This is a genomic window from Paenibacillus naphthalenovorans (assembly GCF_900099895.1).
GTDB lineage: Bacteria > Bacillota > Bacilli > Paenibacillales > NBRC-103111 > Paenibacillus_G > Paenibacillus_G naphthalenovorans.
The window spans coordinates 115,343-173,013 of the sequence record NZ_FNDY01000005.1 but is presented as its reverse complement, the minus strand read 5'-3'; the positions used below and the strand labels follow the sequence as shown (position 1 = coordinate 173,013).

Annotated in this window: 53 protein-coding genes, 1 pseudogene and 1 riboswitch (2 of these 55 running past the window's edge); of the genes and pseudogenes, 39 read left to right on the top strand and 15 right to left on the bottom strand. The window is 50.8% G+C overall.

All coding sequences use genetic code 11. From position 1 onward, the window contains the following. Positions 1-185, top strand: partial view of a globin-coupled sensor protein gene (locus BLT35_RS07430; protein ID WP_062410577.1) — the end only. 817 nt of this gene lie to the left of the window's left edge; the window shows 185 of its 1,002 coding nt (coding positions 818-1,002); the start codon falls outside the window, past its left edge; its stop codon occupies positions 183-185. 147 nt (positions 186-332) lie between these two features. Here BLT35_RS07430 and BLT35_RS07425 read toward each other — a convergent pair whose 3' ends face one another. Continuing rightward, complete coding sequence (locus tag BLT35_RS07425) at positions 333-1,058, bottom strand: DUF554 domain-containing protein (protein WP_074727418.1); 726 nt, start codon at positions 1,056-1,058, stop codon at positions 333-335. Positions 1,059-1,331: 273 nt separating this feature from the next. On the opposite strand from BLT35_RS07425, the gene BLT35_RS07420 reads away from it, so the two are divergent. From BLT35_RS07420 to BLT35_RS07395, 6 genes are all read left to right on the top strand, one after another. Beyond that, on the top strand, positions 1,332-2,327 hold the full coding sequence (locus BLT35_RS07420) for a ferredoxin family protein (RefSeq protein WP_083351223.1): 996 nt from the start codon (positions 1,332-1,334) through the stop codon (positions 2,325-2,327). Between the two features lie 87 nt (positions 2,328-2,414). After that, entirely contained in the window at positions 2,415-3,326 is a 912-nt protein-coding gene (locus tag BLT35_RS07415; RefSeq protein WP_217634702.1) for an ABC transporter substrate-binding protein, read from the top strand. A gap of 46 nt (positions 3,327-3,372) precedes the next feature. After that, on the top strand, positions 3,373-4,158 hold the full coding sequence (locus BLT35_RS07410; protein ID WP_054817303.1) for an ABC transporter ATP-binding protein: 786 nt from the start codon (positions 3,373-3,375) through the stop codon (positions 4,156-4,158). A 68-nt stretch (positions 4,159-4,226) separates the two neighbouring features. After that, on the top strand, positions 4,227-5,279 hold the full coding sequence (locus tag BLT35_RS07405; RefSeq protein ID WP_074727416.1) for a FecCD family ABC transporter permease: 1,053 nt from the start codon (positions 4,227-4,229) through the stop codon (positions 5,277-5,279). Continuing rightward, entirely contained in the window at positions 5,279-6,313 is a 1,035-nt protein-coding gene (locus tag BLT35_RS07400; protein ID WP_074727415.1) for a FecCD family ABC transporter permease, read from the top strand. Before BLT35_RS07405 ends, BLT35_RS07400 begins: the two co-directional genes overlap by 1 nt. 27 nt (positions 6,314-6,340) lie before the next feature. Next, the gene (locus BLT35_RS07395) at positions 6,341-7,339 is read left to right on the top strand and encodes an ABC transporter substrate-binding protein (RefSeq protein WP_235594214.1); all 999 of its coding nucleotides are present in this window, start codon (positions 6,341-6,343) and stop codon (positions 7,337-7,339) included. A 62-nt stretch (positions 7,340-7,401) separates the two neighbouring features. Here BLT35_RS07395 and groL read toward each other — a convergent pair whose 3' ends face one another. Next, positions 7,402-9,018, bottom strand: a complete 1,617-nt coding sequence (gene groL / locus BLT35_RS07390; protein ID WP_074727414.1) for a chaperonin GroEL — start codon at positions 9,016-9,018, stop codon at positions 7,402-7,404. Next, positions 9,011-9,325: a co-chaperone GroES gene (gene groES / locus BLT35_RS07385; protein ID WP_062410585.1), complete on the bottom strand. Its 315-nt coding sequence runs from the start codon at positions 9,323-9,325 to the stop codon at positions 9,011-9,013. Before groES ends, groL begins: the two co-directional genes overlap by 8 nt. A 189-nt stretch (positions 9,326-9,514) precedes the next feature. On the opposite strand from groES, the gene BLT35_RS26815 reads away from it, so the two are divergent. From BLT35_RS26815 to BLT35_RS07290, 20 genes are all read left to right on the top strand, one after another. Next, on the top strand, positions 9,515-9,655 hold the full coding sequence (locus BLT35_RS26815) for a hypothetical protein (protein WP_175471948.1): 141 nt from the start codon (positions 9,515-9,517) through the stop codon (positions 9,653-9,655). 231 nt (positions 9,656-9,886) lie between these two features. Continuing rightward, a complete protein-coding gene (locus BLT35_RS07380) occupies positions 9,887-10,927 on the top strand; it encodes a nucleotidyltransferase family protein (protein WP_074727413.1) in 1,041 nt (346 codons plus the stop codon). After that, positions 10,924-12,078: a glycosyltransferase family 4 protein gene (locus tag BLT35_RS07375; RefSeq protein WP_074727412.1), complete on the top strand. Its 1,155-nt coding sequence runs from the start codon at positions 10,924-10,926 to the stop codon at positions 12,076-12,078. Before BLT35_RS07380 ends, BLT35_RS07375 begins: the two co-directional genes overlap by 4 nt. Before the next feature lie 10 nt (positions 12,079-12,088). After that, positions 12,089-13,135, top strand: a complete 1,047-nt coding sequence (locus tag BLT35_RS07370) for a glycoside hydrolase family protein (protein WP_074727411.1) — start codon at positions 12,089-12,091, stop codon at positions 13,133-13,135. Then, entirely contained in the window at positions 13,116-14,537 is a 1,422-nt protein-coding gene (locus tag BLT35_RS07365; protein ID WP_062410588.1) for a phosphomannomutase/phosphoglucomutase, read from the top strand. Before BLT35_RS07370 ends, BLT35_RS07365 begins: the two co-directional genes overlap by 20 nt. 63 nt (positions 14,538-14,600) lie before the next feature. Further along, the gene (locus tag BLT35_RS07360) at positions 14,601-15,650 is read left to right on the top strand and encodes a glycoside hydrolase family 130 protein (RefSeq protein WP_062410589.1); all 1,050 of its coding nucleotides are present in this window, start codon (positions 14,601-14,603) and stop codon (positions 15,648-15,650) included. 237 nt (positions 15,651-15,887) lie between these two features. Then, on the top strand, positions 15,888-16,109 hold the full coding sequence (locus BLT35_RS07355; RefSeq protein WP_062410590.1) for a hypothetical protein: 222 nt from the start codon (positions 15,888-15,890) through the stop codon (positions 16,107-16,109). Between the two features lie 83 nt (positions 16,110-16,192). Continuing rightward, positions 16,193-16,321: riboswitch (cyclic di-AMP (ydaO/yuaA leader) on the top strand. Positions 16,322-16,518: 197 nt separating this feature from the next. Next, positions 16,519-16,701 carry a hypothetical protein gene (locus BLT35_RS07350; RefSeq protein ID WP_062410591.1) on the top strand — a complete coding sequence of 61 codons (183 nt, stop codon included), beginning with the start codon at positions 16,519-16,521 and terminating at the stop codon, positions 16,699-16,701. Continuing rightward, positions 16,698-17,024, top strand: coding sequence for a hypothetical protein (locus BLT35_RS07345; protein ID WP_054817310.1), 327 nt, complete (start codon positions 16,698-16,700; stop codon positions 17,022-17,024). Before BLT35_RS07350 ends, BLT35_RS07345 begins: the two co-directional genes overlap by 4 nt. Before the next feature lie 106 nt (positions 17,025-17,130). After that, the gene (locus tag BLT35_RS07340) at positions 17,131-18,375 is read left to right on the top strand and encodes an N-acetylglucosamine-6-phosphate deacetylase (RefSeq protein WP_217634701.1); all 1,245 of its coding nucleotides are present in this window, start codon (positions 17,131-17,133) and stop codon (positions 18,373-18,375) included. Positions 18,376-18,930: 555 nt separating this feature from the next. After that, entirely contained in the window at positions 18,931-20,265 is a 1,335-nt protein-coding gene (locus BLT35_RS07335) for an extracellular solute-binding protein (RefSeq protein WP_062410592.1), read from the top strand. 113 nt (positions 20,266-20,378) lie between these two features. Beyond that, entirely contained in the window at positions 20,379-21,410 is a 1,032-nt protein-coding gene (locus BLT35_RS07330; RefSeq protein ID WP_062410593.1) for a Gfo/Idh/MocA family protein, read from the top strand. A 20-nt stretch (positions 21,411-21,430) separates the two neighbouring features. Continuing rightward, complete coding sequence (locus BLT35_RS07325; protein ID WP_074727410.1) at positions 21,431-22,621, top strand: DegT/DnrJ/EryC1/StrS family aminotransferase; 1,191 nt, start codon at positions 21,431-21,433, stop codon at positions 22,619-22,621. Positions 22,622-22,650: 29 nt separating this feature from the next. Continuing rightward, positions 22,651-23,517 carry a sugar phosphate isomerase/epimerase family protein gene (locus BLT35_RS07320; protein ID WP_062410595.1) on the top strand — a complete coding sequence of 289 codons (867 nt, stop codon included), beginning with the start codon at positions 22,651-22,653 and terminating at the stop codon, positions 23,515-23,517. Continuing rightward, entirely contained in the window at positions 23,514-24,536 is a 1,023-nt protein-coding gene (locus BLT35_RS07315; protein ID WP_062410596.1) for a LacI family DNA-binding transcriptional regulator, read from the top strand. Before BLT35_RS07320 ends, BLT35_RS07315 begins: the two co-directional genes overlap by 4 nt. A gap of 3 nt (positions 24,537-24,539) precedes the next feature. After that, the gene (locus tag BLT35_RS07310; protein ID WP_062410597.1) at positions 24,540-25,295 is read left to right on the top strand and encodes a glucosamine-6-phosphate deaminase; all 756 of its coding nucleotides are present in this window, start codon (positions 24,540-24,542) and stop codon (positions 25,293-25,295) included. A 43-nt stretch (positions 25,296-25,338) separates the two neighbouring features. Further along, positions 25,339-26,262 carry a carbohydrate ABC transporter permease gene (locus BLT35_RS07305; protein ID WP_062410598.1) on the top strand — a complete coding sequence of 308 codons (924 nt, stop codon included), beginning with the start codon at positions 25,339-25,341 and terminating at the stop codon, positions 26,260-26,262. After that, positions 26,259-27,086: a carbohydrate ABC transporter permease gene (locus BLT35_RS07300; RefSeq protein WP_074727409.1), complete on the top strand. Its 828-nt coding sequence runs from the start codon at positions 26,259-26,261 to the stop codon at positions 27,084-27,086. Before BLT35_RS07305 ends, BLT35_RS07300 begins: the two co-directional genes overlap by 4 nt. A gap of 37 nt (positions 27,087-27,123) precedes the next feature. After that, positions 27,124-28,371, top strand: a complete 1,248-nt coding sequence (locus BLT35_RS07295) for an AGE family epimerase/isomerase (RefSeq protein ID WP_074727408.1) — start codon at positions 27,124-27,126, stop codon at positions 28,369-28,371. Between the two features lie 28 nt (positions 28,372-28,399). Continuing rightward, positions 28,400-29,845, top strand: coding sequence for a hypothetical protein (locus BLT35_RS07290; RefSeq protein ID WP_062410601.1), 1,446 nt, complete (start codon positions 28,400-28,402; stop codon positions 29,843-29,845). A gap of 111 nt (positions 29,846-29,956) precedes the next feature. Here the strand turns inward: BLT35_RS07290 and BLT35_RS07285 are convergent. Continuing rightward, positions 29,957-30,641 (bottom strand): annotated as a pseudogene (locus BLT35_RS07285) (NAD(P)H-dependent oxidoreductase). Positions 30,642-31,236: 595 nt separating this feature from the next. On the opposite strand from BLT35_RS07285, the gene BLT35_RS07280 reads away from it, so the two are divergent. From BLT35_RS07280 to BLT35_RS07245, 8 genes are all read left to right on the top strand, one after another. After that, entirely contained in the window at positions 31,237-32,295 is a 1,059-nt protein-coding gene (locus BLT35_RS07280) for a TRAP transporter substrate-binding protein (protein WP_137670745.1), read from the top strand. A 70-nt stretch (positions 32,296-32,365) separates the two neighbouring features. After that, positions 32,366-32,854: a TRAP transporter small permease gene (locus BLT35_RS07275; RefSeq protein WP_160327406.1), complete on the top strand. Its 489-nt coding sequence runs from the start codon at positions 32,366-32,368 to the stop codon at positions 32,852-32,854. 7 nt (positions 32,855-32,861) lie between these two features. Then, complete coding sequence (locus tag BLT35_RS07270) at positions 32,862-34,136, top strand: TRAP transporter large permease (protein WP_083351222.1); 1,275 nt, start codon at positions 32,862-32,864, stop codon at positions 34,134-34,136. 43 nt (positions 34,137-34,179) lie between these two features. Further along, complete coding sequence (locus BLT35_RS07265) at positions 34,180-35,292, top strand: zinc-binding dehydrogenase (RefSeq protein WP_062410604.1); 1,113 nt, start codon at positions 34,180-34,182, stop codon at positions 35,290-35,292. Between the two features lie 27 nt (positions 35,293-35,319). Then, the gene (locus tag BLT35_RS07260; RefSeq protein ID WP_062410605.1) at positions 35,320-36,528 is read left to right on the top strand and encodes a CaiB/BaiF CoA transferase family protein; all 1,209 of its coding nucleotides are present in this window, start codon (positions 35,320-35,322) and stop codon (positions 36,526-36,528) included. Between the two features lie 22 nt (positions 36,529-36,550). Beyond that, a complete protein-coding gene (locus BLT35_RS07255) occupies positions 36,551-38,029 on the top strand; it encodes an aldehyde dehydrogenase (protein WP_074727407.1) in 1,479 nt (492 codons plus the stop codon). Positions 38,030-38,055: 26 nt separating this feature from the next. Next, a complete protein-coding gene (locus BLT35_RS07250) occupies positions 38,056-38,895 on the top strand; it encodes an HpcH/HpaI aldolase/citrate lyase family protein (protein WP_074727406.1) in 840 nt (279 codons plus the stop codon). An 82-nt stretch (positions 38,896-38,977) separates the two neighbouring features. Next, positions 38,978-39,982, top strand: a complete 1,005-nt coding sequence (locus BLT35_RS07245) for a LacI family DNA-binding transcriptional regulator (RefSeq protein ID WP_074727405.1) — start codon at positions 38,978-38,980, stop codon at positions 39,980-39,982. 119 nt (positions 39,983-40,101) lie between these two features. On the opposite strand, the gene BLT35_RS07240 is transcribed toward BLT35_RS07245, so the two are convergent. Together BLT35_RS07240 and BLT35_RS07235 are read right to left on the bottom strand one after the other, a co-directional pair. After that, complete coding sequence (locus BLT35_RS07240) at positions 40,102-41,592, bottom strand: sensor histidine kinase (protein ID WP_054817334.1); 1,491 nt, start codon at positions 41,590-41,592, stop codon at positions 40,102-40,104. Then, positions 41,589-42,275, bottom strand: a complete 687-nt coding sequence (locus BLT35_RS07235) for a response regulator transcription factor (RefSeq protein ID WP_054817335.1) — start codon at positions 42,273-42,275, stop codon at positions 41,589-41,591. Before BLT35_RS07235 ends, BLT35_RS07240 begins: the two co-directional genes overlap by 4 nt. Positions 42,276-42,383: 108 nt before the next feature. Here BLT35_RS07235 and BLT35_RS26810 point away from each other — a divergent pair, with 108 nt between their 5' ends. Then, a complete protein-coding gene (locus tag BLT35_RS26810) occupies positions 42,384-42,527 on the top strand; it encodes a hypothetical protein (RefSeq protein ID WP_160327407.1) in 144 nt (47 codons plus the stop codon). 77 nt (positions 42,528-42,604) lie between these two features. Here the strand turns inward: BLT35_RS26810 and BLT35_RS07230 are convergent, their stop codons facing one another. The 9 genes from BLT35_RS07230 to BLT35_RS07190 all read right to left on the bottom strand — a co-directional run bounded on the left by BLT35_RS07230 (position 42,605) and on the right by BLT35_RS07190 (position 53,177). Beyond that, the gene (locus BLT35_RS07230) at positions 42,605-43,303 is read right to left on the bottom strand and encodes an ABC transporter ATP-binding protein (RefSeq protein ID WP_175471946.1); all 699 of its coding nucleotides are present in this window, start codon (positions 43,301-43,303) and stop codon (positions 42,605-42,607) included. Continuing rightward, the gene (locus BLT35_RS07225; RefSeq protein WP_074727404.1) at positions 43,287-44,015 is read right to left on the bottom strand and encodes an ABC transporter ATP-binding protein; all 729 of its coding nucleotides are present in this window, start codon (positions 44,013-44,015) and stop codon (positions 43,287-43,289) included. Before BLT35_RS07225 ends, BLT35_RS07230 begins: the two co-directional genes overlap by 17 nt. Beyond that, positions 43,984-44,994, bottom strand: a complete 1,011-nt coding sequence (locus tag BLT35_RS07220) for a branched-chain amino acid ABC transporter permease (RefSeq protein ID WP_074727403.1) — start codon at positions 44,992-44,994, stop codon at positions 43,984-43,986. Before BLT35_RS07220 ends, BLT35_RS07225 begins: the two co-directional genes overlap by 32 nt. Positions 44,995-44,997: 3 nt before the next feature. Continuing rightward, on the bottom strand, positions 44,998-45,873 hold the full coding sequence (locus tag BLT35_RS07215) for a branched-chain amino acid ABC transporter permease (protein ID WP_074727402.1): 876 nt from the start codon (positions 45,871-45,873) through the stop codon (positions 44,998-45,000). A 110-nt stretch (positions 45,874-45,983) separates the two neighbouring features. Next, positions 45,984-47,219, bottom strand: a complete 1,236-nt coding sequence (locus BLT35_RS07210; protein ID WP_074727401.1) for an ABC transporter substrate-binding protein — start codon at positions 47,217-47,219, stop codon at positions 45,984-45,986. A 22-nt stretch (positions 47,220-47,241) separates the two neighbouring features. Then, positions 47,242-48,678, bottom strand: a complete 1,437-nt coding sequence (locus BLT35_RS07205; protein WP_062410611.1) for an aldehyde dehydrogenase family protein — start codon at positions 48,676-48,678, stop codon at positions 47,242-47,244. Between the two features lie 195 nt (positions 48,679-48,873). Beyond that, positions 48,874-50,289, bottom strand: coding sequence for a sigma-54-dependent transcriptional regulator (locus BLT35_RS07200; protein WP_175471944.1), 1,416 nt, complete (start codon positions 50,287-50,289; stop codon positions 48,874-48,876). Then, the gene (locus BLT35_RS07195) at positions 50,267-51,691 is read right to left on the bottom strand and encodes a two-component system sensor histidine kinase NtrB (protein WP_217634700.1); all 1,425 of its coding nucleotides are present in this window, start codon (positions 51,689-51,691) and stop codon (positions 50,267-50,269) included. The genes BLT35_RS07200 and BLT35_RS07195 overlap by 23 nt, the downstream gene beginning before the upstream one ends. Positions 51,692-51,701: 10 nt before the next feature. Next, a complete protein-coding gene (locus BLT35_RS07190) occupies positions 51,702-53,177 on the bottom strand; it encodes a sodium:solute symporter family protein (RefSeq protein ID WP_062410613.1) in 1,476 nt (491 codons plus the stop codon). A gap of 216 nt (positions 53,178-53,393) precedes the next feature. Here BLT35_RS07190 and BLT35_RS07185 point away from each other — a divergent pair, with 216 nt between their 5' ends. The 3 genes in view from BLT35_RS07185 to BLT35_RS07175 are tightly spaced (at most 23 nt apart) and all read left to right on the top strand, a layout consistent with a single transcriptional unit that may run on beyond the window. Next, positions 53,394-54,719, top strand: a complete 1,326-nt coding sequence (locus BLT35_RS07185) for an ABC transporter substrate-binding protein (protein WP_074727398.1) — start codon at positions 53,394-53,396, stop codon at positions 54,717-54,719. 23 nt (positions 54,720-54,742) lie between these two features. After that, a complete protein-coding gene (locus BLT35_RS07180) occupies positions 54,743-56,491 on the top strand; it encodes a sensor histidine kinase (protein WP_074727397.1) in 1,749 nt (582 codons plus the stop codon). After that, positions 56,466-57,671, top strand: the 5' portion of a protein-coding gene (locus BLT35_RS07175) for a response regulator transcription factor (protein WP_074727396.1). Its footprint extends 447 nt past the window's final position; the window shows 1,206 of its 1,653 coding nt (coding positions 1-1,206); it begins with the start codon at positions 56,466-56,468; its stop codon lies off the right edge, out of view. The genes BLT35_RS07180 and BLT35_RS07175 overlap by 26 nt, the downstream gene beginning before the upstream one ends.

Sequence of the window (57,671 nt, the reverse complement as noted above, 5' to 3'; positions counted from 1 at the left end):
AAGACGCTCTTGTACAAATTCACTCCAAGCTGGATATGATTTCAAGATTGCTGAAAGAAGTGAAGAAGGAGTCCGAGCAGACGAGCATACAAGCACAAACGCAAGCAGCAAGCTCCGAAGAGCTGTCCGCGTTTGTTCAAATGATTGAGAAGGTGATCGCAGAGCTGGAGCAATTGAGGCAATAAGCTGTGAATGGCATGGTACGGGATATCCCTTATCCATGAAAAGAAACGGACATCGCTTGGGATCCCGTATTGCTGCCGGGGGAGATGATATGAGGTTTTGACGCAACCAACGGATCGTTTTATAAGAAACGGCGGAAGCCGACCCTGCTAATGCAGCGATAGCTCCGCCAGAACGATCACTGCCGCAATGACAATAGACGGAAGCAGATTGGCGACATTGATGTTTTTGATGTGAAGGATGTTGAGCCCGATGCCAATAATCAATACCCCTCCAACAGCCGTAACTTCAGTGATGACGGCACTCAAGTCAGCCTCGCTGATAAATAGGGTAAATAACGTTGACGTAAGCGCAATGGTCCCTTGATATAAGAACACCGGGACTGCTGAAAGCGTGACGCCGATGCCTAAAGTGGAGGAGAGAATGACGGCAGAAATGCCGTCCAACATCGATTTGGTGTATAAAATATCATGGTTGTGCCTCAGTCCGCTGTCGATCGAGCCTAGAATGGCCATGGCGCCTATGCAGTAAATGAGCGTCGCCGTAACGAAGCCTTCCGCGATGCCGCCTCTATTCGTCGGACCGGTCTTCTCCTCCCGGCGGAATTGTGACTCCACCCAGTGACCGAGCTGGTTCAGCCGATATTCAATTCTCATGATTTCTCCGAGAATCCCCCCGACTGCGATACTGATAATGACTATTAAAAAATTCTCCGATTTAAGCGCCATCGTGATGCCAAGAACGGCAATTGCAATCCCCAGTCCCTGCATGACGGTATTACGAATTCCTTCCGGAATACGGGGCAGAACTAGACTGCCCAATAAACCGCCTACCATAATGGCAAGCGCATTGATGATGCTTCCCCATAAAGCCATAAATGCTAATTTCCTCTCTGTTCGGGCCAGGTATGTGACAAAATATCGGTCCGCTGTCTATTGATTAATCCTATAAACCATATACCATAATAACCATTTCTATTAAGCTCATCAATGATTGAATTGGAAAAATTTCTTAACACCGTTCGAGTGAGTGAAGCCTTGACAATGAAATTGATTATCATTACCATATATTTATAATAAAAATGATAATGATTATCAATATCTTTGGGTTAGTCAGGATAAAACGACCAATGAAGCAGGAGGCTAAGGGTGGAAACCAATTCAATAATTGAAGACAGGTGTTTAAGTGACTGCCATGAACAGGACTTGTGTGCTGCGGTCTCCAAAATGGTCCGGGAGGATCCTATTGGTTCGGCGGCCGGGCATGAGCGTTATTTGTTCGTGGAAGTTCCGGTTCCCTGGGACTACGATGTCACGGCATCGAGGCATTTCCCGAAGGGCTTTATGGAAGTCCTCAAAAGGGCGGCCGAGAACGCGCCAAAATTCCGATTTTTATCTTTTGTATCCGATGCTCATCCCTCGCCCGCAGGGTACAGAAGAGTCATGTATTTTCAGAAGCCGCTTCCCCCTTTTGCCCGGTACGAAAAGAAGGAGTATGTAGCTCCCGAAGCAGAGTTAAACGCTTTAGCCGAAGCGCTGCTGAACGGCTCCGAGCTTATGAATCGTTATGAATCTTACAGGTTTCATTCGGAAAATGTCAGGGATTTGTTTGTCTGTACCCATGGAAGTCATGATGTGTGCTGCGGCAGGTTCGGTTACCCCATGTATAAAATGCTTGAAGATCATTATGCGGTGAAATCGTCCGGAAAGCTCAGAGTCTGGCGTGCCAGTCATTTTGGCGGTCACCGCTTTGCTCCTACGATTGCCGATTTGCCCGAAGGACGCTATTGGGCCCAAGTGGAGCCGGAAGATCTTGACACGCTCGTTCTTCGTCAAGGGCCGTTTTCCGATATCTCCCGAAAATACCGGGGATGGGGAGGTGTCGGAAAATATGAACAAATGGTCGAGCGTGAAATCTTCCTTCGTGAAGGATGGAGTTGGCTTGACTACAACAAGAAAGGCACGGTGTTGAGGGAAGAAGGACATTCCGCGGTGGTGAGAATAGATTATTCTTCCGCGGATGGAACGGTTTCAGGAGCATATGAAGGAACCGTTGTTTCCGCAGGTACGATCAAAATGGGCGGTTGCGGAAGCGCAATGAAAGATGTTCAGCAATATCAAGTCTCCCGGCTGACCAAGCTTTAATCCGGTTTAAAACATCATGACATAAGGCAGGAATTTCATAAAATGAAGAACAGCTCTGTAGTTTTCAAATGTTTAATTGTTATTTTGTTGGGTTTTATCGCTGCCTGCGGGGTCAAGCAAGACCAGGCAGCGGAGAATCAGGGAGTGGCGGCTCCGGATCAAGTGAAGGCGGCACAGGAAGAAAGAACGATAAAGCACAAGATGGGGGAAACGAAAGTACCTGCCGATCCCAAGAACATTGGCGCCCTTCAGCCGTTTATCATGGATCATTTGTTGGCGCTGGGAGTCAAGCCCGGTTCCGGCGTGATGTTCGACCAGAAGTGGCCTGCGTTTCTTGCAGATGATTTAAAGGAAACGAAAGTAATCGGCAATGATGCGAACCCGAATCTGGAAGCGATTCTGGCCGCCGGTCCGGATTTAATCATAGGGCAGCCCTTTCAGGAGAAAGCCTATGACGGGTTATCGAAAATCGCTCCTACCATCATTTTGGACACGAATGCAAAGGATTGGCGCAGTACCTTTCTAGAGGTAGGCGAAATCACGGGTAAAACCAAAGAGGCCCGGTCCGTGCTGGAAGCTTTCGATAAAAAAGCCTCCGAAGCCAGGAAGACGCTTCAAGAGTCCATTGGTAATGAAACGGTCATGTTTCTGCGGGTCACCGATAAAGAGCTTCGTTATTACGGAATCAAAAATTATAAAATTTTGTACCAGGATTTGGGGCTTCAGCCTCCGAAGGAATTTGTGACGGACGAATCCAAAACATTCCAGGCGATTTCGATGGAAAAGCTGCCGGAGATTAATCCGGATCATATCCTGCTGCTCGTACAAAGTGAAGAAAAGCTGAATGAATTAAAGGGAAGCTCCCTGTGGCAAAACATGACTGCCGTGAAGAAAAACCAGGTGCACTCTGTCGATTATGATCTTTGGCTGCAGGGCTGGGGGCCCATCGCTTATAGCAAGCTGATTGATGAGACGCTTCAGTTTTTGGCGCGCAAATAACAGAGGCCTCCATGAAGATGCCTATGAAAAAGAAGAGGGGCAGACCATGAAGCAAACCTTATACTCGGAACATTTGAATATTGCTTATGCGGATCGGATGATTGTTGAGGATTTAAACTTGCACTTTCCAGAAGGGAAAATCACCGCGCTCGTAGGTGCCAACGGTTCGGGAAAGTCAACCATTCTGAAGGCGATGGCAAGAATTATGAAGCCTGAAGGGGGACAGGTATATCTCGACGGCAAATCGATCTACAGGCAGTCGACCAAAGAAGTCGCCAAACAGGTGGCCATTCTTCCGCAAAATCCAGCCGCTCCTGATGGATTGACGGTCAGCGAGCTTGTCTCTTACGGCCGGTTTCCGCATCAAAAAGGCTTTGGCACGCTGACGAAGGAAGATAAAGAAATCATTCAGTGGGCGATTCAGGTAACAGGGATGACGGAATTTTATGATCGCCCGGTAGATCAGCTTTCCGGCGGTCAGCGGCAGCGGGCGTGGATTGCCATGGCTCTGGCCCAAGGAACTCAAATTCTTTTTCTCGATGAGCCTACGACATTTCTGGATATGGCCCATCAGTTGGAAGTACATCAGCTGTTAATGAAGCTCAATCAGGAAGAACAGCGAACGATTATTATGGTAGTCCATGATTTGAATCATGCCTCCCGATATGCCCACCATGTGGTGGCCATTAAACAGGGGAAAGTGGTCAGTGAAGGAAGTCCGGACAAGGTCATGACCAGAGAAGTGCTCAAAGAGGTTTTTGGGATCGAAGCGGACATTATATCTGATCCGAGAAGCGGGGTTCCTCTATGCCTGCCCTTTGCGCTGGCTTAGGAAGGGACCTGCCGTGCGTCGCCCGTATTCGTATTGAAGTTATGAATTTATAGTGAGGATGTTTTAACGTGTCAATAACAGAAGCAACAGAGCCTATTGCGGATTCTTCAACACCAAAGCTTCATTCGCGTCCCGCAGCCGCCGCCATCGTTTTGATCGGAGGTCTTGCCGCTCTTGTTCTCGGCATCGCGGCATCCATTTCATTCGGTGCGGCGGATATCGGATTGATGACCGTATGGGAAGCTGTATTCCGGTTTAATCCGGATCTTACGGCTCATCAAATCATCCAGGAACTGCGATTGCCGCGGGTGCTTGGAGGTGCCGTAGTCGGGGCCAGCTTTGCCGTCGCCGGAGCTTTGATGCAGGGCATGACCCGCAATCCGCTGGCCGATTCCGGTTTGCTGGGACTGAATGCCGGAGCCGGCTTCGTCATGGCGTTGTGCTATGCCTTATTTCCCGGCCTTCCTTTTATTTATCTGATGCTGTGTTCGTTTCTGGGTGCCGGACTCGGGGCAGGGCTCGTGTATGGCATCGGCTCTTCCGCGACAGCCGGGCTTACACCGGTTCGCCTTGTCCTTGCCGGAGCGGCGGTCACCGCCTTGTTGTCGGCGCTTAGCGAAGGGATTGCGATCCATTTTAATGTTGCCCAGAATCTGGCTATCTGGTATGCGGGGGGGCTGGAAGGCACCCGATGGATTCAATTGCAAATCATTTTTCCGTGGATTCTTGGCGCATTGCTCGCCGCCATGCTGCTGTCTCGTTCCATCACGCTGTTAAGCCTGGGCGAAGAGATTGCGGCGGGACTTGGCCAGCGCACGGAAGTAATCAAGCTTGCGGGACTGGTCATCGTCCTTATACTCGCCGGTGCGGCGGTTTCGGTCGCCGGTACGATCGGTTTCGTCGGTTTGATGATTCCCCATGTAACCCGGTTTCTGGTTGGCGTCGATTACCGTTGGATCATTCCTTGCTCGGCTGTTCTCGGAAGTCTTCTGATGGTTTTAGCCGATCTGGCGGCGAGAATGGTTAACCCCCCGTTCGAGACGCCGTTAGGGGCGCTCATCGCTTTGCTGGGGGTTCCTTTCTTTCTCTATCTGGCGCGTAAAGAAAGGAGGGGGCTGTAATGGGAGCAACGCCGGAATCCGTCTTGGAAAACAGAAGAAAAAAAGGCGGGTTTACCGTCATGGCCGTTCTCGGCATACTGATTATCGCTGCTTTCATCATCAGCATGAACACCGGATATATACGTTTGTCGCCGCTTGATGTGATAAAGACGTTGTTTGGATGGGGGACCGGCAAGCAGGAATTGATTCTGTTTGAATTCCGCTTGCCGCGCATTGTCATTTCCGTTCTTGTTGGTGCCGGCTTAGCCGTGTCCGGCTGTATTCTGCAGGGCATCACCCACAATGCGCTGGCTGATCCCGGCATTCTTGGCATTAACGCAGGCGCCGGTTTAACAGTCATGCTGTTTATTTTTTTATTTCCGACATCGGCAGCCGCCCCGGTACTTTGGCTTCCGGTAACGGCATTGGTTGGTGCGGGGCTAACCGCCGCATTGATCTGCATACTCGCCTACAAACGGCATAAGGGATTTGTGCCGACAAGGCTGCTGCTTACCGGGATTGCAGTGGCCACAGGCATCAAAGCGGCAATGATCGTACTGACGCTGCGGTTTGATCCGGATCAGTATCAGTTTGTGGCCACCTGGCTCGCAGGCAGTATATGGGGCTCGAGCTGGAAGTTTGTGCTCGCGCTTTTACCATGGATTGTGGTGCTTCTTCCGTTTGTATTTTTCAAAGCCCGCGTGTTGAACGTGCTGAATCTTGGGGATCAGACAGCTGTTGGGCTTGGCACGCCGATTGGGAAGGAAAGGCTTATGCTGCTGGGTGCAGCGGTAGGTTTGGCCGGATCGTGTGTAGCGGTAAGCGGAGGCATCGGTTTCATCGGGCTGATCGCTCCGCATTTGGCGCGAAGGCTTGTCGGGCCGAAGCATCAAATGCTTTTGCCGACATCGGCTTTGGCCGGGGCTTTGCTCCTTATCGTGGCGGATACCTTGGGCCGTTGGATTGTGCAGCCGTCAGAGGTTCCGGCCGGTCTCGTCGTTGCTGTGATCGGAGCGCCATATTTTCTTTATCTGCTGGCGCATGCGAAATCTTGAATCAGTTTGAATGTTGGAGGGAAATCTGTGTTTTTAATAAAAAATAGATTGTTGTATGTAACCTTGATGATCTGGCTAGTCATTGCTCTTGCTGCCTGCGGAGGCCAAGCGGGATCCGGGGCGTCGAATGCTCCGGCGGAGCAGACCGGCGATTCTTCCCCTGTGACCGACAAAAGCACGAAGATATTTAAAGCGGCGAATGGGGACGTTGAAATTCCGGTTCATCCGCAGCGCATCGTTGCGATCACGTTCTTGGGAGATCTGCTCGCGCTCGGGGTCAAACCGGTCGGCGCCGGTTCGATCGCGTTGAACAATTCCGTTCTTTTGGAAAAGGAGCTTGAAGGTGTAGCCGATGTCGGGGATGTCTCCGTGGAAAAGGTACTGGAGCTTAATCCGGATTTAATTATTGTACCGACGTATCTTCCGTCTGAAACGGTCGAGCAGCTGAAGAAAATTGCTCCTACCGTAGCGATTCCTTCCGTTGGCCTGGAGGGCGGAGATCCGCTGGAAGAATTGAAGACCTTCGGCGTGATGCTCGGTAAAGAAAAGGAAGCGGAAGCCTTCATTGCCCGGTATAAGCAAAAGGCTGAGGAAGCAAAGGCAAAATTAAACGGCATCATCGGTCCGGACGAAACGGTGGGAAGCTATTCCATTTGGGCGAAAAATCTTTGGGTATGGCCTAAAACGCGTGATGCGGGCTACAATCTGTTCGAGATGTTACAATACAAACCGCAAGACAAAATAGCCAAGGAAATTTTCCCGGATGGCAAAGGGAAGGACATTTCCTTGGAGGTGCTGCCCGAATTTGCCGCCGACCATATGTTTATTACGGTATACGAACCGGACGGAGGGGCCGAACGGGCGAAGGAAGTAGCGAATGGCGCCATTTGGCAAGGCCTGCCCGCCGTGAAAAATAACCATGTTTACTATTTGGATTATAAAAAATTCTGGATGATCGACGGGCTTAATTTGGAGAAGCAATTAGACATTCTGGTCGATCTCATCGTGAAGCAAAATCAAAAATAACCGGTCCCCCGGATATTCAAGTCTTGATGAAAAACCCGTCCTCACCGGACGGGTTTCGTTCGTTACATATCCATATCAGGCGTGCCACCGCTGCCTTTCTTTTTCTGTTCCGGTTTATCGCTAACGACACATTCCGTTGTCAGGAACATGGCGGCAACGGAAGCTGCATTTTGCAAGGCGGAGCGGGTTACTTTAGCAGGGTCCACAATTCCCTTCTCAATCATATGTACCCACTCGCCGTTGGCCGCGTTATAACCTATGCCCGCAGGCTCCCGTTGAATCCTTTCCACCACGACGGAACCGTCGATCCCGGCATTGGAAGCGATCGTTCGAATCGGGGCCTCCAGCGCATGACGCACGATGTTGATGCCCGTCGCTTCGTCGCCGCCGTCGGTTTTTATGTTTTCCACAGCCGAAATCACATTGATCAGTGCGACGCCCCCGCCTGCGACGATTCCTTCCTCGACTGCGGCACGTGTGGAGTTCAATGCGTCTTCGATACGTAATTTTTTCTCCTTCATTTCGGTTTCCGTCGCTGCGCCTACTTTAATCACAGCAACACCGCCGGCCAATTTGGCCAGCCGCTCCTGCAGCTTCTCGCGGTCGAATTCGGAGGTCGTTTCTTCGATTTGTTTTTTAATTTGTTGTACGCGCGAATCGATATCCTGCTTTTGTCCATAACCGTCGACAATCGTCGTGTTCTCTTTGGTTACTTGCACTTGACGAGCGCGTCCGAAATGTTCGAGCCCCGCATTCTTCAGGTCAAGACCAAGTTCTTCTGTAATGACTTGTCCACCCGTTAGCACTGCAATATCCTGCAGCATCGCCTTCCTGCGGTCGCCAAAACCAGGCGCCTTCACCGCTACGCAAGTAAACTTGCCGCGCAATTTATTAATGACAAGCGTGGCCAACGCTTCCCCTTCCACATCTTCGGCAATGATCAGGAGAGGCTTGCCCTGCTGAACCACTTTTTCAAGCGCGGGCAGCAAATCTTTGACATTGGATACCTTTTTGTCCGTAATCAAGATATAGGGCTCATCCAATACCGCTTCCATTTTATCCGTATTTGTAATCATGTAAGGGGAGATATAGCCGCGATCGAACTGCATCCCGTCAACCGTTTCCAGTTCGGTCGTAAAGCCTTTTGATTCTTCAACGGTGATGACCCCGTCTTTGCCGACTTTCTCCATCGCTTCCGCGATCAGTTGTCCGATTTCTTCATCCGCGGCGGAGATGGCAGCCACCTGTGCGATTTCATTTTTGTGATCCACCGGTTTTGCGATTTTCTTAATCTCATCAACCGCAACGCGAACGGCTTTCTCTATCCCTTTTCGGATGAGCATCGGGTTTGCGCCGGAGGTCACATTCTTAAGACCTTCACGAATCATTGCTTGGGCGAGTACAGTAGCGGTGGTAGTACCGTCGCCGGCTACGTCATTGGTCTTGGTTGCCACTTCCTTCACCAATTTGGCGCCCATATTTTCAAACGGATCTTCCAGTTCGATTTCTTTTGCAATGGTTACTCCATCATTGGTAATCAGTGGAGAGCCGAATGACTTTTGCAAAACCACATTGCGTCCCTTAGGACCAAGAGTCACTTTCACGGCATTAGCCAGCGTGTCCACACCGCGAAGCATAGCGCGGCGAGAATCTTCGTTGAACAGGATTTGTTTAGCCATGGGTTACCAGCTCCTTTTGACCTGAAGGTTCCAAAATCGCCAAAATATCCGACTCTCTAAGGACTAAATAGTTTTTTTGCTCAACTTTTATCTCGGTGCCCGCATATTTGCTGTAAAGAACGAGGTCACCTTCATGCACATCCAAGGGTATGACGTTACCCTTTTCTATTCGTCCTCGACCCACCGCAACAATTTTGCCTTGCACCGGTTTTTCCTTCGCCTTTTCGGGAAGTACGATGCCGCCGGCTGTCACTTCTTCCTGCTTCTGTGGTTCGATCACCACTCGGTCACCTAACGGTTTCAACATCGAGTACCAACCTCCCAACTGAATGTATTAGCACTCGTAAAGTAGGAGTGCTAATGCTGATAATTAATATACATTATTTGTATCGTCGATCAAAGGCGGTTTTCCCGTATGAAAGCTTATAAAAATGAATTCAGTTCGTGATTTTTTATCATTTCTCTTGATTTTGAAGGAATACTTGTATTTTTTACCGTGGACGCACAGAAAAAAAGAGAAAAATTAAGCAAAGAAAAGAAAGAAAAAGAAAAGCCGGGATTTTTTTGTTCCAGTTGCCCAAAATTAGCAAAATGTACCTTTGAAAAAAAGCAAAAAGAAAAAATATACTCAAATTAGCACTCGTCTCATTAGACCGCTAACAAAAAATGATATGAAGAAGACAATCATATTTGAAGCTTTTTATTGATCGTGGGAACATGACGGTAAAGAATTTCACCTATGATCATGTCTTCTTTTTTTGTGGGGTGAACCGGTATGAAAACATGATGAAGTGCGACTCTCATTGCCAGACAGGGGGTTGACATACAGGGCCTGTTATTGATTCATTTGATAGGAGGTATTTGCCGTATGAATGCATTACTGCTTGCCGGAGGTCTCGGAACCAGGTTAAAGCCGCTCACGGAAACATTGCCCAAACCGATGGCTTTAATCGCCAATCGTCCGTGGCTGGAGCATGTGATTGTTCATTTGAAAAAACAGGGTATTCAAAATTTCGTTATCGCGGTCAAGCATCATCCGGAGAAAATACAGAATCATTTTGGCAATGGAGAGAAATGGGGGATCACGATCCAATATGCGATGGAAGATTCCCTCAAAGGCACTGCCGGAGCCATCAAAAACGCGGAGCGTTATCTTGACGATCGGTTTATCGTGGTCAACGCGGATATCGTTCATGAAATCGACCTTAATCCCTTATTGGAATTTCACCGGAAGCACGGGGGAAATGTCACTATCGGCTTGACGGAGGTGGACGATCCCACCCAATATGGCGTCGTGCAGCAGGACGGGGCCGGACGCATCCTTCGGTTTGTCGAAAAGCCCCGTTTGGAAGAAGCGCCGTCACGTCGGATCAATGCGGGAATTTATGTGATGGAAAAAAAGGTGCTGAGCTTCATTCCCCCGGATCGGGAAGTTTCCATCGAGCGTGAAACCTTCCCTCTGCTGATTACCAGGAATGTAGGTGTTTACGGAAAAGTGATTTCGGGATACTGGATGGACATGGGAACCAAAGACAGGTACCGCCGAATTCATTGGGATGTGTTAAATCGCGTGAACAACCTTCCGATCCCCGGCAAAGAAAGCGGAAAAGGAATCTGGCTGGGCAAAAACTGCGATATTGGCCCCGGTGTACTGCTCATTCCGCCGGTTCTTATCGGAGATAACGTGGTTATCGGGGAACGCTCCATTATCGGGCCGTTCAGCGTAATCGGAAACGATTGTGTGATCGGCCGTAACGTGCGCTGTTCCGAAACCATTATGTGGGACCGCTGCAAAATAAACGACGCTACCCATTTAAGCAACTGCATTTTCGGTTACGATCTTGAGTTGGGCTCGAAGCATATTTTGCATGAAGCGGTCATGAATCGAATGGGGGTGCTGCAAGCATGACTCGAGTGGCTTATGTCAGTACGTACGTGCCTCAAAAATGCGGGCTGGCCACCTATACGTTTCATTTAAGGCAGGCGGTCAATAACGCCAAGGGTTGGAAAGGGAAGGACCCCGTCGTTGTGCTCACGGAAAACCCGGCCGACCGGTCCGATGATCCCGTTTTGTGGCCGCTTCAGCGCAATCAAGTTGAAGATTACGCCAAAATGGCGAGGAAAATAAATGGCTCCGATATCGACGTTGTTTCCCTGCAGCATGAATTCGGGATCTTTGGCGGTGAAGCGGGAGCTCACATCTTAACCTTTATCCAAAATCTAAAAAAACCTCTCATCACAACCTTTCATACGGTTTTCAAGAAACCCGAGCCACCCTACGCCTCGATCCAGAGGGAAATCGCGGAAAAAAGCGCAAAGATCATCGTGATGAACCGGAAGGCAATTGCCTATTTGCAAGAAGCGTACGGAATCCCGAAAGAAAAAATTTGCTTTATCCCCCACGGTACACCAGAGCCGAGTTCGGAAAAAAGGCAGCATGTCCGGGAGCAGCTTGGCTGGCAGAACCGAAAAGTGCTCATGACGTTCGGGCTGCTGAGCCGTGGCAAAGGCATCGAACTGATCCTGAAGGCATTGCCGGAAATCGCACGCAGGATTCCCAATGTTTTATATGTGATTGCCGGACAAACGCATCCGGAAATCAGGAAGCGGGAAGGAGAGTCCTATCGGAACGAGCTGCAGGAACAAATTCGAACCAGCGGTATGCAGCAGCATGTTGCAATGATTGACAAGTACATGGACGAGGACGAACTGATCAAGCATATTTCAGCATGCGATATCTATGTGACCCCTTACCCGGGGATGCAACAGATTACAAGCGGCACATTGGCATACGCCGTCGGGTTGGGGCGGCCGGTATTATCCACGCCCTACGCTTATGCGCAGGATTTGCTTTCCGACTATCCGGAACTGCTTTTGCCTTATGAAAATGAACAGGCATGGATCGATAAAACGGTCTCGCTGTTGACCAACGATCCTTTATTGAAGAGCTGGAACAAACGAATGGAGCGTATCGGGGAAACAATGCATTGGCCGGTAATCGGAAGGCAGCACGCAAGCTTGTTCGCCGAGGTGAGGGAACGTGAATCCGTCATCAGTTAGTTTTCGGCATATGTTTCGGCTGACTGATGATACCGGAATCGTAGAGCACGCTCTTGGCCGCATTCCCCGCCGCCAGGAGGGCTACAGCACGGACGACCAGGCCCGGGCGCTCTGGGCGTGCCTGGAGTGGCTTGATTATGTTCCCGAGAAGGAAGCTGACGGTTTATATTCGCTCATCGATACGTATCTCTCCTTTTTGCTTTGGACACAAAACGAAAACGGACATTTTCACAACAACATCGCTTTTGATCGGACGAGAGAAGCCGAAACGCCCTCGGATGATTGCCTGGGACGCTGTTTGTGGGCCAGTGCGCTCGCTTTTATAAAGCTGCAGGATCGGGAACGCGCGCTTGCGGCAAAAGAAATCCTTGAAAAGGCGATGAACCAGGTGGCCAATTTGCAATACCTGCGGGGATCTGCTTACGCGATGGCGGCGATAAGTCTCTTGATTCGCCATAACTATCCGCGCGACTTGGATGCTGTATTGGCGGCACTGGCGGCGAAATTGCTTCATGCTTACCGGACCCATGCCAGGCCGCAATGGTTATGGTACGAACCGGCATTATCCTACAGCAACGGGATTATCCCCTGGGGATTGTTTTGCGCGTATGAGGCTATGAAAAACAATGAGCTTCTTGACGTTGCTGTAGAAAGCCTGGATTTTCTAATCCGGTTATCGCTGAATGAGAAGGGGCATATTCGTCCGGTAGGGAATAGGGGATGGTGTACGCCAGAGTACAGAGCACTGTGGGATCAACAGCCGATCGATGTCATGAAGCTCGCTTTGGCCGCTTCCAAAGCCTACGAAATGACAGGAAAAGCCCGTTATGCAGAGATCGTAGGTAAATGCAGGGGCTGGTTTTACGGCGAGAACGATGCGGGGGTTCCGATGTGCAACGCGCTGGAAGGGAGCGGATACGATGGATTGGGGGAAAAGGGTCCGAATCTGAACCAGGGAGCGGAATCTACACTATCTTATTTATTGACAGAGGCTGTTTATCTGAAACTTAACGCGAACAAAAGAGGTGCAGAGAACTATGCGGCTTATCGATGCTAAACGTAACCTGCTGCCAACCCAGGTTTTTCGGGAATATGATATTCGCGGAAAAGCCTACGCGGAAATCGATCTTTCTTTCTGCTACTTGCTTGGCAAAGCGTTTGGGGAAAAGGTTAGGGCTACGGGAACCGACAAGGTGATTGTCGGCCGTGACAACCGTAAATCGTCTCCGGAATTTCATCGTGCGCTAATTTCCGGTTTGCACCAAGCGTCCTGTCACGTCGTGGATATAGGGGAAGTCACGACACCGATGTTTTACTATGCGCTTGAATTTCTAAAAACGCCCTGCGGTGTAATGATTACTGCAAGCCATAATCCCGGTGACGAGAACGGATTTAAGATTGCGATGGACTATTCGACCATTTATGGAAACGCGATTCTAGAGCTGCGGCAAGGGATGCGCCGGCTTTCGGAAGAGGAGGACATACCGCAAAAATACAGATGGAACATGCGTCTGCTGAAGCGCGAAGACGTGGAGGAGCCGTACTTGACCATGCTGGCCGAAAAAATAAAACTTGGCCCGAGAAAATTAAAAGTAGTGGTGGACTGCGGCAATGGCACGCCGTCTCCTTTTGTTCCGAAAGCGTTGAAAAACTGGGGCTGCGAAGTAATAGAGCTTTATTGCAAGTCCGACCCGGATTTCCCGAACCATCACCCGGATCCTGTGGATCCGGACAATTTGAAAGATCTGATCGACAAGGTGAGAGCGTCGAAGGCTGATATTGGTATTGCCTTCGACGGAGACGGCGACAGGCTCGGCGTCGTGGATGAGCAGGGGAACGTGTTATGGGGCGATCAATTAATGATTCTGTTCTGGCGCGAAATTCTTCCCCGATATCCCGGCTGTGACGCTTTAATTGAGGTGAAATGCTCAAAGGCGCTGGTGGAAGAAGTCGAGAGACTCGGCGGCAAGCCGGTGTATCACCGCACCGGGCATTCGCATATCAAAGCTACGATGCGCAGGCTGAATACGCCGTTCAGCGGCGAAATGTCTGGTCATCTATTTTTCCGTGACGAATACTACGGATTTGACGACGCCCTGTATGCGGCCGGTCGGCTCCTACGGATATTGACCCATACGGATAAGCGTCTTTCGGATTGTTTTAAGGATGTACCCCGTTATTATGCAACACCTGAAACGAGAGTTCCGTGCAGCGACGACGCCAAGCTTCGCATTTTGAACAAAGTGAAGCATTACTTTCATGGAAGTCATGAGATGATCGAGGTGGACGGAATTCGTGTTTTGTTCCCTGGAGGATGGGGGCTTGTCCGCTGCTCCAACACGCAGCCGATTTTAGTATTGCGTGCGGAAGCGGAAACGGAGGAAGGGTTGAATGAAATCAAGTCGGAACTGGAAAAGGCCTTGAAAACTGCATCCGGAAGCCTGCAAGTCAACTGGTAATTGGCAGTGCCCGGTTAAGGAGTGGAACATGGATTTGGACTGCTTGGAAGGGGGTTACATGCAATGAAAGTATCCCGATATATCGGCAACCCGATCATTGAGCCCAAAGATATTCGTCCATACCTTAAAGATTATGAAGTCATAGGCGTTTTTAATGCCGGTGTCATGCGTTACGGAGATGAGATCCTGCTGCTTCTGCGCGTAGCGGAAAGGCCGGTACACCGCGATCCGAACGTTGGATTGAGTCCGTACTACGACGTCGCCAACGGCAGAATGGGGATCAATCAACTGGAAAAGGGAGTCCCGGGATATGATTTTTCAGATGCTAGGGGCATCGCTACACCGGAAGGCTCATTGCTCACGTCCCTTTCCTATTTGAGAATAGCGAGGAGCAAGGACGGCGTTCATTTTGAGATCGATGACCGTCCCGCTTTATTTCCGGAAAACCAATATGAGATTTACGGAATTGAGGATTGTCGGATCACTCAGATTAACGATACGTATTTTATCAATTATTCGGCCGTGTCCAACCTGGGAATTACAACCTGCCTGGCTTCCACGAAAGATTTTGCATATATTCAACGCGAGGGCGTGATTTTCCAACCGGACAGCAAAAATATCGTCATCTTTCCGCAAAAAATTAACGGCAAATATTATGCCCTTCATCGGCCTTCCAGCTCCAGCTTTGGCAAACCAAGCATGTGGTTGGCGGAATCTCCCGACCTGCTTTGCTGGGGGAATCATCGTTTCTTGATGGGCTGCCGGCCGGGCCTGTGGGATGAAGCACGAATAGGGGGAAGCTGCGTTCCTATTAAACTCGAACAGGGGTGGCTGGAAATTTATCATGGCGCCGATCGCAATAATAGATATTGCCTGGGGGCCGTGCTGCTGGATTCGGAACAGCCCTGGCGCGTCATCGCCCGCAGTACGCAGCCTTTTTTGGAGCCGGAAACGGACTATGAAAAAGAAGGTTTTTTTGGCAATGTCGTTTTCAGCTGCGGGGCGCTTTATGAAGACGGCAAGGTAAAAATTTATTATGGCGCAGCGGATACCTCTATGTGTTATGCTGAGGTAGAAATGAGTGAAATTCTGGAGCAATTGGAACAGGTTTGACCGGCAACCCGGCGATGAAGGAGCGAATGGAGACTGTTTCACAAGAAAGACATCAACTTTTGGGACAGTCTCTTTAGCATCTTTCTAAACGTATTCAGTCCGAACAGGTCACACGTCGTTTGAGGATGACTCTTTTTTCAGCGGGCTGTTACCTTTATGATGATGTGGTTATAATAGTTATATATCTTGAATACGTTTTAAAATGAAGCGGCGGTTTTATAATGGGGAGTGAGTGTTATGAATAAGAAGAATGTGAAATTAAGAGTAGCCTGGATCATCCCCAATATATGCTTATATTTGCTTTGTATTGCGGTCGGCGTCTTTGTGATGGCGAATGCCAGTGGATTAAGTGAGATCGATAGATTAGGTACTTGGGTGGTTTTGTTGCTTGCGCTTTTATCGGTCGCCCTCATTGGCACGCTCAGAATCGTATTTTGGATTAAAAAAGGTAAGATGTGATCCTATGGGAATATTTGTAATATATTAGCATAAATAGTAGTAAAAGCGTTTCTTTGATTGACGAATGTTTAACTATTAGGTATTATTATAGTACGCTTAATTTCCGAGTCATCGGAAAGCGGGGGAACCAATTTTCTGGGGCGAATCATGATGTAGGGAACCATCTTTCCCGAGCCCGGCAGCTAACCTCGTCAGCAGTTAGATGGGTCAAATTCATTTTTTATTCGAATGATGGTTTACATTGACCCGTATTGCGGGTCTTTTTGTTTTGTTAGACCCGCCATATAGCTGCTGATCGTCAAAGGCATCTGCGGTCATGCTGCTTATTGCGGGTTTTTTGATGCGGCGAATTTTAAAGGAGGAGTGGAGCAGGAGAGGACTCTTCTTTAAAAGGAGATGCTGTAAAGCTATGATTATGAAAACAAGAGATGGGAAAGTCGTTGAAATTTTATATAAGGATGAACAGGGATTTTGTTATTGTGATGATGGGATGACCCGGCCTAAAAGCGAATTAACCGTACCTACCAAAGAAGAGGTTTTGGATAAACGTAAAAGCAATAAACTAAAGACAGAGGAAAGGAACATGCCATGATTCAGAGAATTACTGCCGCTCATTTACAGCAGCTATCCAAAGAACAGCAAGAAAAACTGCGCGAACAATGGCATCCGGAAGAAGGGGAATATATCTTTTACAGCGGACAAGAAGAGATGATCTACTACATGGGCGGTTTTCATAAAGAGAAAGCGCTCCCGTTATTGACGATTGGTCAAATGCTGGCGTATTTGCATCAATATGACAGCTATATTCGCATTGATAAGATTTACGAAGAATGGCTGATCAAGACTTCAAGCCTTGAAGTGAAGGGTCGCGAGCTGTGCGATGCGCTGTGGAATGCCATGATATTGATCTTATAATGAACCAAGATCCCCCATTTCCAGGGGGATATTTTTATTAACTCCATTGACACTCTCTATGTCAGCAGGTCATAATCAATTTTGAACCGGTACAAATATGTATTGGATGGATGAAGTGAATACAATAAAGAAAGAGGTGTTTACGATCGAAACAAACCCGCGTGAAATATATGGCAGCCTGGTTTCAACGGGGGAATATGTATGCGTCAGCATTGTCGGCGAACGCATCTTTTCCGTCACGCCCACAGAGAAACAAAAGCGTGCCGATAACGAAAGGGAAGTCTGGATTTGTCCCGGTTTGATCGATCTGCAAATTAACGGTTTTGCTGGCTATGATCTGAATAGGGCTGATGCGGACCTGGAGGAACGTGTGGAAGCGATTCGGCAAATGACACGGGAAGTGCTGCGAACGGGTACGACTTCTTTTTGTCCGACGATTATTACGGCCGGATTCGAACAGATTCATTCCAGTTTAACGGCGATTCGTCTGGCCTGCAGCCGGGATCCGATCGTAGACAGCTGCGTGCTGGGCGTCCATTTGGAAGGACCTTACTTGTCTGATCAGGACGGTCCGCGAGGCGCTCACCCCCGCGAACATATTAAGGATCCCGACTGGGAAGAGTTTACCGCTTGGCAGGAAGCCTCGGGCGGGCGCATCCGTATGGTGACATTGGCGCCGGAACGCACGGGAGCTGTCGAGATGATTCGCAGGCTTGTTCAAGAAGGCATCCTCGTATGCATAGGCCATACGGCCGCGTCTCACGATGAAATTATTGCGGCTGCCGATGCCGGTGCGAGAATGTCCACTCATCTGGGGAACGGAGCGCATGCACAGCTTCCCCGGCATCCGAACTATATTTGGTCACAGCTTTCCGACGACCGTTTGACTCCGGGCATCATTTCCGACGGACATCATCTGCATCCTTCTGTCATGAAGGTGATGGCGCGGGCAAAGAATAATCAAATAGTTCTTGTCAGCGATGCGGTGCATTTGGCCCATATGAAGCCGGGCATTTACAAGACGCACGTTGGCGGGGAAGTGGAGCTGCTTCCTTCCGGGCGGCTGCAGATGGTTGCCGATCCGCTGCTCTTGGCCGGAGCGGCCGTATCCCTTGCAGACTGTGTGCAAACCTATATGCGGCTTACTTCAGCGAGTCTCCATGAAGCCATAAGGTTGGCTACGATCATGCCTGCCCGCTTAATCGGAGAGCCGCTGCTTGGACAGGTGCGGCCGAATGGAATGGCGGATTTGTTGACCTTTACTCTGAATCCAGAGGACGGCAGGATCGATATGCTTGCCGTTACAAAACGTGGACAAACGGTATATTCAGCTGCGCAGGAAAATTTGTGAATAAAGAAATCTACCATTGACGATAAAAAAATGAAAGCGCTATAATTTGATTTGAAACGGTTCAAAAATTTCGTCCCAAAATGGTCGAAAATGATGTTAAATGGTTGCAGTTGCAAGCCATTTAACAAATTTAAATCCATTTGCAAGCGCTTGCATAATTGTAGAAGGTGATTGGTTTTATGGCAATCGTCTAATATCCCACTAGAAACGCAAAGGTCACAACATTAACACGACAAATTATGTTATATATATGTTATTAATTTTATGTTAATCAAATTTATATTGATTAATTCCGTTTTTTGATGTTAATATAAATAACATAAATTGCTTGAGAGCAGCGTATTATTTTTTAGTCCTTATTTGAACCGGTTCAAAAAATGAGCCGAATCAATAGTATTCACTATCAGAAGGGGGAAGTGATCATCCGCTGCACCCACGTCAGGAAGTGTAGGTAGTCGCAAGTTAGAAAGCGTGAGGTAAACTTCTGCTGGTTTTCGGTTTTGGCATGACATGTTCGATGGCGAAACGTAAATAACTTAGGGGAGTGATTGCAAAATGGCATCTAAAAAAGCAGTCTCAAGCGGTCTTGCAGGTGTGTTGGTATTATCGGCAATGTTGTCTGGCTGTTCGGGCGGCGGCGAACCGGCCCCCGCAGGCGGAAATGCACAGGGCGGTGGGGGCCAGCCGGCAGATCAAGCGGTGAGTCTTTCCATCTGGACAGGATGGCCGGAGCTTGATCCGTATTTCAAAAAAATGGCTGAGGAATACAAAAAAACAAAGCCGAACGTATCCATTGAGGTCTCTTCTTTCCCGCTGCGCGATTACGAAAAGAAGGTGGCTGCGGCGCTTCCGTCCAAAAGCGCAGCGGATATCCTCCCCTTAAATCCAAACCTGGCGCTCCGCTACATTGAGGGAGGCTTGATTCAAACCACCCCCGAGGATCTCGTGAAGTACGTGAATTCCGGGATTCACGAGAAGTTGATCGTCGATACGACCAGCGTGAACGGTAAACCATACGGTGTGCCTTCTTTCATGGGGGCCGGAGCGATTTATTACAACAAAGACATGCTGAAGGAGGCCGGGCTGACAGAGCCGCCTAACGTCGATAATCTGCTGGAATATGCCCAAAAACTGGCCAAACGCGATGCTTCCGGCAATCTGGAGCGGGCGGGAATGAGCTTGCGGTTAAGCGGCGGCGGCAGCGGCGTCGGGGAGAAATTCTGGAACCTTCTGGCCCAGCGCGGCGGCAGTATCGTCAAGGAAGTGTCACCGGGAAAATATACGGCGAATTATAACACCGAAGAGGGTTACCAAACGTTGAAGCTGTATGTGGACATGGTGCACAAGTTCAAAACGGACGATCCGAAGCTCAAGCACGACACGGAAGCGTTCCAGACGAACCTGGCTGCATTCTATATTCGTGAATCCAATGTCATTATGGACACGAAGAAAAAAGCTCCCGATCTAAATTATGATGCCGCTCCGCTCAAAGCCAACGTCATCAGTCTGATCAACTATTATGTCTCTAGTACGGATAAAGCGAAAGCCGAGGCGGCATGGGATTTCATCCGTTTCCTGACCAAGCCGGAGAATCACAAGCAAATCATCACGATGAGCGGCTGGCTGCCGGCCCGCAATGATCTGGATCTCAATGACGTGTATAAGGAATATCCGCAGTATAAAGCGTTCTTTGTGAAGCAGGACCTGCAAATGTATCCGCCACTGCCCGAATTCGATGAAATTCTGACGAAATTCGCCGACCGTCTGGCAACCAAAGGGTTTACGGATCCATCCTTTGTTGATAATCCGGATAAAATGAAAGCTTTCCTGAATGATGCGGCAAAGGAAACGAACGATATTTTGAAAAAAGCAGGCCGATTGGCGGAATAAAAGGAAGTTTATGATCGAAATCATTAACAACCTACAATTTTAGCAGTACTAACTAAACCGCAGCCGGGTCCGATGGTCACGGTCGGGCCCGGTTTGCCAGTTGGGGTGGGAGTATGCCGGACAAAATCAGATTCGCTATCGTGGGTGCCGGTGTGATTGCAAAGTATCACGCAGAATCCATCCGTCAGCATCCGGATGCAGAGTTGGCGGCGGTCGCCGACAACAGCACCGAGAAGGCAGGACGGTTGACGGAAGGACTTACGGACGCTCGCTTGTTTAAGGATTATCGGGAAATGCTGAAGATGGAGGACATTGATGTGGTCTGTGTTTGCACGCCGAGCGGTTCTCACAGCGATGTGACGATAGCCGCCGCCCAAGCGGGAAAGCACGTGCTTTGTGAAAAGCCTCTGGATATCAACGGCGACCGGATGACCGCGATGATCGATGCTTGCCGCAAAGCGGGAGTGAAGCTCGGATGCGTATTTCAAAGACGCTTGATGCCGGCCATGCTACATGCCCGTCAGGCGCTGCAGGACGGCAAAATCGGCAGGCCCGTTCTCGGCAATGCTTATCTCAAGTACTACCGCAGTCCGGAGTATTACAAGAGCGGCGGCTGGCGCGGAACCTGGAGGCTCGACGGCGGCGGGGCTCTTATGAATCAGGGGGTTCACGGCGTAGATTTGATTCAGTATATCATGGGTGAGGTCGAGTCGGTATTCGCTTACACGGCCACGCTGGCTAGGGAGATTGAAGTGGAAGATACGGCCGTTGCGGCATTGAAATATAAGAGCGGAGCGTTCGGCATCATTCAGGCCGCGACCTCCGTCTATCCGGGTCAGGAGACCCGGTTTGAGATTCACGGAGATCAAGGGACGATCGAATTCGGTGATGAAGGCATCAAGCAATGGACGTTCATGGGGCATGACGAACCGGCCCCGGTGTTGGAAGATACGCTCGGCCTGGCCTCAAGCAGCAATCCGCAGCAGATTTCCAGTGCCGGTCACTACTTTTACGTGGACGATATGATTCAGGCGATCCGCGGCAATCGTGAGCCTCACGTGAACGGCGAGGAGGCCAGAAAGTCGGTTGATCTGATTCTGGCCATATACGAATCGGCAAGGTCGGGTAAAGAAGTCAAGGTGTAGACGCCAAGGAGGAGACGGATGTGGTAAAATTGGCAATAGATGGGGGAAGTCCGGTGAGAACGAAGCCATTCCCGGAATGGCCGATTTATGACCAGTTGGAAGAAAAGCTGCTGCTTGAGGTTCTGCATTCGGGAAAGTGGGGTGGAGCAACCCGCAGCAAGCTTCCCGAAGCGGAGAGGCTGTTTGCCGAGCTTCATGATGCGAAGTATGCGGTGACGGTCGTGAATGGGACGGTGGCCATCGCTATAGCCCTTCAAGCGGCCGGAGTAAGAGCCGGTGACGAGGTCATTGTACCTCCTTACACGTTCTTTGCTACCGCAGCGGCTCCGCTCCTGTTCGGAGCGATTCCGGTATTCGCCGATGTGGAGGAACAAACGCTTTTGATCGATCCGGATCAAGTGGAGGCGCTGATTACCCCGAGGACAAAGGCGATTGTACCGGTGCATATCGGGGGAGCGCCGGCGAACATGACCAGGCTGAAGGCGATTGCCGAGAAGCACGGCTTGCGCATCATCGAGGACTCGGCGCAAGCGGCAGGGGCCCGCTGGAACGGAACGGGTGTAGGCGCTATCGGCGATTTGGGCACATTCAGCTTCCAGTCGTCCAAAAATATCAATTCCGGCGAAGGCGGCATGATTCTGACCAACAACGAAGCCTTGGCGGATCAAGCCTGGTCGCTGGTCAACGCGGGCCGCATCCGTGACGGTGCTTGGTACCAGCATGAAGTGATCGGTTGGAATTTACGCATGACCGAATTTCAGGCGGCCCTGCTTATCGGTCAGCTCAGCAGACTGGAACAGCAAATGGCCGTCCGTGAGAAGAATGCCCGCCTCCTGAATGAACTGCTTCAAGATGTGGATGGCGTAAGTCCGTTGGCAACGGACCCGCAGGTTACCCGGCACGCTTATCATCTGTATATTTTCAAATTGCATAAGGATCTGGCCGACAAGCTGAATAAAAGCGATGTATGCCGTATGCTGAACGCGGAAGGCATTCCCGTTCATGAAGGCTATGTGGCTTTAAACCAAAACCGCGCGATTTCGGAAGAGATTCGCAAGAGGACAGGGCAAGCCCGCAGGGATTCTTGTCCGGTAGCCGAACGCGCATGTGAAAAAGAAGCCCTGTGGCTTCCGCAAAATGTTTTATTAGGGGACGAACAAGACATGCACGATATTGCTCAAGCCATTCGCAAGGTCGTGCAATCGGTTTAGTTCCTGCAGGAAGGAGAGTACCCTACCCAATGATATGGGATCGTGTGGGCGTGTTAACCGACGAAGTATCCCCGCATGTGGAGGAAGCTCTGGATTGGATTGTGGAGCATCAGCTAAAGCATGTGGAAATTCGCATGGTTAACAGAAGGAATGTCATGAATTTATCCGACGAAGAGTTGGCAAACCTGCGCCGGGAAGTAGAGAAGCGGGGATTGTTTGTCTCCGCCATAGCCTCACCTGTATTTAAATGCGCTTTAGACCCGGCGCGTCCGGTTTCAGCCGGAGACACGTTTGGTCAGCCGGAGGAAGCGGTCGAAGCGCATTACCATAAATTGCACAGGGCAATTCAAATTGCCAAACAACTCGGGACGAGAAGAATCCGCATTTTTTCGTTCTGGCGGGAACAGGATCCGATGAAGTATGAAGCCGACATCGTCGCGCATCTCAAGGCGGCGGCAGCGATCGCGGAGCGGGAGGATGTCACCTTGCTATTGGAAAACGAGCCTTCCTGCAACGGAGGATACGCGGAGGAAGTAGGGCGTTTCGTCCGCGGCGTGGCATCCGAAGCCGTCAAAGTGCTTTGGGATCCTGGGAATGAGGCCTATGGGGGAAAGCCTGCATTCCCTGACGGATATGAACAGATTAGAGATGTGCTGGGTCATGTACACTTGAAAGACGCCCGGGTAGAGCCCGACGGAACGCCGCGCTGCGTGCCGATCGGAGACGGCCGTGTTCCGTTTGCGGCTCACATTTCCGCTTTGGAGAGAGATGGTTACCGGGGGCTGTACACCATTGAGACGCATTACATTCCCGAGGGCGGGACGGCTGCGGAAGGAACCCGGTTGACACTGTCAGGCTTGCGCAGGGCGCTCTCACAAGGGGAGGTGCAGCTATGAACGTGACGATCGCCGATATTGCCAAAGCTACGGGCCTCGCGAAAAGCACGATTTCCGGAGTGTTGAACCAAAAAAGCGGTTTTTCCGAGAAGACCCGCCAGAAGGTGCTGAAGGCAGCGGAACAGCTTGGGTATGTGCCTAACGAAATCGCCAGAGGCTTATCTTCAAGATCGACCGGTTCCATTGGATTGATCATCAAGGATATCACAAACCCTTTTTACAACCACATTACCAAAGGGGTACAGGAAATTGCCGGTGAGCATGGGTACACCGTATTTCTATGCAGCAGCGGCGAGGATCATCAAGCCGAGATTGATCACATTCAGGCCATGGTCCGCAAAAGGGTAGACGGTTTGATCATTGCTCCGCTCCTGGAGGAAGTCACATTCGACCATTTTTTTGAATTGAAAAAAACGAACGTCCCGTTTGTGCTGCTCGGCAAAATTCCCGGCTTGTCCTGCGATACGTATGAATTCGACGATTATGACGGCGGACGCCAAGTGACGGAGCACCTGTTGTCCATGGGGCATACCCGCATTGGTTTTGTACGCGGCCCCAAAACCTCCAAAGCGGCCAAAATGCGCTATGCCGCATTTGTGGATACGATGAAGGGGCAGGGCATTGAGGTGGATGAAAGGTTTGTGTTTCATGATGCGAACGGAATAACGGACGGAATGGACATAGGCCATCGGATCGCCGAAATGACGGATCGGCCTTCCGCGATCATCTGCTTTGATGACGTGATTGCCATCGGTGCCGTTAAAGCGCTGCTGGAGGCCGGACTCCAGGTGCCGGAGGATGTCTCCGTCGTCGGGTTTGACGACATCGAACTGACTACGTTTCCGCTGACAACCGTGTCGATTCCGACTTATGAAGCGGGGAAAGCATTGGCCTGGACGCTGTTCGACCGTATTTTCGGGCGGCGCGTTTCAGGGTTTCAGCATATCATGTTCGAGCAAAAGCTCATCGTTCGATCATCGGTCAGACGGTTACATCATCTTAAAGAAACGGAAGGTTGATCTATGGAGTCCACAACAATTCATCAACTGACAGTATTGCGTCATACGACGCGCGAAGCGATGGGTAAGGCTGTAGCGCTCGATGTTGCGGGCAAAATGAAAGAACTTCTTGGGCAAAAAGAGGTCATTTCCATGGTGTTTGCTTCGGCTCCGTCCCAAAATGAATTTCTTGATGCGCTTCGAGACGAGGAGGGCATCTTCTGGGACCGGGTCATCTGCTTCCATCTGGATGAATACGTCGGGTTACCAGCCGATGCGCCGCAAAGCTTCTCCTTATATCTCAGGGAGAGGCTGTTCAATCATCGCCATCCCAAGCAATTTCATGCCATTAACGGCTTGAACGATCCGCAGGAAGAATGTAAAAGATATTCGGAATTGCTGGCTTCCCATTCCATCGATATTGCCTGCATTGGAATCGGAGAGAATGGCCATATCGCATTCAATGATCCCCATGTAGCGGATTTTCAGGACCCCTTGAAAGTGAAAGCCGTCCAGCTGGATGAATCCAGCAGGCAGCAGCAGGTAAACGATGGATGCTTTGACGCATTGGACCATGTTCCTGTTCAAGCCATTACGTTAACCATTCCGACGATTTTATCGGCGTCCGCTATCTTTTGTACCGTGCCGGGCGACAGGAAGAGCAGGGCCGTGCATGAGACGTTGTATGGTCCAATCGATGTGCAGTGTCCCGCTTCGGTGCTGCGCAGGGCCGAATCCTGCCGCATTTATTTGGACGAAGACAGCGCTTCGTTATTGTAGGCCGAATCGATGGTGAACGGAAAGGGAAGGAGGGGCTAGGGAAATGGAAGCATCTGTGAAAAAAAGGTTTCGGCTGAAGCCGGGTCACTGGTTTTGTATTCTGGCATTGGCGCCGATCATCGCCCTGTATACGTATCTTAGATTCATACCGATCGCCAAAACGATGTACATCAGCTTGTTTGAATGGGACCTGATATCGGTCAAAAAGCCTTTTGTTGGTTTGGAGAACTTTATCACGCTGTTTCAAAGTGAACCTTTTATTATTGCTATCCAAAATACGTCGATCATTGCCTTTGGCATTCTCATCTTTAGCGTGCCTACCGCGCTAATCATCGCCTCTATGCTTCATAAAGGCATCCGCTTTAAAGCATGGTACGAGGCGCTTTATTTTCTGCCTGTCATTACGCCGATGGTACCGGTGGCCGTAACCTGGAAGTGGATCCTTGATTCGCAGCACGGTTTGTTCAACTATTTTTTATCCTTTTTTGGGGTGGCGCCGAAGGCTTGGCTGTTTGACCCGGTACTCGCGATCGTATCGGTGATTATGCTGACCGTATGGAAAACGGTGGGATATAATATGATCATTTTTCTTGTGGGTATGACGGGGATATCGAAGGAATTTTACGAAGCCGCTGCCATTGACGGGGCGACGGGAGCCAAAGCATTCCGGTACATTACTCTTCCGATGCTCAAACCGATCACGGTATTCGTGTCGATCATCACGCTGATTCACGGCTACAATGTGTTCAGCCAAATCTATATTCTGGCTTCCGACATTCAGGGTTCCCCGGGATATGTTGTGCGTGTGCTTGTGTATGACATGATCGAAAACGGATTCCGTTATTACAAGATGGGGTACGCCTCGGCCGAAGCCGTTGTGCTTTTCCTGATCGTGCTTGCGCTGACGATGGTACAGCTTTGGTTGGCTAAGGATAATACCACGTCTGGAAAGGGGTTGAACCGATGAAACGGAGAAATCAGATCATGACGGCCTTGCGGATGCTCCTATTGACTCTGGGAGCGATCCTGATGGTCATCCCTTTCCTGTGGATGGTATCGACGGCGTTTAAAACGCCTCCGGAGCTGAATATCTATCCTCCGTCATTTATTCCGCAGCAGTTTAATTTCGACAACTTTGTTGCGGTGTTTGAAACGGCGCCCTTTCACCTTTACTTTTTTAACAGCCTTAGAATGGCGGTATTCTCGGCGCTTGCCATTGTGTTCACCTCTGTGATTGCCGGGTACATTTTCGCCAAATTCCGGTATTATGGTCTGGCTTTTATTTTTTCATTATTGCTTGCAACAGCGATCGTCCCTTTTGAAATCTACATGATTCCGCTTTACTTGCAGATGCAAAGTCTGGATTTGCTGAATAAATTCAGCGGATTGGTCCTGCCGTATTTGGTCATGAGCTTCGGTATCTTCTTTATGCGTCAGAACGTCATTCAGCAAATTCCGGATGAAATTCTGGAGTCGGCCCGGGTGGACGGAGCGTCGGAGTGGCGCATCTTTTTTCAATTGGTCGTCCCACTGCTGGTGGCGCCGATGAGCGCCTTGGGGATTTTCGCGTTTATCGAGGCGTGGAACGCTTTTGTTTGGCCGCTTCTTGTCATCGGCGACAAGTCTTTGTTTACGATGGAGCTGGGTCTGGCGATGTTCCAGTCGTCCTTCTCGATCGATATGACGGTAATGTCCGCCGGATCGGTGATTTCGGTGATTCCGATATTGATTGTGTTTATCTTCCTCCGTCGTCACATTATTCAAAGCATCAGTATGACAGGCAGCAAGTAAATACTGCAGCATATTCCAGAGTTGATCGGGGTGGGCCATGAATCATTTATTGTCGTTTTACCGGGAGCATGCGGAGAAGGTTCTATTGCCCTTTTGGTTTCGAGCTATCGACCTTGAGCGCGGCGGAATTTACACTTGCTTCAATAATGAAGGTACGGAGCTTGTCAGTACCGACAAGTATACGTGGTCCCAGGGGCGGATGATTTGGATTCTTGCCCATATGGCGTCCATGATCCAAAAAAATCTCCTCTCGGGAGATGCGGACTTTTGCTTGCGGAACGCCCGCAAAACGATGGATTTTCTGCGCGATCATGTATTCCTGGATAATGGGAACTGTGCTTATGTGCTGACGGCAGACGGCGGGAAAAAGGAAGCGATTCCGGGGTTGGGGTACGATATCAGCTTTTATGCGGATTGCTTTGTCGTACTCGGCTTCGCCAAATTTGCCCAAGCGGCCGGAGATTCGGCGGCGCTTCAGGACAGCTTGCGTTTGTACCGGCGGATCATGGAGCGGGTAGCGGGGGGGGATTTGCGAAGCGAGCCGTACCCGGTGCCCGAAGGGTATGAAGCCCATTCCGTTCCGATGATTCTGCTCAATGTCTCCCAGGAGCTTGCCGATGCGCTAGATGCGTTCTCGCATCCGGAGGTACAGGCCGTGCGGAACGAGGCGATTTCCTTCGTGGATACGATCATGGACCGGTTTTATGATCTCGACGGCGGCATCATCCGTGAAATGCTTCCGGCCGATCGGAACGAAGCGGATACGCTGCTCAGCAGGCATGTGACGCCGGGACATTCGCTGGAGTGCATGTGGTTTGTGATGACGGAAGCGGTGAAGGCCGGCAGCAGGCAGCGGGTGGAGCAAGCGGCTGCAGTGGTCGAACGGGCGTTCGATTTGGGCTGGGATCCGCAACACGGAGGACTGTTTCGTTACGTCGACCGCGAGGGAGGGGAGGTACGCGGCCGCAGAAGCGGCGGGCGCTATGAGGCATTGGTAAGCGACACGTGGGACATGAAAATATGGTGGCCCCACTCCGAGGCGCTGTATGCTTTGCTTCTCGGCTATCGACTGACGGGCAGAATCGATCTATATGCGAAGTATGAGCAGATGCACGATTATGTGTTTCGTACGTTCCCCCATCCGGATCAAGCGGTCGGCGAATGGATTCAAATCCGGGATCGGAGCGGTCAGCCGGTACAGAAGACCGTGGCCCTTCCGGTCAAAGATCCCTATCATATTTTGCGAAACGTATTGTTGATCATTGAGCTGCTTGCTTCGGAATAAAGGGTTTGCAGTTGAGGGGGAAGAGACCATGACAAACCATAACGCGGTTTTCTCCGAGAAACCGGACGGGTTGGCGCCATCTTATGATCTTCAGCTTGGCTGCTCCAAGGTCGACATCACCCCGCAAAGCCCGCTGCCGCTTGCGGGCTTTGCGCATAGACAAGGAGATTTTGAACGCGTCGAACGTCCTTTGTATGCAAGAATCTTGTTTTTTCAACAAGGCGGGACTGGAAGCGCGCTGGTGATATCAGCCGATTTGCTGTGGTGGGGGGCGGAACGCGTAGACAGCCTGAGGAACAAGCTGAATGAACGCTTTGGACTGAGTGAAGCGCAGATCGTGCTGCATGCCACGCATAATCATTCAGGTCCGCAAACCAGCGGCTTGTTCACGCCTTCGCTTGGCCGCCCGGACCCAGAATATATCGCTTTTTTGGAAGAACGTATCTTGGACGGCGCAGAACAAGCGGCACGGGCTTTCGAGCCTGTGACGGCGGAGCGGGGAATCGGGAGCTGCCGTCTTGGCATTTACCGCCGGAAAAGGGTAGACGGGAGTATACGGATGGCGCCGAACCCGGAAGGGCCTGCAGATCCTGAAGTAACCGTTATTCGTTATGCGTTATCCAACGGCAAAACCAAGGCCCTTCTGGTTCATTATGCCTGTCATCCTACCACATCGGGTGACAATACGGTATCGTCCGAATTTCCGGGGCTGGCCATGGGGCTGATTGAAGAGCAGCTCGGTTGTGGAGCGGTCTCGGCGTATGTGCAGGGCTGCTGCGCCGACGTTCGGCCGGCCCTTGTACGGGACGGCGAATTTTATCGCGGCGGCGATGAGGATGTGCGCAGCATCGGGCAGGCACTGGCTAGCGAGGTGTTGGCCGTTTTGACAAGGCCGATGAAGCCGCTTGCGCCGCGGATGCTGCATTCACGAACGGTGCGCGTTCAGCTCCCCTTGCAAGAACCACCTTCTCCGGATGAGCTCAGGAAGTGGGCCCGCCTGGAACCGTCACAGAAGGAACTGGAGCTTGGCGGGGGAAAAGCCGGCGAAAAAGCCGGGGACGCGGTTGGAACAGATCGTCCTGATGCCCATGCGAATCCCATCAAGCAGCTCGCGCCGGACGAAGATATTCTGGAGCAGTGGAGCAGACTGCTGCTTTCCAATCATCACTACCGGCAGCGCACCGTCGAGTTAGAGCTTTCGTATCTCGAATTGGCTGAGGGGTTCGCGCTGCTTGCGACCAATGCGGAAATGGCTGGAGACTACGGCCGCTTCGTCAAGATCGGCTTCGGAGGCAGGGTGCTCCCCGTGTGCTACTCCAACGGCATGATCGGGTATATCCCTACAGCCGGCCAGCTGGCCGAGGGGGGGTATGAAGCGGTCGATTATATTTATTATTTTGGCCTGCCCGCTCCGCTTGCTCCGGAAGCGGAGGAAATCATACGCAGCGGAATCCGAACCTTGGTTACCGCTTAGGAGGGCTTTGGACGAGACGCTCACGCTGACCGGGCCCGCATAGCCAGACCCAAACAAGCGCCTTCCGGCATCGTCATGTACGATCGGAAGGCGCTTCGCTTGTCGCGATGCTTATTCAATCCACTGCACAATATCCTCCAGGTTTTGTCTCGTTTTTGGACGATGCGGGTCTTGGGCCCGGTATCCGAATGCTACCATGACCTAAATGTCCAGATTCCCGTTTTCCAACAGTCCCTCCTCGTCAAGAATCTTGTGTACCTCGTCAAAATCGAATCCTTCGATGGGGCAGGAATCAATTCCGATCGGAGCCGCAGCGGTCATCATATTGCCAAGGGCGATATCCGTTTGCTTGCAGGCCCAATCGAACAAGGTACGCTCATTGTCCAGCAAATGTAGATCGGATTCCTGGAATTTTCGATATACGGTAGGGATGCGTTCTTCCGGGGGCATCTGTTTTACATTTTTGTACAGGTTGAGCACATAGTCGGAATCGTATCTTACGTTTCTCCGGGCCAGAATAATCACAAAATGACTGGCTGTCGGAAGCTGTCCTTGTGTTCCCCAGGATACCTTTTTCAGCTTTTCTCTCAATCCATCGTTCTGGACGATCAGGAACTTCCAGGGCTCAAAGCCGACGGAGCTTGGAGACAATCTTCGGGTTTCGAGAATAAACCGTTTCGAGAATAAACCGGAAATCCTCGTCGGAAATTTTTTTCGTCGGGTCGAACTGTTTGGTAGCATGTCTGAAATAGAAGGCGTCCAGTATTTCCTGTTTTTTGATCGCTGTCTGGTTCAAGGGTCATACTCCCTTTCCCGTATTTTTCCATGATCTCTTCATCATACCACATATCACTTATTTTAAGTAATCGCCCGAAGCTGCCGGTGCGGTTTCGAGGGGAGAGCGGCATATTATCCACAATCTTATCCACATCATCAACAATCATTTTGCTTATATGACGCATGTATTCCTGCAGCAGTGTCAACATATCCACAGTTCAAGTTATCCACATATGACGGCGCCGCAAGAACAACCATGTTTATAAAATCCACCGGGGGTTAATTAAAAGGTTGCGGAGGATTCATTTTTTCCAACGGATTTTTTTAGCTGTGAAAAATAGTATTGACAAAAGAAAAATTAACTTGCTAATATGTATTTCAGAAATCATTTTCTGATAGCGGTTACAAAATGACATCTATAATTTATGGCTGAGTATATTTTTTTAACCATTTCAGAAATCGTTTTCTGAAACCGTTTACTGATGATTGTTTCATCAAAATGGGAGGTGCTTGCTTACCAGTTTTGGTTTACAAACGAGGCCTGAAGATTTGAGACTTCAAGTTCAGTCAGAGGAAGCCAATAAGGTTTACAAATACTGAGGGGAGTTAGGAATATGTTAAAAAAATCCAAACCATTCATGATGTGCATGGCTTTGACTGCGGCCGTTTCGCTGCTCGCTGCAGGCTGCTCTTCTTCGTCTTCTTCTTCCAACGGTTCCACCGCGCCTTCGGGAGAGGCCAAGCCGGTAAATTTGCGTCTCGGTCATGTTTTTGCCGCCAACAGCGTCACGGATCAAGCCTCCCAAAAATTTGCCGAATTGGTGGGCCAAAAAACAAACGGCGCCGTGAAAATCAGCATTTTCCCGGCAAGCCAAATCGGGGGGGATGAAGCACTTGGGCAGAATCTGTCCCGTGGTACCCTGGATATGGCCTTTTTGAATCAAGGATCGCTGGCAGGGATGGATCCGCTGCTTGACTTCAGCTACTTGCCTTACATTGCGGAGAACAACGAACAGGCGGATCAGCTCTTCTATGGCAGCGGCATTATCCCGGCGACGATTAAAGAAACGCTGAAAAAACACAATATTCATGCTCTGGGCTTTTACGAGCTGGAGTTTAGAGGATTGACGAACTCGAAGCATACAGTCAAAACACCTGCGGAAATGAAGGGACTTAAGCTGAGAGTTCCGGGTTCCCGCGCGATCAAAGGATTCTTCGAAGCGGTCGAATCCCAAGCCGTATCCATTCCTATGCCGGAGTTGTACACCTCACTGCAGCAAGGCGTTGTTGACGGGCAGGATAACGGCCTAATTATTACGTATGACAATAAGCTTCACGAGACGAACAAATACGTCACCCGTCTGAATCATGTTTATGCGTCCGGTACGATCAGCATCAGCCAAAAAATGTGGGACAGCCTGACACCGGAACAGCAGAAGGCATTTGAAGAAGCCGCTAAGGAAACGCAGCAGTGGCAAATTACGGAGAACCGCAAGCTGATCGATTCCTACGTACAAAAAATGAAGAATGAAAACATCGAGGTCGTCGATTTGTCGCCGGAGGAAATCGCGGCTTTTAAAGAAATCGGCCGTTCCTTATGGGATAAATTTGCCGACGTCTATGGCGCTGATCGGATATCGAAGCTGAGAGAAGAAATTGCAGCATTGAAATAAAACATCCGGGTCAGCGAATCTATGTGCCCGGATGCAGATACATTTTATGATACGGCGGTGGTTAACTGTGTTGGAGCGTATTGAAAATACAATGGCACGGATCGAAAAAGCGGTCGTCATCATTGCCTTTGTCGTCATGCTGATTTCAATCTTTCTGCAGGTATGCTTTCGAGCCTTCGGCTGGCCTTTGTTGGGAACGGTCGACATCGGTTTACTCAGTATTTGTGTATTGACCTTTATCGGATTCGGATTGGCCGTTTATACGAAAGACCATATAACGATCGAAGTGACCGATTTGCTGCGAAGTCCGAGACTACGCAAGGTGATTCATTTTTTATCCGAGATTCTCATGCTGACCTTCAGTGTTGCGCTCATTTCGATTGTGTATCCGTTCTTTACCTATATCGCCGAGTCCGGTGAGAAAACCATCGAGCTGGGGATTCCGATTATGCTGCCGATTGGTGCACTGGTGATCGGTGCAGGCCTTGCCATCTTCCATGGGGTGATCCAATTGCTTTTGATGATCCGTGAGATGCGTCCTACAGCAGAAATGAGGTGACTACTTCATGACCCTGGTTATCGTTAGTGTCTTCATTTTATTGATTCTTGCCGTACCGATCGGTGCAGCCTTTGCATTATCGGCTTTTCTCGGAGCGAAGATGAACGGGCTGCCACTCGATACCTTTGCATCGCTGCCGTACCAGACGATCAACTCCTTTCTTCTTCTGTCCATACCGTTCTTTATCTTGACCGGACAAATCATGAATCAAGGCAAGCTGATCGGCCGGCTGATAGAGATTGCCGAAATGTTCCTGTTCTGGCTGAAGGGCATGCTCGGATATGTGACGATTCTGGCCAGTGCATTTATTGGCGCGATCACGGGTTCTTCGGTAGCTACCGTGGCTGCCATCAGCAGCATCATCGGCAATCGGATGGTCGATAAAGGATACAAACGTGGCTATGTAGCGGCTCTGATGGGATCCTGCGGGCTGCTTGGCGTTTTGATTCCGCCTTCTATTCCTTTGATCGTGTACGGTGCGGCCGTGGGCGCTTCGATTTCCGATTTGTTCCTTGCGACACTGCTTCCGGGCATCCTGATGGTCTTTGCCTTTTCCATCGTGCATTTTCTGCTTCTTAAGAGGGTGCTGAACCATCCGGAAGGGGAGCAGGGGAGCGGAGAAACTCCGGTCTTCAAGCAGAGCAAGAGGATCGCCTTTGTCCTGTCGATTCCCGTACTGCTGATGCCCGTGATCGTGCTCGGCGGAATATACGGAGGGATCTTTACGCCGACAGAAGCGGCTGCGGTGGCTTGTGTGTACGGCCTGGTGTTGGCGCTGGCGGGCAAAACGATGAAAATGCGCGAGCTGTCCGGAGTGTTTTATAAAGCGGCACTGACGTCCATCTCCATCTTATGCATCATTGCCTTTACGTCTGTGTTTAACAATTTCATGATTCTGGAGCAGGTTCCTCAGATGCTTACGGGTGCGATTCAGAACATCACGGACAACAAGATCATGTTTTTGATCATAGTCAATTTGATTTTGTTTTTGGTCGGCATGTTCATGGAAACGAACGCTGCCGTGCTGCTGATGGCCCCGCTTCTTTATCCGGCGGCTATGCAGTTCGGTATGGATCCGATCCACTTCGGTATCATGCTGGTGACCAACATCGAGCTTGGACTGATTACCCCTCCTATGGCGGCTAACTTGTTCGTGGCGGCAAAAACAAACAACAGCTCGCTGGTGGAGATGATGCCTTACGTCGCTTGTTTTTTTGCAGCGGCAGTCATCATCCTCGGGATGATCACCTTTATGCCGGGATTAAGCCTTTGGTTCAAATAACTCATCCAAGACCATCGACAATGAAAGGAGTTTATGAACAGATATGCAGCTACCCAAAACGTCTCAATCGGCGGTCGTACGCGAATTCGGCAAGGAAATCGGAATTGAGGAGGTTCCGGTGCCGCAGCAGCTGGAACCCCGGTCGCTGCTCGTGCAAATCGACTGTTGCTCGATCTGCGGTACGGACGTGCATCTGTGGGAAGGCACGCTTTCCCTGAAAGTGGATTTGCCTGTTATTCTTGGCCACGAAATGGTGGGCAGGATCGTGGCAATGGGCCCGAACGCCGACCAGGATTCCGTCGGGCAGTCCCTCCAGATTGGAGACCGGATCATCTGGTCTCATACCAGTTGCGGTTCGTGTTACTACTGCACCGTAGAAAGACAGCCGACGCTTTGTCATCATCGCCGTGCTTATATGTACGAAACAATGGAAAAGCCTCCTTATCTGATGGGAGGGTTCTCACAATACGGATATGTCGTACCGGAATCGGGACGGATAAAAGTGCCGGATTCTGTCGAGGACAAATTGGCAAGTCTGAGCAGCTGCGCTTTCCGCTCGGTTATTAACGCGTTCGATCAGGTCGGCACGATCCGTCCGACGGACACGGTGCTCGTACAAGGTACGGGACCGTTAGGCTTATTGGCCATCGGGGTGGCCAAAGTATCGGGCGCCAAAAAAATTATAGCCATCGGCGCCCCGGACAGCCGTTTGAAGCTGGCCGAGGAGTTCGGCGCCGACTGCGTGATCTCCGTAGATCAGCATGATCCCGCAGCACGAAAGGCTATTGTCATGGAGGAAACGGGAGGCCGCGGGCCTGCAAAGGCATTCGAATTTTCCGGTCATCCCGGCGCTTTCGCGGAAGGGCTGGAGATGGTGGCCAAGGGTGCGCGCTATATGGTCGTCGGCCAGCTCGGCGAAGGGAAGGTGACGATCCAGCCGTCGATGATTACAAAGAAAAACTTGAAGGTGTTCGGTTCGTTTTCCGGGGATATCAGCCATTATTGGAAGGCGCTGCAGTTCATCGCCAAACATCAGCGGGATCTGCCGTTCAGCAAGCTGATTTCCAACGAATATTCGCTCAAAGACGTTAACGTCGCATTGAAACGAATGCAGTCGTTCCAGGAGATCAAGCCCGTGCTTTATCCCTGGAAATAATTTATACGAAAAGACGAGGTGACGAGGATGGACGATCAGAAACGAGGCGAGCTGCCTCTTGCAGGATTACGGGTGGTCGATGCCTCGACGATATTGGCGGGGCCTATGCTGGCCACCTACCTAGGAGATTTTGGAGCGGAGGTCATCAAGGTTGAGCATCCGTCGGGTGATCCGCTGCGAAACGCCGGCCGGCAGAAGGAAGGCAAGTCGCTGGAATGGAAGCTCGTTTCACGCAACAAAAAGCCGATCACCTTGAACTTGGGTAAACCCGAAGGTCAGGAATTGTTTATGAAGCTGGCGGAAACGGCGGATATTGTCATTACCAATTTTCGGCCGCAAACCTTGAAAAAATGGGGGATCACCTACGAGACGCTGAGTGCCCGCAATCCCGGCCTGATACTTGTACAGGTATCCGGCTTCGGTGTGGAGGGTCCTTACAGCGACAGACCGGGATTCGGCACCCTGGCTGAAGCGCTCAGCGGATTTGCCGAAATCAACGGATATCCCGACCGCGGTCCGCTGCTGCCCAACCTGGCTCTCGCCGATCAGGCGACGGCACTGCTTGGAGCGTATGCCACGATGGTGGCGGTATACGAGCGCGATCATTCCGGGAATGGCAAAGGGCAGTTTATCGATCTGCCGATTTATGAGGCGCTTATGGGCATGCTTGGCAATCAGGTGATGGAATACGACCAGCTCGGTATTCTCCAGAAGCGAATGGGCAACCGTACCCAATGGACGGTCCCGCGGAATTTGTACCAGACCTCCGACGGCAAATGGGTGGCCATTTCGGGCAGCTCTCAGCCTATTGTCGAACGCATCCTGAAAGCGGTGGAGAGAGAAGATCTGATTACCGATCCGCGATTCAAAGACAATCAAGCCCGGCTGCAGCATGCGGAAGAAATCGATGGTGTCATCGCGGAATGGATGTCACGCCACACGCAATCGGAAGTGCTGGCGCGTTTCCACGAGTGCGATGCAACCATCGCGCCGACCTATACGATCGAAGACATTTTCAAGGATCCGCATTTCCGGGCGAGGGGCAACATTGTTGAGGTGCCCGACGGAGATTTCGGAAAGGTCAAAATGCTGAATACAGCACCGAAATTTTCCCGTACCCCGGGGCGAATCCGGCACAGCGGGCTGGAAAAAGGGGCCTGCAATGACGAAGTGTTCGGCAAGCTCGGGTTAAGCAAAGCTGCGCTGGATGAACTAAAGAAAAACGAAATCATATAACTTACCAACCGGGAGGATGACTATGGAACAGTATCAGCTTTATATTGGCGGGCAGTGGGTGGAGGCACAATCGGGAGAGCGCTCCGAATCCATCAATCCTTATACGAACGAAGCCTGGGCGAGCGTCCCCGTCGGTGCGGAAGCGGATATCGATCTGGCCGTACAGGCGGCGCGCAGGGCGTTTGACGAAGGTCCATGGTCGAAAATGTCGAACAGTGAAAGAGGACGTCTTCTCATCCGTCTGGCGCATTTGATCGAAAACAACATCGAACGTTTGGCGCAAATCGAAACCCGGGACAACGGCAAGCTGATCCGGGAGACTACAGCGCATCTGAAATCGCTGGTCGATTATTACATCTATTTCGGCGGCATGGCCGATAAAATTCACGGGGATGTCATTCCGCTCAACAAAACATCGGTGCTGAACTATACACTGCGTGAACCGATCGGCGTCGTCGGGGCGATTACGCCGTGGAATTCGCCGCTCCTGCTCACAACATGGAAAGCGGCGCCTGCATTGGCTGCCGGGAACGTCATGGTGATCAAGCCTTCCTCCACGACACCGTGCTCGATTCTGGAATTCGCCAAGCTGGTCGAGGAAGCGGGGTTTCCGCCAGGCGTATTCAACGTCGTTACCGGACCGGGCAGCCGCATCGGCAATTACCTCGTACAGCATCCGGGTGTGGACAAAATTTCGTTTACCGGCGGAACCGATACCGGACGTTCGCTGGCTTCGCTCGCGGGCAAGCACATTAAACGGATCACACTCGAGCTGGGCGGCAAATCGCCGAACATTGTGTTTGAGGACGCGAACCTTGATAATGCGGTCATGGGCGTCATGGCGGGAATATACGCCGCCTGCGGCCAAACGTGCAGCGCCGGGTCCAGACTGCTGCTTCAGCGTTCGATCTACGATGAGTTTCTGAACAAGCTGGCGGAACGCTCACGTCAAATCAAGCTCGGCGATCCGAGTGATTGGCATACGGAGGTCGGTCCGCTGGCCAACCGTTCGCAGTTGGAAAAAGTGGCTTACTATGTGGACATTGCCAAGCAGGAGGGGGCCGAGGTGCTGCTGGGCGGTAAACGTCCGGAAGCGGCGGAGCTGCAGCAGGGGCTGTTCTATGAACCGACAATTCTTACGAATGTCACCAACGACATGCGTGTGGCGCGTGAAGAGATTTTCGGGCCGGTCTTGTCGGTCATTCCGTTCGAAACCGAGGACGAAGCGATTCGCATCGCTAACGATTCCGATTTCGGTCTGGTCGCCGGCGTATGGACGAACCACATCTCCCGCGGACACCGGATGGCGCGCGCGATCCGCAGCGGTACGGTATGGGTCAACACCTTCCGCAATGCCAACTATGCTTCTCCTTTCGGCGGTTACAAGGCGAGCGGCTACGGACGCGAGAACGGTCTTGAGGTGTTGAAGGACTACACGCAGGTCAAAAGCGTATGGGTGGAAACGGAAGAGAAAATGAGAGATCCGTTCGTCGTTGGTTAGAATATGAAGGATAGGGGTGGATACCTTTGTTATATAGAACGATGATGTTTACGCCGGGTAGCCGGCCCGACAGGCTGATCAAATCGTTGGATAGCCCGGCGGATGCCCTGATTTGGGACGTCGAGGATGCGGTCCACCCGAATGAGAAGGAGGCGGCCCGTACGGTGATCCGGGATGTGCTGGACTCTATGGACGATGCTCCCTCCAAGCCGATTTTCATCCGGGTCAATCAAGCAGGTACCCCGTGGTTTGAAGACGATGCCCGTCTGGCGGGACATCCGCTGGTTCGCGGCTTGCTCCTGCCCAAGACGGAGAGCGCCGCACAAGTGGAGCAGGCCTGGAAGCTGATGGGCCGCAAGGGCGAGCTCATCGTCCTGATCGAAACAGCTGTTGGCGTTCGCGACCTGGAGAACATTCTGGAGTCGCCGCTGATCACCGGTGTCGCTTTAGGCGCCGTCGATTTGGCTGTCGATCTGAATTTGACACTGACGGATTCCGGGTTGGAGCTGCTCTACTTCAAGTCCCGTATCGTAACGCTGGCCAGAGCTGCAGGTATTCAAGGCATTTATGATTCGGTATTTCCCGATTTTAACAACTTGGACAGCCTCCGCATACGAGCCGCGCTGACGAAAACAACCGGATTTACCGGACAAATGTGCATCCATCCCGTGCAGATCCCGATCATTACTGAAGTCTATACCCCCTCAGCGCAGGAAATCGATTGGGCTAAGCGGGTCATCCATGCGCTGAAGAATGAAGCGAAGGGACTGGGCGTCTTTACGATTGACGGCAAAATGGTGGATCGCCCGGTGATCGAAAGGGCAAAACAAGTCCATGAGGCGGCCGTTCGCTGGAAATTGGCCTGAAAGCACCCGGTTTATTGACATGCGGTTAGTTTCATTCTATACAATAGAGGTATAACTTTTTTCGTGAATGGGAGCAATGTGGATGAAGGTAACCATCGATGATGTAGCGCAGAAGGCGGGGGTATCCAAAGCGACGGTTTCGCGCGTACTGAACAAAAACTATCAATACATTTCGGATGATACGAAAGAACGCGTGCTGAGAGCGGTCGAACAGCTGGATTACCGGCCGAACGCGCTGGCCAAAGGCTTGAAGTCGTTAAAGACGAACGTAATAGGTCTCGTGCTCTCCAATCTGCGAAATCCGTTCTGGTCACAGGTATTGGAAGGTATCGAGGACGTGTGCAAACATTACGGATATAACCTGATGATCGCCAATTCCCGCGACAGCCTGGAATCGGAGGAGGATCACATCAGGGGCTTCGGCTTACGTCAGGTAGACGGCATCATTGTGAACCCTGCAACAGGTATGAATCCATTATTCGAGACCCTGTCCGAAAAACAATTCCCTCTGGTATTTCTCAACCGTAAAGTGGAAGGCGTAGCGGCCGATACCGTCGTGGTAGACAACATCAAAGGCTCCAGGATGGCCGTAGAGCATCTGCTGCGGCTCGGGAAGCGGAAAATTGCCATTTTCCTGTATCCGCCCAACGGAATCAGTCCTCGTCTCGAACGGATTGAGGGGTATCGATTAGCGATGGAAGAAAACGGTTTGCCGGTCCATCCGGACTGGATCAAAATCGTGCGGAACAAGCAGGAGTGTCAAGTCGAAATCGGCAAGCTATTGGAAACGGGGCTGCCGGATGCGATCTTTTCCACCAACAGCATTCTTACCCTGGAGATTATGGATGCGCTGAAGGAGTTGGGGCTTTCGGTACCCAAAGACATCGCCGTATTGGGCTACGACGAGACAGCCTGGGCCAAGCATCTCGATCCGCCCTTGACGACCATCGAGCAGCCCGCTTACGAAATGGGGAGGGTGTCCGCCGAGCAGCTGATCCGGAGAATGGATAACAAAACGGATGCAGCTTTGGAAACGATTCTGTTGGAGCCGGCGCTCATTGTCCGCCGTTCCTGCGGGGAAACCTAAAGGACCAGCGATCCGCATAGGAAAAAATAATTCAACCGTCCGCCCGCGGCATGCTTGAGAGAGCAGCCGCGGGTGGACGGTTTTTGGACTGCCGGACAGCTGGACTGGACCGGCAGCCTTCAAAGAGCGGGAAGACGGACGGAGAACGTGCAGCCTTTACCGGGTCTGCTATCGACGCTGATCGTGCCGTCATGGGCTTCCACAATCGATTTGGAGATCGAGAGTCCAAGTCCCGCACCCCCATGCTTGCGCGTTCGGGACGCATCGCTGCGGTAGAATCGCTCAAAGATATGGGGAATATGCTCTTCGGCAATGCCGATACCGTTATCGCGGATCATCAGGTCCGCTTGATTCCTGCGGGACGACAAGCTTACCTTAATCACTCCGTGTTCCGGGTCGGTATGCTGAACGGCGTTATGGAACAGGTTGAGGATGACCTGTTTGATTTTATCCGAATCGTAAATCCCCCGGATGCCTGCCGTCAGGTCGAAATCAACGGTCCGGCTTCCCGCCAGCATCCGCAGGTGCGGCTCCATTTCCCGGATGAGTTCGTCCAGCCTTGTTTCCTTCAATTGAAGCTCCGGGGAACGGTCGAGCTTGGCCAGCATCAGCAAATCCTCTACGAGCTTCTTGATGCGTTTGGATTCGCCATGCATGCTTTTCAAGGCGGGATACAGCTGTTCCGGCCTGTCGGCCGCCCCGCGAAGCAGCACCTCCAAAAAGCCGTGAATCGACGTCAAAGGCGTTCGCAGTTCATGGGAGGCGTCGGCAATGAACCGCCGCATCTGTTCTTTGGCTTCCCGTTCGGCCTCAAAGGAGGTCTCAAGCCGTTCCAGCATGCCGTTAAAAGAGTCAGCCAGACGGTCGATCTCCAGCTGCCCTTGCGGACCGGGGAACCTTTCGGCTAAATTTCCGGCATCCGTCCGTTCGACCGCCTTTACCATCATATCGAGTGGATTCAGCGTACGGCGAAGCACAGGCAGATAGAACGCCAAGCCACCCGCCAATGCTAGAACGGACAGCGCCACGAACGTCAGCAGCTGGCGCATGACCACATCCTGCAGAGGCGCTGTGGCTGTCCCCATTTGAAACATGCCGCCGATCTGCAAGCCGACCGGCCGGAACACGATGAGCTGTTCTTTCCCTTCCTCGTCCCGGACAACGCGATAGTGGACCCGTCCCCGATGATCGGACGGCTGAATGGAGCGGTACTCCTCGTCCGACAGACGCGGCGAAACGGAACCATTATCCCTGGTCAGATCGATGAAGGTTCCGTCGTGCCCGATATAGGCGACAGACATATCCGGGAGGAACAGAACCGGGCCCCGAGGCCGGCCTGTATCGGACTGCGAGCCGGGCGCACGGTCGCCGGAAGACCGTTCCGGAAGCGGATTCGGCCGGGTCAATATATCTCTTGGCAGCGTCCTTAGCTGCGTTACCATCGTTTCCGCCTGATTCCGGTATAGAAAATCCTTCATTAATACATATTGCAGCGCGCCGATCAGCAGGAGAAGGGCGGCCAAAATGAACAGCGACCGTGTCAGAAGCTGAAAACGGAGCGAACGGGGAGCCATCACCCGTTTAACCGGATCAAGAACTTTCCTTATCATGGCAAATCCATCCGGTACCCGGCGCCCCTGAGCGTCCGGATCAACCGATGCTCCTTGTCGGCCAATTTGTCCCGCAAGGAACGGATGTAAACCTCGACAATATTTTCTTCCCCTCCGAAGTCATATCCCCAGACCTTATCCAAAATTTTCGTCTTGCTTAGCACGATGCCATGATTGATGACCAAAAATTTAAGCAGCTCGTATTCCGTCGGGGAGAGCCCCAGCGCCTGCTCCTGATAGACGATTTCTTTTCTGCGGTCGTCAATGCGGAAAGGGCCGATCGTTACCTCGCCGAACAGATTCGGAAACTGATTGCGAATCCGGGCGCCGATGCGGGCAAGCAGCTCTTCGAAGCTGAACGGCTTGACCACGTAGTCGTCCGCTCCGAGTGTCAGTCCCTTTACCCGGTCATCGACTTCGTCTTTGGCAGTTAACATGATCACGGCAATATTGTTCCCGTTCTTCTTGAGCAGCCGGCACACCTCAAATCCGTCCATGCCCGGCATCATCACGTCCAGCACGACGACATGCGGCTCGAATTCTTGTGCCAGATTGACGGCGCTCATGCCGTCAGGCGCGGTTTTGACTTCGAAGCCTTCGTTTGTCAGTCCCAGCTCCAGAAATTGCAGTATGTGGGGTTCGTCATCGACCAGCATAATTTTAATGCCTTTTAAGCTTTTCATCCCTATGCCTCCCACGTCAGTCCATGGTATAAATTATCCGCCACGAAGCTGAATGTACGCTGAATGCGGCCTGAACCGCGGCTGAATCATTGCAGGAGGCTTGAAAGCATGCCGAGAAGCGATGCCGTACTCGCATTAAAGGAGGGCCTTGCCATGACAAAACCAACGGTTCTGTACGAAGCGGACTTGGATCAAAGAAGCTCTCCTTCTATGGTAACGTTTTGGCTGTATGAAGTAAATTCAACCGGATAAACAAACGATTAAAAGCAGGCTTTCGAGTGATTATCGGAAGCCTGCTTTGGTTTCATCCATATTCGTCGAGGGGTCATTTATAAGCCGAGGTAGGCTGCTTTGACATGCTCGTTTTCCTGCAATTGTTTGCCTGTTCCGCTGATGGCCACCTTGCCATGCTCGATGACGTATCCCTTGTCGGCAATCGACAAGGCGTGATGAACATGCTGCTCTACGAGGACAATGGTGATGTTCTTTTTCATTTTTTGGATCGTTTCGAATATTTCATCCACGAGAATCGGTGCGATTCCAAGTGACGGCTCATCCAGCAGCAGCAAGGAGGGCTTGGATGCGAGGCCCCGGCCGATGGCCAGCATCTGCTGTTCTCCGCCGGACAGGTTCCCGGCCATATTGCCTGCTCTTTCTTTTAAGCGGGGGAAGGTATCAAGGATATGGGCGATGGATTCCTCGCGAAATTTCGCCGCCCGCTTGTTATAGCTGCCCATTCGCAGGTTCTCCAGGACGGTCATTTGCGGGAATACCTTACGGCCCTCCGGGACATAGGCGATTCCGAGCTCGGCCATTTTGTGAGCGGGAAGATGGCCTATTTCCTGATCTTTGAAACGGACCGATCCTGTGTGAGCGGTCAAACCTACAATCGACTTCAGTATCGTTGTTTTACCGGCTCCGTTGGTGCCGATGATGGATACGACTTCTCCGGGACTGACATCAAAAGAAACATTCCAGACCGCTTGCACCGCCCCATAGAAAGACTCCAGATTAGTGACTTTTAACATATCCATCCCCCAAGTACGCTTTAATCACCGTCTCATCGTTCATAACCGCCTTTGGGTCCCCGTTGGCAATCATGACGCCGTTCTGGAGCACGACAATGTGATCCGAAACCGCCATCACGGCTTTCATAATATGCTCGATAATCACAATGGTTGTTCCATTCGTACGGATTTGATGAATCAGCCTGATCGCCTCGTCCACCTCGGATGGCGTGAGCCCGCCCATCGGCTCGTCCATGAGAAGCAGCTTGGGTCTTGTTGCGATTGCGCGCGCCACCTCAAGCCGTTTCAAATTTCCGATCGAAAGCTGTCCAGCCGGAATATGCTGAAGAGATTCCAAATGCGTGAAGGACAACATCTCCTTTGCTTTTTCTTGAGCTTCTTTTATATTTTTGCTTTTAGCCAAGGAGGCGACCATCAGATTATCGAAAACGGTTAATTTGGCCAGCGGTTTTACGATTTGGAAGGTGCGTGCGATCCCCATGGCATTCAGCTCATGCGGCTTCTTTCCGGTAATGTCCTGACCGTCGTAATAAATTTTTCCTTCGGAAGGAGGGAAGACGCCTGCAATCATGTTAAAACAGGTCGTTTTGCCGGCTCCGTTAGGTCCGATGAGCGCGAGTATCTGCCCTTCTTTCACATCAAAGCTGATGTTCTCATTAGCGGTGACTCCTCCGAACCGTTTAGTAATGCGGTCGATTTTCAGTAAGCTCATGCGGTTCTCCCCTCCTTTTTTTCATGCGTGTCATCCATTTCTTTATCCCGTCAACCATGCCGCCCGGAAGGTAAACGATAACGGCCATAATCATCAGACCGTAAATGACCAGATAAAGGGAAGGGTAGGTTTGCAGCGCAGGAATTCCCTTTAAGTATTCCTGCAGGCCGATAAGCAGCGTGGACCCGATTATGGGCCCGGCGATGGTTCCGATACCGCCGATAACGGTGACAAAAATCATTTCCGCTGAAAGATGTACGGTAAAGGCCATCTCGGGATCGATAAACTTGTTGAACAATCCGTAATAGGAGCCTCCCAAGCCTGTGATCGCTGCAGAAAGAAATAAGGATAGGCTCTTATATCGTGCGGCATGAATCCCCATGGACTCCGCGGCATCTTCATTCTCGCGGATCGCGATGAGCAAATAACCGGTTTTTGTTTTCATCAGATAAGAAATGAACAGACAAACCAGAACCGTTAACGCCAAGCCGAGAAAAAAATACTCCTGTTTATCCGAAACGCTTATGCCAAGAAAGGTGCCGCCGGACTCCAGCATGATCCCTTCGCCGCCATTGGTCACGCTTTTCCAGTTTCGGGCGATAATCAGCAAAATTTCGGCCATCGCCAAGGTTCCTAAACCGAGATAAGGTCCCCGCAGCCGGAATATCAGTTTGCCCAGAGGGAGGGAGAACAGTCCTGCCAGCAGGGCGGAGAGCGCCATGCTCAGAAACATATCCATGTTGAGCTCGTTCATGAAAATCATGGAGGCGTAAGCCCCGATGCCAAGAAACATGGCGTGACCGAAGGAAATTTGTCCGGTGAAGCCGCCGAGCAGGTTCCAGGCTTGCCCCAAGATGATCCAAACGAGAATATAGGAGCAAACGGTGTAGAAGTAAGCGTTTTGTGCGCCGATGAAGGGGACGATCAAGCCTATGGCCAGGGCTGAGACGAGGGCAATGACAGCCGTTTTGGTTTTCATGTTTTATTTCGCCCTCCCAAACAATCCCTGAGGTCTGAACAGGAGAACCAACAGGAAGATGACTAACCCGAACATATCGCGGAAGCCCGTTCCGCCCGGAATGTAAGCCGCACCGAAGCTTTCCGTAACGCCAAGAATTAAACCTCCGAGCGCGGCTCCCGGAATGGAACCCATGCCGCCCAATACGACGATGACGAATGCTTTAACGACAAAAAGTGTTCCGATGGAAGCATAGATGGGATAATTGGCCGCCAATATATTTCCGGCAATCCCGGCAAAGGCCGCACCGAGACCGAAGGTTAAACCGGAGATGACCGACACGTTGACGCCGACAATCGTAGCCGCCATAGGCTCTTGTGATGCGGCACGGATGGCAAATCCGGTATCTGTTTTCGTTAAGAACTTGTGCAGACTATAGATCAAGAGTGCGGTGACGACAAAACCGGCCGTAAGGGTGGCATTGAGCGACAAGCTTCCGATATGCCATACTTTGTTTTCCCAATACAGGTTTTCACCGTTAAGACGCAGGAATTTAGGTCCGATAAAAGCGGGAAGCGCCATCACATTGGCAAATAAAATTCCCGTGCCTGCCGTAAGCAGAAGCGTATTTTCCTCGCGAGCTTTTTTGGCTTTTTCAACAAACCATCGATAAAGAAAATACCCGATAGCAAAACAAACGGGTACAGAGAACAACATGCTGATAAAAGGATCCATGCCGAATTTGGAAAACAGGAAATAACTGATAAACATACCGATCATCACGAATTCGCCGTGGGCCATATTGATGACGTGCATAACCCCGAATATCAGGGTCAACCCGAGGGCGATAATGGCGTAAATACCCCCGATCAGCAATCCATCCAGGAGGGTCTGGAGCATAGGTGTACTTCCTTTCTGTAAATAAAGTCGGGCAAGAGGGGACGGGGGATCCCATCCCTCCGCCACGATACGCATCGTAAAGAATGCCTCTCTGATTCCTGCCGGGCTCTTTACCAGCCTTTGAAATCTTTCATTTGATCCTGTGCGTACTCATCCGGATACACGGTGATCATTTTTCCGCCGATCCATTGGGAAATATCGGTCATGCCCTTGTTCTGATTTTTGTAACCGTCAAAATCTTCGAACTTCACACGTCCAAACACCGTTTCCAGATCGGTGGCTTCCAGCGCTTCCTTTACTCCTTCACGATCCAGGGTTTTGGCGCGCTTCAAGGCGTCGGCGATGACATAAATCGCTGCATAGCCCTCTACCTCGTGCTCGCCGGGCTCATGTTGGAACTTGGCGGTGAAGTTTTTATGGAACTCCTGGAATTTCGGGTCCTTTTTGTTTCCGTGCCACGGGCCTGCGGTCAATACCGTTTCGGCGAGCTCGCCGGACTGCTGCGCAAAGCCGATGATCGAGTGGCCCGCGCCGGTACCGACAAACATCTTTGGAGACAGGCGGGATTCTTTGGCTGCCTTCATGATTTGAGTGGCGTCGTTGTCATCCCCGGCGGTGACGATAACCACCTCGGGGTTAGCCGCTTTGATTTTTTCCATTAATGGCTTGAAGTCCAGCTCTCCGGCTTTATACTTTTCCAGCGTGAATGGAATGCCTGCGGAGTCGGTATATTTTTTGATGCCGTATTCATACACCGCTTCACCGAACGCATTATCTACATTGATATAGGCGATGGATTTCGGCGGATTGGTTTGAAAGTAGTCGCGCAGAGCGGAGGTGTACATTCCGGCTGTCGGGCTTAAACGAAATACGTAATCATAATCGCTCATCGTGGCTTTATCGGAGCTGCCGTGATCGATCAGGTAAGGGATTTTATTTTCATTGGCCACTTGGGCTTCGACCAGGGTGACCCCGGATGAGCGTCCGCCGGTCAGCAGCAAAATGTCCTTATTGGCCACCAGCTTCTCCGTCGCGGTTTTACCCACCTGGGGCTTTTCTTGAGAATCTTCAATGATAATCTCGAGCTTTTTCCCGCTGATCCCCCCGGCCGCGTTAATTTCTTCAACGGCAAGGGAGTAGGCTTGCTTGAATTTTTCTCCGAATACGGCCGAACCGCCTGTCATCGGCAGCACGGCGCCGATTTTCAGGGTACCTTCACTGGAGGGGGCGGGCGTTCCGGCGTTCGAAGGTGCATTCGTCTCCGCAGCTCCGCATCCGCTGAGAAGCGAGCCTGCCAGAAAGACGGCGGACAAAACACCCCAATAGGCTTTTCGTGAATTTTTCATGGCTTACTCTCCTTTGAATGAATTAAAGCTGAATGACAATCAATTTTTCTTCGGTCATTTCCGAAATGGCATAACGGATTCCTTCTTTGCCGATTCCCGAGTCCTTGACGCCGCCGTAAGGCATATGGTCGGCACGGAAGGTAGGAATTTCATTGATCATGACCTGACCGACGTGCAGCCCTTGTGCGGCACGGAAGGCGGCATCCAGATTCGTGGTGAAAATCCCGGCATTCAGGCCGTAACGGGATTGATTCGTTAGACGAACCGCTTCTTCCACCGAGCCGACGCGATTGATGATGACAACGGGGCCAAACACTTCCTGGCAAACGACCTTCTCTGACTCGTTGACATCGGTCAAGATGGTAGGGGGAATGACTTGTCCGTTGGCTTCACCCCCGGCCAGGAAAGTCGCACCGGATTGCCGGGCTTCGTCGAGCCAGGCCGTAATACGCTGCAGGCTGCGTTGATTCACCACGGCGGAGACATCGGTTTGTTCATCGGAAGGAGCTCCGACGATTAATGTTTTGGCGGCTTCGACAAAGCGTTCCACAAAAGCATCGTAAATCGCTTCGTGCACATAAATCCGCTGGGTATGAATACAAACCTGTCCCGCGTAGGTGAAGGCACCGGTTAAAGCTTTAGGAACGGCTTTATCGAGATCGGCCTGCTCGTCGATGATGAGCGCCGAATTTGATCCTAATTCTAGGGTGATCTTCTTTAAGCCCGATTGGGAACGAATGAGCTTTCCTACTTCGGGAGATCCCGTAAAGGAAATTTTCTTCACTCGTTCATCCGCCAAGAGAACAGGCCCCAGCGTCGGTCCATCCCCTGCAACGACATTCAACGCACCGTCGGGAAGTCCGGCGTCCCGCAGCAGTTCAGCGAGCTTGAAGCTGGTCAGCGGCGTTTGTTCCGCCGGCTTAAGCACGATCGTGTTACCGCTTGCAATCGCAGGAGCGACTTTGTGGGCTACCAGGTTCAGGGGAAAATTGAACGGTGTGATAGCTCCAATCACTCCAATAGGTTCCCGGACGGTAAAAGCGATTTTTCCTTCCCCGCCTTTGGCCGCATCCATCGGGATGGATTCTCCGTACATCCGCTTGGCTTCCTCGGCGGCGAACAAGAACGTTTGAATCGACCTGGTTACTTCCATGCGGGCGGTTTTAATCGGTTTCGCCGCTTCCAGGGAAATCGTTCGGGCGAAATCCTCCGCCCGCTCTTCCAGCAATTGTGCGGCTCTGTACAAAATGCTTGACCTTTCATGAGAGGAAAGGGTTTTCACAAGTGCGTAAGCCTGTTCGGCTTCTGCAATGGCTTCCTCCATTTCCTCCGGTGTAGAGAGCGGGATTTCGGCAATGGTGGATAGATCATAGGGATTCTTTAATTCATAATGAAAAAAGCTCGATTTCCATCGTCCCCCTATAAAATTGGCTTTTCTTATTACAGCTGCCCCATTCAACGGATGTCCCTCCTTTTTCTCGCCTTCGTACGGCTCAAGTTATAAATAAGCAAAGTCCATGCCAAAGCTTTTTGTATCAAATAAAGGCTAGCGCATGTTTGGAGAGCGGCTGATAACCGAAAGCCCACACCTCAAGTGTGGGCTTTCGCACAGCAACTATTTAAAAATCGAGCGATTTCGCACAGTATCCGGGCGCTAGAATACCTCGCCAAAGTATTTCTTCACTCTCCGCTGTAATGAAAATCGGCTGATCCCCAAGAGCTGGGCCGATTTACTTAAGTTCCACCGTGTTTGATGCAGAGCCTGCTCGATATATTGCTTCTCCAATCTCTCCAATTCCCGTTCCAGATGAAAAGCTTCCGGGAAAGGGCGGACGGTTTCGCGGACGGAGGCCTTTTCGCAGTCATTTTCCGCCGCTTTGAGATCCAACTGATGCAAGGCCTCGATGACGATTTCCTCCGGAAGTTGGGAAGGGGTGATCATGGTGTCATGGTTGAGGATGACCAATCGTTCAATGCAATTTTTCAATTCCCGCACGTTCCCCGGCCATGGATATTGGCGGAACAAGTCCAGTACGGCGGGGGAAAAGCCGGGGATATTTTTGTTGAGCTTGGCGGACAGCGATTTCAAAAAATGGTCGGAGAGCAGCACCACATCGTCTCCGCGGTCGCGCAAAGGAGGCAAATAAATGGGGACCACATGCAGACGATAATAGAGATCCTTGCGAAAAAGCCCGGTATCGACCATTTCTTTCAGATGACGGTTGGTTGCCGCTACCACGCGAACATCGATCGCCCGATCCTTTGTGCCGCCTACCCGGCGAAGCTTCCGATCCTCCAGGAACCGCAAAAGCTTGACTTGAATGTCCAACGGCAGTTCTCCGATTTCATCGAGAAAGATGGTGCCTCCGCAGGCTAATTCAAGCAAACCGGATTTTGCCTTGTCGGCCCCCGTAAACGCATGCTTCTCAAAACCAAAGAGCTCGCTCTCGAGAAGATTGGAGGGTATTGCGCCGCAGTTCAGAGCGATAAAGGGCATTTGCCGGCGATGGCTGCAGGCATGGATGGCATGGGCAGCCAATTCCTTTCCTGTGCCGGTTTCTCCCATAATCAGAATACTTGTATTGGTCTCGGCCACTTGGCGGATTTGGGCAAGCACGTCCAGCATCGGACGGGACCCGCAGATGATCGGAGGGTGATCGATAGGCTGCTCCCCCTGATGCCGGGGGGAACCAAGCTCCGCCGCCTTTTTCTCCTTTGTCCACACGCTTTCGATGAGGGTCAGCACATCCTCCAGTTCAAACGGTTTATCAATGTAATCAAAGGCTCCCGCTTGAAGGGCCTTGACCGTGGATTGGGCATCTCCGTAGGCCGTCATCATCAGCACGGTCACGTCGGGATTCATTTTTTTAATGTCCTTCAGAATCTCGATCCCGTTTTTCCCCGGCAGCCGAACATCCAAAAATACCAGATCCGGCTGAACCTCAGCGATCCGCTTCAGCCCCGATTCGCCGGTTTCTTCGGTCCAAACCGTAAATCCCTCATCCTCCAAACCCATTTGCAAGGACAAGCGGATAACCGCTTCATCATCAATAATGACCACTCGCTTCATCAACATGCTTCCTCCTCTTCTTCGGTATTGTAAAGGAAAATACGGTGCCTTGTTCCTCATCTCCAACATCTTTGGCGTCAATATGTCCGCCGTGCTCCGTCACGAGCCGGTGTACGACAGACAACCCTAATCCGGTTCCCTTCGGATCGGTCGTAAAAAAGGGATTAAATATTTTATCCGCATGTTCGGGAGGGATCCCGATGCCATTATCCGAGATGTCGATGCGGAGTTCTTCGGAGTTTTCCGTCATGTGAATGACAATTTTGCCTTCTGCAGACGGGACCACTTTAATCGCGTTCAGCAGTAAATTCAGATAAATCTGTTTCAAATGATCCGGATCGTAAAAGGCGAAAAGAGGGGGATGCGTCTGTCGTACTTCAATGCGGATCTGTTTGTCCCGGATGGGCTGGGCGAGAAGGGCCAGTACTTCATCCAGTACTTGGCGGATGTCAACCCGGAGCAGCCTGGCAAGCTGCGGCTTGGCGAAATGAACCAGCTGAATGGTTAGCCGATTCAGCCTTTCAATTTCCGACTGAATTCCGGTGAGCAGCATATCGTTTTGCTCATTTCCGGCAATCCGCCTTTGCAGCACCTGCACGCTCGTTTTCATTCCCGTCAGCGGATTGCGGATTTCATGGGCCATACCTGCTGCAAGCTCACCCAGCGCGGCTAATCTTTCCAGGCGGGTCAGCCGGACTTCCATCTGTTTTCTCTCTTCCATTTGCCGGACCATTTGATGAAAGGCGTCGACAAGGATTCCGACTTCATCCTTCCTTTGCAGCATTTCCTCGTTTTCCTTTTCAAGGTGGAAGGGCTGCCCGTCCCGAACCTGATCAAACCATCCGGCCAGACGTTTCAATGGCTTGGCAATGTGGTGCGCCAGCAGGATGGTTGCCTGAATGACGAATATACTGGCAATGACGATGGTGATCAGCGTATACTTCTGGATATTGGTTAAGGCTGGGGAAAACGGATTTATCGTTACCAGGATGCCTATGCGCCAATTCCATGGTTCATAGGTATCAAACAGCAAATACGACTGATGAAACCAGGTATTGTCAAGGATGACCCGGCCATGAGGCTGATCCGTTCCGGACAGATGCAGCCGGAGCTCCGTCCATGGATCGGACGGCGCCAATAACATGACCTCTCCTTCGACAATGACCATCTCGTTCTTCCACAGCTTTTGGGTAAACTCGATACTATCCTTCTTTCCTTCTGTCAATGAAACGGCCCGGGCGAGGACTTTCTGATGGATGTGCTCCAACTGCAGCAGCGCTTGATTAAGGCTTAACGCCGCTTTTTCTTCCATGCTCTGGCTATAGTTTTTATAAGCGGACCAATAGGAAATTCCCCCGACGAAGAGAACGGGGAAAATGACCAGCAGGAGAAAGGGAAGCATAATTTTGGTTTCAATGGAGGGTGAGAATGGGATCTTCTTCATTTTTCCTGTTCCTTTTTCTTCTATAGAATGTGCTGACCGTTACCAGACAGAGAAGAGAGACCAGGACGCCGGGTAAAGCCGGATTCGTCCATTCGCCTTCGAGACGGAAGAAGAGGATTTCCATGATATAGATCGAGGTGCCGCCGACAAATCCCGCCCATGCCCCTTCCTTGGTCGCCCCCTTCCAGAACAGTCCGCCATACAGGGGGACGAAGAACGTCGCGGCAAAAAATCCCCATATATAGCTGCTGTAATCGAGCAAAGTTCCGGGAGGAATAAAAGCCATCAGCAAAGAGACGGTTGCTCCAATGGTAACAAGCCATCGGCTCACGCGAATCAGCTTCTCTTCAGTGGCTGGGCGTTTCACGGCATAACGATAAATATCCCAGCTGAAGCTCCCCGCCAGAACCAGAAGCTGGGAGTTGGCCGTAGAAACGGCGGCAGCCATAATGGCCGTCAAAATCAGTCCGGCCCAATAGGGGGCGAATAGGCGTTCCACTGCCATGGGCATGATTTCGTCTAACGATACGGCCGCAAGCTCCGGGGATAAGGCCCGGATTCCCAGGCTGGTGAAGATCAGAACGGCATACGTCGCAACCAGCAGGATGAGGGAGATGCCGATCATTTTGACTGCAGTGGAACGATCCTTCGCCGCGAGCACCCGGTTCATATATTGGGGATAGGTGGATTTGCCCAATGCCCAGCTCATAAACATAAACATGCCTAAATAAAAAAGCGAGGACCGGTCTGCGGCCATTGGGGATGAGGTGCCCTGCGGCAATGAAATGGAAGCGGATACAAACTTTTGTGCAGTATGCAGGCTTCCGCCAAGCTCCTGATAAACGAGGATGGCTCCGGTGAAAGAACCTATTAGAATTAACAAAAAATTGACCATATCTGTCCTGGCAACGGATTCAAAGCCGCCAAAGGTCGTGTAGATCAGGAATAAATAAACCAGTAACACAGCCAGCGCGTAAGGAATTTCCAGCATATGGCCGACAACGAGGCCAAAACCCCGAATCTGCAGCATGATATAAAACAGGTGGGAAAAAACGACCGCCATTCCGCCTACTGCCTGCAATCTTCTGCAGCCATAACGGACATAGAAATATTCCGGGAGCGTACGAAGGGATTTCCGGAGGGATTGATGGGCCAACCGGTTGGTCAAAGGAATAAAAAGCAGCGCCCCTGCGAACCAGCCCAGAACGCCGAACACGGACGGATACAGACCGAAGCGGTAGACGCTGCCCGTAATGAATAGCATGGAAGTGGCGCTAATCCATGATGCGCAGAACGTACAAACGCCCAGAAATACGCCCATATTCCCATGGCCTATAAAATAATCCTTGCTGCTTTTCACCCGATCAAATCCGTATTTTCCAAACCACAGCAGCACGATACTGTAGAATAAAAAATAGAGCAGGTACAACAGGCTATGTTCCATCCAAGCTCCTCCTTAATGGACTGCATACAAGAGACGATTCAACCATTCATGCGATGAATAATTTTACCAGTTAAATATATACCAAAATATGAACAAGATCTATTGGAAACGCATTAAATGGATAATTTTATACCATAAATGTTAAATAGATTGCATATCAAAAGATTGAAAATTGCTATAAAATGAACTATTAGCAAGTGCTGGAGGGAGGATTATATGAGAATCAGATGTATTCAATGGACAACTTTATTTGTTTGCATCATGCTGATGGCAAGTACATTGGCGGGTTGTTTCGGAGGTCATGATCAGGATTCCGATAATTCTTTCGGCAAGAACGGCAAACCGTATACGGGCACAAGTATAACCGCTTACATGGGGGTTAGCCCTGCGGCGGATGTGATCAGGTCGATGCTGCCCGAATTTGAGTCCCAAACCGGGTTGAAGGTCAATTTGCAGATTTTGGCCAATGAACAGCTGAGCCAAAAGCTGTCCGTTCAATTAACGGCAGGCAGTTCCAATCCCGATGTCTTCATGATTCGCCCGTTGGAAGAAGTGAAGCTTTTTCATAAAAACGGTTGGGTACAGCCGTTGGATGAATATGTGAGAAGAAATCCGGATTATGACTTTGATGATTTCTCCAAATCAGCCATAGAATCTACAACGGCCGACGGGAAGCTGATTTCCGTGCCGCTTTCCACCGAACAGCAAATTCTATACTACCGGAAAGACTTGCTGGAACAAGCCGGCATACCCGTTCCCAAAACGTTGGATGAGCTGGAGGAGGCGGTAAAAAAGCTGCATGATCCGGACAATGGCGTCTACGGTTTTGTGGCCAGGGGGCAGAGGAATGCACTTGTCACTCAGCTTTCGTCTTTCTTATATTCGGAAGGCGCCGATTTTCAAAAGGACGGTAAAGCGACAATCAACACGCCGGAAGCCATCAAGGGGATCAGCAGATATGCCAATTTGCTGAAAAATTATGGTCCTCCGGGTGTTTTGAATATGGCCTGGCCGCAAGCGATGGGTGTGTTTGCCCAAGGGAAAGCGGCGTTCTTTACCGACGCGAGCGCGATCTACAGCAGCATGCTTGATCCCGGTACATCGAAAATTGTGAATAAGGTTGGTTTTGCTATGTTCCCTGCGGGCCAGGCCGGGGCCAAGCCTTTTAATATCACGGCTTGGGGACTGGCGATGAATTCCGCATCGGCGAATAAAGAAGCGGCATGGACATTCATCGAGTGGGCAACCGGTAAAGACCTTGTCTTGAAATCGCAGCAAAGGGGAAACCCCGGAGCGCGGAATTCGGTATGGAATGATCCTCAAGGGGTTTCCGGATTTCCGGAGGAATATATCCCTGTCATAAGCGAATCCATACAAGTCGGGGTGGGCCATGACCGCCCGCAGGTATTCAGTGTAAGCGAGGCGCGCGATATCATAGGCGACATTGTCATTAAGGGCTTGTTAGGCGAGGATATTAAAGACGCAGCAGATAAGGCCAATCAAGCATATCAAGCGATCATCGACAGGGAGAAAGCCAAATAATACATCATTGCAGGAGACGTCGTATGAACATAAAAATGAACACCTTCGGCAAAGTGATCACGCTCGTCTTTTCTTTGCTTATCCCGATCATTTTATTATATGGATATTCCCATCAAGTAAGCATGAACGTGGTTCGGGAGACGGTTGAGGACGGAAATCGCAACCGGCTTTCTTTTTTTATGAGCCAAATGGAATTAATGATCGAGCAGTTTACCAAGTATTCGGTGATTGCCAGCCGGGACTACAGTATAAAAGAATATTTGGAGGGACGCAGCACAGGCAAACCGCTCGATCAGGTGCAAAGAAAAATGCGGATTGTGGAAATGCTGAATATGCAGATTGCAACCAGCGGCTGGAACAATCAGATTATTCTCCATTTGTCGGATTCCAAGGAAGTCATATCCACCGACTATTCGGTTGAATACAACCAGGACTATATCGATCAGACGGAATTAAAAAAATGGCTGCACCGGGATACGGTAGTCTTTGGAGCAAAGCAGATGTTCTTTTCCCGAATGAGGGAATCCGATAACCCGAATTTACTTATTGAGGTTAGATTTACAGATGACAATCTAAAAAATATGCTGAATCAGCTGAAGCAGGGCGGGAGGAGCGAGCCTTTTTTCTATCTGGCCGGTAAGGAGCCGATCTTAAACCGTACGGCGGATCATACGCTTGTGAGCAGCGCCGTCGAACAACTAGACCGTTTGAAGCTGGGCAAGAGCGGAAATTTGACGATATCGCTGAATGAACAGCAATATATTGTCAATTATATCCGTTCGGAAAGCCTTGGCTGGTATCTCGTGGATCTGGTCCCGCTGGAAAGTATCTATTCTCCGATTACGGTCAGCCGGAATTTATTTTATACTTCGGTCGGTCTGCTGATGGTGTTAAGCATTTTGATGACGTTATTATTGTACCGGAATGTTCAAAGGCCGATTCAATTGCTGCTGCGCGGCGTACAAAGAATCAAAGACGGGCAGTATTCCGTAAGGCTTCAGAAGCAGCCCAACAATGAATTTGATTTTTTATTTAACAGCTTTAACCAAATGGCCGAACAAATCCAAGAGCTCATAGAAAAGGTATATAAAGAAACGCTCCGCTCGAGGGAAGCGACTTTGAAGCAGTTACAATCGCAAATCAACCCTCATTTTTTATATAATTGTTTGTTTTATATCAAGAACATGGCGAGTTTGGGAGAAAAAGAGGCCGTGGTGGCCATGTCTCTGAATTTAGGAGAATATTACCGTTATACGACCAGGCTCGAAAACCCGATGACCACCATCAGGGAAGAAATGAAGCTGATCCAAAATTATCTGGAGATCCAGACGATGAGAATGCAGCGTTTAGGCTACGAGATCGCGATTCCTGAAGACATGATGGAATTGGAAATTCCGCGCCTGCTGATTCAGCCCATTGTGGAGAATGCCGTCATCCATGGGGTGGAGAATCAGTTGGAATTCGGCATCATTCATATCAAAGGCGAACGTTCCAACGGGACGAATCGGATCATTGTAGATGATAACGGCGGCGGCATGTCGAAGGAGGCCATGACAGAGCTCCAAACCAAAATCAACGTGCCCATGGATGAACAAACAGGCTGCGGACTCTGGAACATTCACCAGCGTTTAATTCACATGTATGAAGGGAAATCCGGGTTGTTTTTTTCACCGTCACCCTTAAACGGACTTCGCGTTGAAGTGATATGGGAAACGGCCGGCGGTTCAAAGAAAGGAGGGGATGGAGATGTTCCAATTACTGATCGTAGATGATGAAGCCAGTGTCGTGGATAGTCTTGCAGATACTCTTCCTTGGCCTGAAGCCGGAATCGGCTCCGTTTATAAAGCGTATTCCGGATTTGAAGCACTGGACATCTTAAAAACCAATCCCATCGATATTATCATGACCGACATCCGGATGCCCGGCATGAGCGGATTGGAGCTTTTGGAGGAGGTCCGCCGCAATTGGAAAAAAATTAAATGCATTTTATTGTCGGGACATGCGGAATTTGAATATGCCAAGCAGGCGATTCAGCATAATACCTTTGACTACCTGTTGAAGCCGATTAGCGATGAAGCGATTTTATCGAAGGTGAAGCATGCGGTGGATGTATTGCAAAGGGAGCGCGAAGAAAGTCAGTCTTACCAGCGCGTGCTGAAAGCGTTGGAGGAGAACCTTCCGAAGCTGAGGGCCGAGCTGTTAAACGAATTATTGCAGGGTGTGAAGTATTCCAAGCAGCGATTAACGGAGAAGCTGGATTTGCTTAAGATGAGCATTGCTCCCGATTGCCCGTTCGCTTTAATGCTGGTTCGGATGGAAGGGCAGCTTTCTGAGCTGGATTTTTACAGCTTGTCTTTGATGGAATATGCGATCGGCAACATGGCGGAGGAAATATGTGAAGGTTATTTCCATCTATGGCCGGGTAAAGACGTTTACGGCTATTTGGTCTTCGTTGTCACAGTTACCGATGAGAAACAGGCGGAGCTTGCCCAAACGGAGAATAGGCGGGAGACCGTAGAAAATCAGCTGCAGCTTATGGCCTCCCAATTACAGCTTAGCGTGAGCCATTATCTGAAAGGGACCGTTTCCGTCTTGATAAGCAAATGGGGGTCGTTCCCCGATGATATGAATAGGCTTTACCAGGACAGCCTGTTATCCCTCCGCAGGCGGGTAGGAAACCAGAGCGGGCTGTTGATCTACGTATCCGACGAAATGGAGCAGCAGCCTGTCCATTCGCTGCAAAGACTATATGAACCGCCCCTGCTTATCCATTTGCTGGAGTCGGGGAATTGGGATGCGGCACATGAAAAATTAACGGGCATCCTGGACGAGCTTCACATGAAATGGGCGGATTCCGCCGAGCATCTGATCGAAGTTTTTTTCTTCGTCTATGCTTCCTTCAGCTCCTTTGCCCATAAAAACGGCCGGGAGCTGGCGCAAATGATCGGACCT

What these genes read in the sequence shown, in the direction of transcription:
- BLT35_RS07425 (WP_074727418.1), bottom strand. Translation starts at nt 1,058, where the DNA reads ATGGCTTTATGGGGAAGCATCATCAATGCGCTTGCCATTATGGTAGGC.
- BLT35_RS07410 (WP_054817303.1), top strand. Translation starts at nt 3,373, where the DNA reads ATGAAGCAAACCTTATACTCGGAACATTTGAATATTGCTTATGCGGAT.
- BLT35_RS07400 (WP_074727415.1), top strand. Translation starts at nt 5,279, where the DNA reads ATGGGAGCAACGCCGGAATCCGTCTTGGAAAACAGAAGAAAAAAAGGC.
- groL (WP_074727414.1), bottom strand. Translation starts at nt 9,018, where the DNA reads ATGGCTAAACAAATCCTGTTCAACGAAGATTCTCGCCGCGCTATGCTT.
- groES (WP_062410585.1), bottom strand. Translation starts at nt 9,325, where the DNA reads ATGTTGAAACCGTTAGGTGACCGAGTGGTGATCGAACCACAGAAGCAG.
- BLT35_RS07380 (WP_074727413.1), top strand. Translation starts at nt 9,887, where the DNA reads ATGAATGCATTACTGCTTGCCGGAGGTCTCGGAACCAGGTTAAAGCCG.
- BLT35_RS07375 (WP_074727412.1), top strand. Translation starts at nt 10,924, where the DNA reads ATGACTCGAGTGGCTTATGTCAGTACGTACGTGCCTCAAAAATGCGGG.
- BLT35_RS07370 (WP_074727411.1), top strand. Translation starts at nt 12,089, where the DNA reads ATGTTTCGGCTGACTGATGATACCGGAATCGTAGAGCACGCTCTTGGC.
- BLT35_RS07365 (WP_062410588.1), top strand. Translation starts at nt 13,116, where the DNA reads ATGCGGCTTATCGATGCTAAACGTAACCTGCTGCCAACCCAGGTTTTT.
- BLT35_RS07360 (WP_062410589.1), top strand. Translation starts at nt 14,601, where the DNA reads ATGAAAGTATCCCGATATATCGGCAACCCGATCATTGAGCCCAAAGAT.
- BLT35_RS07355 (WP_062410590.1), top strand. Translation starts at nt 15,888, where the DNA reads ATGAATAAGAAGAATGTGAAATTAAGAGTAGCCTGGATCATCCCCAAT.
- BLT35_RS07350 (WP_062410591.1), top strand. Translation starts at nt 16,519, where the DNA reads ATGATTATGAAAACAAGAGATGGGAAAGTCGTTGAAATTTTATATAAG.
- BLT35_RS07345 (WP_054817310.1), top strand. Translation starts at nt 16,698, where the DNA reads ATGATTCAGAGAATTACTGCCGCTCATTTACAGCAGCTATCCAAAGAA.
- BLT35_RS07340 (WP_217634701.1), top strand. Translation starts at nt 17,131, where the DNA reads ATGGATGAAGTGAATACAATAAAGAAAGAGGTGTTTACGATCGAAACA.
- BLT35_RS07335 (WP_062410592.1), top strand. Translation starts at nt 18,931, where the DNA reads ATGGCATCTAAAAAAGCAGTCTCAAGCGGTCTTGCAGGTGTGTTGGTA.
- BLT35_RS07330 (WP_062410593.1), top strand. Translation starts at nt 20,379, where the DNA reads ATGCCGGACAAAATCAGATTCGCTATCGTGGGTGCCGGTGTGATTGCA.
- BLT35_RS07320 (WP_062410595.1), top strand. Translation starts at nt 22,651, where the DNA reads ATGATATGGGATCGTGTGGGCGTGTTAACCGACGAAGTATCCCCGCAT.
- BLT35_RS07315 (WP_062410596.1), top strand. Translation starts at nt 23,514, where the DNA reads ATGAACGTGACGATCGCCGATATTGCCAAAGCTACGGGCCTCGCGAAA.
- BLT35_RS07310 (WP_062410597.1), top strand. Translation starts at nt 24,540, where the DNA reads ATGGAGTCCACAACAATTCATCAACTGACAGTATTGCGTCATACGACG.
- BLT35_RS07305 (WP_062410598.1), top strand. Translation starts at nt 25,339, where the DNA reads ATGGAAGCATCTGTGAAAAAAAGGTTTCGGCTGAAGCCGGGTCACTGG.
- BLT35_RS07300 (WP_074727409.1), top strand. Translation starts at nt 26,259, where the DNA reads ATGAAACGGAGAAATCAGATCATGACGGCCTTGCGGATGCTCCTATTG.
- BLT35_RS07295 (WP_074727408.1), top strand. Translation starts at nt 27,124, where the DNA reads ATGAATCATTTATTGTCGTTTTACCGGGAGCATGCGGAGAAGGTTCTA.
- BLT35_RS07290 (WP_062410601.1), top strand. Translation starts at nt 28,400, where the DNA reads ATGACAAACCATAACGCGGTTTTCTCCGAGAAACCGGACGGGTTGGCG.
- BLT35_RS07280 (WP_137670745.1), top strand. Translation starts at nt 31,237, where the DNA reads ATGTTAAAAAAATCCAAACCATTCATGATGTGCATGGCTTTGACTGCG.
- BLT35_RS07270 (WP_083351222.1), top strand. Translation starts at nt 32,862, where the DNA reads ATGACCCTGGTTATCGTTAGTGTCTTCATTTTATTGATTCTTGCCGTA.
- BLT35_RS07265 (WP_062410604.1), top strand. Translation starts at nt 34,180, where the DNA reads ATGCAGCTACCCAAAACGTCTCAATCGGCGGTCGTACGCGAATTCGGC.
- BLT35_RS07260 (WP_062410605.1), top strand. Translation starts at nt 35,320, where the DNA reads ATGGACGATCAGAAACGAGGCGAGCTGCCTCTTGCAGGATTACGGGTG.
- BLT35_RS07255 (WP_074727407.1), top strand. Translation starts at nt 36,551, where the DNA reads ATGGAACAGTATCAGCTTTATATTGGCGGGCAGTGGGTGGAGGCACAA.
- BLT35_RS07245 (WP_074727405.1), top strand. Translation starts at nt 38,978, where the DNA reads ATGAAGGTAACCATCGATGATGTAGCGCAGAAGGCGGGGGTATCCAAA.
- BLT35_RS07240 (WP_054817334.1), bottom strand. Translation starts at nt 41,592, where the DNA reads ATGATAAGGAAAGTTCTTGATCCGGTTAAACGGGTGATGGCTCCCCGT.
- BLT35_RS07235 (WP_054817335.1), bottom strand. Translation starts at nt 42,275, where the DNA reads ATGAAAAGCTTAAAAGGCATTAAAATTATGCTGGTCGATGACGAACCC.
- BLT35_RS26810 (WP_160327407.1), top strand. Translation starts at nt 42,384, where the DNA reads ATGCCGAGAAGCGATGCCGTACTCGCATTAAAGGAGGGCCTTGCCATG.
- BLT35_RS07230 (WP_175471946.1), bottom strand. Translation starts at nt 43,303, where the DNA reads ATGTTAAAAGTCACTAATCTGGAGTCTTTCTATGGGGCGGTGCAAGCG.
- BLT35_RS07225 (WP_074727404.1), bottom strand. Translation starts at nt 44,015, where the DNA reads ATGAGCTTACTGAAAATCGACCGCATTACTAAACGGTTCGGAGGAGTC.
- BLT35_RS07220 (WP_074727403.1), bottom strand. Translation starts at nt 44,994, where the DNA reads ATGAAAACCAAAACGGCTGTCATTGCCCTCGTCTCAGCCCTGGCCATA.
- BLT35_RS07215 (WP_074727402.1), bottom strand. Translation starts at nt 45,873, where the DNA reads ATGCTCCAGACCCTCCTGGATGGATTGCTGATCGGGGGTATTTACGCC.
- BLT35_RS07210 (WP_074727401.1), bottom strand. Translation starts at nt 47,219, where the DNA reads ATGAAAAATTCACGAAAAGCCTATTGGGGTGTTTTGTCCGCCGTCTTT.
- BLT35_RS07200 (WP_175471944.1), bottom strand. Translation starts at nt 50,289, where the DNA reads ATGAAGCGAGTGGTCATTATTGATGATGAAGCGGTTATCCGCTTGTCC.
- BLT35_RS07195 (WP_217634700.1), bottom strand. Translation starts at nt 51,691, where the DNA reads ATGCTTCCCTTTCTCCTGCTGGTCATTTTCCCCGTTCTCTTCGTCGGG.
- BLT35_RS07190 (WP_062410613.1), bottom strand. Translation starts at nt 53,177, where the DNA reads ATGGAACATAGCCTGTTGTACCTGCTCTATTTTTTATTCTACAGTATC.
- BLT35_RS07185 (WP_074727398.1), top strand. Translation starts at nt 53,394, where the DNA reads ATGAGAATCAGATGTATTCAATGGACAACTTTATTTGTTTGCATCATG.
- BLT35_RS07180 (WP_074727397.1), top strand. Translation starts at nt 54,743, where the DNA reads ATGAACATAAAAATGAACACCTTCGGCAAAGTGATCACGCTCGTCTTT.